The sequence below is a fragment of the Rhodoluna lacicola genome (assembly GCF_000699505.1).
Lineage (GTDB): Bacteria > Actinomycetota > Actinomycetes > Actinomycetales > Microbacteriaceae > Rhodoluna > Rhodoluna lacicola.
Genome location: NZ_CP007490.1, coordinates 286,187 through 343,857 on the forward strand (window position 1 = coordinate 286,187; position 57,671 = coordinate 343,857).

The 57,671-nt window shown below is 50.9% G+C and carries 53 protein-coding genes, 1 tRNA gene, 1 other RNA gene and 2 pseudogenes (2 of these 57 running past the window's edge); 38 read left to right on the top strand and 19 right to left on the bottom strand.

Annotation, left to right across the window (positions count from 1 at the left end):
• The 3 genes in view from RHOLA_RS01400 to RHOLA_RS01410 are tightly spaced (at most 28 nt apart) and all read left to right on the top strand, a layout consistent with a single transcriptional unit that may run on beyond the window.
• Nucleotides 1-1,935, top strand: partial view of a DUF6421 family protein gene (locus RHOLA_RS01400; RefSeq protein ID WP_038501882.1) — the 3' portion only. Its footprint begins 159 nt before the window's first position; 1,935 of the gene's 2,094 nt are visible here — the last part of the coding sequence; the start codon falls outside the window, past its left edge; its stop codon occupies nucleotides 1,933-1,935.
• A gap of 28 nt (nucleotides 1,936-1,963) precedes the next feature.
• Nucleotides 1,964-2,422, top strand: a complete 459-nt coding sequence (locus RHOLA_RS01405) for an Lrp/AsnC family transcriptional regulator (protein ID WP_038501884.1) — start codon at nucleotides 1,964-1,966, stop codon at nucleotides 2,420-2,422.
• Entirely contained in the window at nucleotides 2,419-3,486 is a 1,068-nt protein-coding gene (locus RHOLA_RS01410) for a threonine aldolase family protein (protein WP_038501887.1), read from the top strand. Before RHOLA_RS01405 ends, RHOLA_RS01410 begins: the two co-directional genes overlap by 4 nt.
• A 116-nt stretch (nucleotides 3,487-3,602) precedes the next feature.
• Here the strand turns inward: RHOLA_RS01410 and RHOLA_RS01415 are convergent, their stop codons facing one another.
• Nucleotides 3,603-4,268 carry a hypothetical protein gene (locus RHOLA_RS01415; protein WP_038501890.1) on the bottom strand — a complete coding sequence of 222 codons (666 nt, stop codon included), beginning with the start codon at nucleotides 4,266-4,268 and terminating at the stop codon, nucleotides 3,603-3,605.
• Nucleotides 4,269-4,509: 241 nt separating this feature from the next.
• Between RHOLA_RS01415 and RHOLA_RS07500 the strand changes: the two genes are divergently transcribed.
• Entirely contained in the window at nucleotides 4,510-4,743 is a 234-nt protein-coding gene (locus tag RHOLA_RS07500; protein WP_084321321.1) for a GDCCVxC domain-containing (seleno)protein, read from the top strand.
• Nucleotides 4,649-5,290: a hypothetical protein gene (locus RHOLA_RS07365; protein WP_038501892.1), complete on the top strand. Its 642-nt coding sequence runs from the start codon at nucleotides 4,649-4,651 to the stop codon at nucleotides 5,288-5,290. The genes RHOLA_RS07500 and RHOLA_RS07365 overlap by 95 nt, the downstream gene beginning before the upstream one ends.
• 320 nt (nucleotides 5,291-5,610) lie before the next feature.
• On the opposite strand, the gene hemL is transcribed toward RHOLA_RS07365, so the two are convergent.
• From hemL to RHOLA_RS01440, 4 genes are read right to left on the bottom strand one after another with little or no spacing between them, the layout of a single operon-like run.
• Nucleotides 5,611-6,927, bottom strand: a complete 1,317-nt coding sequence (hemL, locus tag RHOLA_RS01425) for a glutamate-1-semialdehyde 2,1-aminomutase (protein ID WP_051636168.1) — start codon at nucleotides 6,925-6,927, stop codon at nucleotides 5,611-5,613.
• Nucleotides 6,927-7,913, bottom strand: a complete 987-nt coding sequence (gene hemB, locus RHOLA_RS01430) for a porphobilinogen synthase (protein WP_038501894.1) — start codon at nucleotides 7,911-7,913, stop codon at nucleotides 6,927-6,929. The genes hemL and hemB overlap by 1 nt, the downstream gene beginning before the upstream one ends.
• Before the next feature lie 13 nt (nucleotides 7,914-7,926).
• Nucleotides 7,927-9,603, bottom strand: coding sequence for a hydroxymethylbilane synthase (gene hemC, locus RHOLA_RS07195; RefSeq protein WP_084321325.1), 1,677 nt, complete (start codon nucleotides 9,601-9,603; stop codon nucleotides 7,927-7,929).
• A complete protein-coding gene (locus RHOLA_RS01440) occupies nucleotides 9,596-10,858 on the bottom strand; it encodes a glutamyl-tRNA reductase (RefSeq protein ID WP_158384479.1) in 1,263 nt (420 codons plus the stop codon). Before RHOLA_RS01440 ends, hemC begins: the two co-directional genes overlap by 8 nt.
• A gap of 46 nt (nucleotides 10,859-10,904) precedes the next feature.
• Between RHOLA_RS01440 and hemE the strand changes: the two genes are divergently transcribed.
• The 9 genes and pseudogenes from hemE to RHOLA_RS01480 all read left to right on the top strand — a co-directional run bounded on the left by hemE (nucleotide 10,905) and on the right by RHOLA_RS01480 (nucleotide 20,126).
• Complete coding sequence (gene hemE, locus RHOLA_RS01445; protein ID WP_038501898.1) at nucleotides 10,905-11,963, top strand: uroporphyrinogen decarboxylase; 1,059 nt, start codon at nucleotides 10,905-10,907, stop codon at nucleotides 11,961-11,963.
• Nucleotides 11,964-11,974: 11 nt separating this feature from the next.
• Entirely contained in the window at nucleotides 11,975-13,318 is a 1,344-nt protein-coding gene (hemG, locus tag RHOLA_RS01450) for a protoporphyrinogen oxidase (protein ID WP_158384481.1), read from the top strand.
• Complete coding sequence (gene hemQ, locus RHOLA_RS01455) at nucleotides 13,315-14,031, top strand: hydrogen peroxide-dependent heme synthase (protein WP_227818788.1); 717 nt, start codon at nucleotides 13,315-13,317, stop codon at nucleotides 14,029-14,031. Before hemG ends, hemQ begins: the two co-directional genes overlap by 4 nt.
• Nucleotides 14,028-15,131: a ferrochelatase gene (locus RHOLA_RS01460; RefSeq protein WP_038501900.1), complete on the top strand. Its 1,104-nt coding sequence runs from the start codon at nucleotides 14,028-14,030 to the stop codon at nucleotides 15,129-15,131. The genes hemQ and RHOLA_RS01460 overlap by 4 nt, the downstream gene beginning before the upstream one ends.
• A gap of 37 nt (nucleotides 15,132-15,168) precedes the next feature.
• A pseudogene (locus tag RHOLA_RS07200) lies at nucleotides 15,169-15,390 on the top strand (PhzF family phenazine biosynthesis protein); the annotation flags it as partial.
• Between the two features lie 460 nt (nucleotides 15,391-15,850).
• Entirely contained in the window at nucleotides 15,851-16,156 is a 306-nt protein-coding gene (locus tag RHOLA_RS01465) for a helix-turn-helix domain-containing protein (RefSeq protein WP_038501902.1), read from the top strand.
• Between the two features lie 105 nt (nucleotides 16,157-16,261).
• Nucleotides 16,262-18,637: a phage/plasmid primase, P4 family gene (locus RHOLA_RS01470; protein ID WP_084321329.1), complete on the top strand. Its 2,376-nt coding sequence runs from the start codon at nucleotides 16,262-16,264 to the stop codon at nucleotides 18,635-18,637.
• Nucleotides 18,638-18,760: 123 nt separating this feature from the next.
• Complete coding sequence (locus RHOLA_RS01475) at nucleotides 18,761-19,153, top strand: hypothetical protein (protein WP_038501904.1); 393 nt, start codon at nucleotides 18,761-18,763, stop codon at nucleotides 19,151-19,153.
• 439 nt (nucleotides 19,154-19,592) lie between these two features.
• Nucleotides 19,593-20,126, top strand: a complete 534-nt coding sequence (locus RHOLA_RS01480) for an AAA family ATPase (RefSeq protein WP_038501906.1) — start codon at nucleotides 19,593-19,595, stop codon at nucleotides 20,124-20,126.
• Nucleotides 20,127-20,163: 37 nt separating this feature from the next.
• Here RHOLA_RS01480 and RHOLA_RS01485 read toward each other — a convergent pair whose 3' ends face one another.
• Nucleotides 20,164-20,676 (bottom strand): SRPBCC family protein, encoded by a 513-nt coding sequence (locus tag RHOLA_RS01485; protein WP_051636169.1) that lies wholly within the window; start codon nucleotides 20,674-20,676, stop codon nucleotides 20,164-20,166.
• A gap of 246 nt (nucleotides 20,677-20,922) precedes the next feature.
• Between RHOLA_RS01485 and RHOLA_RS01490 the strand changes: the two genes are divergently transcribed.
• A complete protein-coding gene (locus RHOLA_RS01490) occupies nucleotides 20,923-23,118 on the top strand; it encodes a copper-translocating P-type ATPase (protein ID WP_084321482.1) in 2,196 nt (731 codons plus the stop codon).
• Between the two features lies 1 nt (nucleotide 23,119).
• Complete coding sequence (locus RHOLA_RS01495) at nucleotides 23,120-23,410, top strand: metal-sensitive transcriptional regulator (protein WP_038501909.1); 291 nt, start codon at nucleotides 23,120-23,122, stop codon at nucleotides 23,408-23,410.
• A 28-nt stretch (nucleotides 23,411-23,438) separates the two neighbouring features.
• On the opposite strand, the gene RHOLA_RS01500 is transcribed toward RHOLA_RS01495, so the two are convergent.
• The 6 genes from RHOLA_RS01500 to RHOLA_RS07370 form a co-directional block, all read right to left on the bottom strand.
• Nucleotides 23,439-25,391: a heavy metal translocating P-type ATPase gene (locus RHOLA_RS01500; protein WP_038501911.1), complete on the bottom strand. Its 1,953-nt coding sequence runs from the start codon at nucleotides 25,389-25,391 to the stop codon at nucleotides 23,439-23,441.
• A 55-nt stretch (nucleotides 25,392-25,446) separates the two neighbouring features.
• Complete coding sequence (locus RHOLA_RS01505) at nucleotides 25,447-26,910, bottom strand: multicopper oxidase family protein (RefSeq protein ID WP_038501913.1); 1,464 nt, start codon at nucleotides 26,908-26,910, stop codon at nucleotides 25,447-25,449.
• A 6-nt stretch (nucleotides 26,911-26,916) separates the two neighbouring features.
• Nucleotides 26,917-27,585, bottom strand: coding sequence for a DUF305 domain-containing protein (locus RHOLA_RS01510; protein WP_038501914.1), 669 nt, complete (start codon nucleotides 27,583-27,585; stop codon nucleotides 26,917-26,919).
• Nucleotides 27,586-27,659: 74 nt separating this feature from the next.
• Complete coding sequence (locus RHOLA_RS01515; protein ID WP_038501915.1) at nucleotides 27,660-28,124, bottom strand: hypothetical protein; 465 nt, start codon at nucleotides 28,122-28,124, stop codon at nucleotides 27,660-27,662.
• Nucleotides 28,125-28,170: 46 nt separating this feature from the next.
• Entirely contained in the window at nucleotides 28,171-29,019 is an 849-nt protein-coding gene (locus RHOLA_RS01520; protein WP_038501917.1) for a F510_1955 family glycosylhydrolase, read from the bottom strand.
• A gap of 170 nt (nucleotides 29,020-29,189) precedes the next feature.
• Nucleotides 29,190-29,708 carry a hypothetical protein gene (locus tag RHOLA_RS07370; RefSeq protein WP_038501918.1) on the bottom strand — a complete coding sequence of 173 codons (519 nt, stop codon included), beginning with the start codon at nucleotides 29,706-29,708 and terminating at the stop codon, nucleotides 29,190-29,192.
• 39 nt (nucleotides 29,709-29,747) lie between these two features.
• Between RHOLA_RS07370 and RHOLA_RS07205 the strand changes: the two genes are divergently transcribed.
• Nucleotides 29,748-30,128, top strand: a complete 381-nt coding sequence (locus RHOLA_RS07205; RefSeq protein ID WP_158384483.1) for a tyrosine-type recombinase/integrase — start codon at nucleotides 29,748-29,750, stop codon at nucleotides 30,126-30,128.
• A 93-nt stretch (nucleotides 30,129-30,221) separates the two neighbouring features.
• Here the strand turns inward: RHOLA_RS07205 and RHOLA_RS01535 are convergent.
• From RHOLA_RS01535 to RHOLA_RS01545, 3 genes are all read right to left on the bottom strand, one after another.
• A tRNA-Ser gene (locus tag RHOLA_RS01535) sits at nucleotides 30,222-30,309 on the bottom strand.
• Between the two features lie 38 nt (nucleotides 30,310-30,347).
• Nucleotides 30,348-30,947, bottom strand: coding sequence for a MarC family protein (locus tag RHOLA_RS01540; RefSeq protein ID WP_051636170.1), 600 nt, complete (start codon nucleotides 30,945-30,947; stop codon nucleotides 30,348-30,350).
• Complete coding sequence (locus RHOLA_RS01545; RefSeq protein WP_038501920.1) at nucleotides 30,947-32,125, bottom strand: MFS transporter; 1,179 nt, start codon at nucleotides 32,123-32,125, stop codon at nucleotides 30,947-30,949. Before RHOLA_RS01545 ends, RHOLA_RS01540 begins: the two co-directional genes overlap by 1 nt.
• A 53-nt stretch (nucleotides 32,126-32,178) precedes the next feature.
• Between RHOLA_RS01545 and ffs the strand changes: the two genes are divergently transcribed.
• From ffs to RHOLA_RS01570, 6 genes and pseudogenes are all read left to right on the top strand, one after another.
• Nucleotides 32,179-32,275, top strand: an RNA gene (ffs, locus tag RHOLA_RS07210) — signal recognition particle sRNA small type.
• Between the two features lie 38 nt (nucleotides 32,276-32,313).
• Nucleotides 32,314-33,870, top strand: a pseudogene (locus RHOLA_RS01550) (DNA polymerase III subunit gamma and tau); the annotation flags it as partial.
• Nucleotides 33,871-34,154: 284 nt separating this feature from the next.
• The gene (gene recR / locus RHOLA_RS01555; protein ID WP_038501922.1) at nucleotides 34,155-34,751 is read left to right on the top strand and encodes a recombination mediator RecR; all 597 of its coding nucleotides are present in this window, start codon (nucleotides 34,155-34,157) and stop codon (nucleotides 34,749-34,751) included.
• 57 nt (nucleotides 34,752-34,808) lie between these two features.
• Complete coding sequence (locus RHOLA_RS01560; RefSeq protein WP_038501923.1) at nucleotides 34,809-36,089, top strand: aspartate kinase; 1,281 nt, start codon at nucleotides 34,809-34,811, stop codon at nucleotides 36,087-36,089.
• Nucleotides 36,090-36,091: 2 nt separating this feature from the next.
• Entirely contained in the window at nucleotides 36,092-37,156 is a 1,065-nt protein-coding gene (locus RHOLA_RS01565) for an aspartate-semialdehyde dehydrogenase (protein ID WP_038501925.1), read from the top strand.
• A gap of 88 nt (nucleotides 37,157-37,244) precedes the next feature.
• Nucleotides 37,245-37,808 carry a hypothetical protein gene (locus RHOLA_RS01570; RefSeq protein ID WP_038501927.1) on the top strand — a complete coding sequence of 188 codons (564 nt, stop codon included), beginning with the start codon at nucleotides 37,245-37,247 and terminating at the stop codon, nucleotides 37,806-37,808.
• A gap of 27 nt (nucleotides 37,809-37,835) precedes the next feature.
• Here the strand turns inward: RHOLA_RS01570 and RHOLA_RS01575 are convergent, their stop codons facing one another.
• Nucleotides 37,836-38,723: a metallophosphoesterase gene (locus RHOLA_RS01575; protein WP_038501928.1), complete on the bottom strand. Its 888-nt coding sequence runs from the start codon at nucleotides 38,721-38,723 to the stop codon at nucleotides 37,836-37,838.
• 12 nt (nucleotides 38,724-38,735) lie between these two features.
• Nucleotides 38,736-41,249, bottom strand: coding sequence for a transglycosylase domain-containing protein (locus RHOLA_RS01580; RefSeq protein WP_038501929.1), 2,514 nt, complete (start codon nucleotides 41,247-41,249; stop codon nucleotides 38,736-38,738).
• Between the two features lie 41 nt (nucleotides 41,250-41,290).
• On the opposite strand from RHOLA_RS01580, the gene RHOLA_RS07320 reads away from it, so the two are divergent.
• Nucleotides 41,291-41,449 (top strand): Sp36 family protein, encoded by a 159-nt coding sequence (locus RHOLA_RS07320; RefSeq protein WP_144239014.1) that lies wholly within the window; start codon nucleotides 41,291-41,293, stop codon nucleotides 41,447-41,449.
• Nucleotides 41,450-41,451: 2 nt separating this feature from the next.
• Nucleotides 41,452-41,913, top strand: a complete 462-nt coding sequence (locus RHOLA_RS01585; protein WP_038501930.1) for a RidA family protein — start codon at nucleotides 41,452-41,454, stop codon at nucleotides 41,911-41,913.
• Nucleotides 41,914-42,031: 118 nt separating this feature from the next.
• Here the strand turns inward: RHOLA_RS01585 and acs are convergent, their stop codons facing one another.
• On the bottom strand, nucleotides 42,032-43,978 hold the full coding sequence (acs, locus tag RHOLA_RS01590) for an acetate--CoA ligase (protein ID WP_038501931.1): 1,947 nt from the start codon (nucleotides 43,976-43,978) through the stop codon (nucleotides 42,032-42,034).
• A 338-nt stretch (nucleotides 43,979-44,316) separates the two neighbouring features.
• Between acs and RHOLA_RS01595 the strand changes: the two genes are divergently transcribed.
• The 11 genes from RHOLA_RS01595 to RHOLA_RS01645 all read left to right on the top strand — a co-directional run bounded on the left by RHOLA_RS01595 (nucleotide 44,317) and on the right by RHOLA_RS01645 (nucleotide 55,277).
• A complete protein-coding gene (locus tag RHOLA_RS01595) occupies nucleotides 44,317-45,195 on the top strand; it encodes a TadA family conjugal transfer-associated ATPase (protein ID WP_051636172.1) in 879 nt (292 codons plus the stop codon).
• Entirely contained in the window at nucleotides 45,179-46,006 is an 828-nt protein-coding gene (locus RHOLA_RS01600) for a hypothetical protein (protein ID WP_038501932.1), read from the top strand. The genes RHOLA_RS01595 and RHOLA_RS01600 overlap by 17 nt, the downstream gene beginning before the upstream one ends.
• A 54-nt stretch (nucleotides 46,007-46,060) precedes the next feature.
• On the top strand, nucleotides 46,061-46,261 hold the full coding sequence (locus RHOLA_RS01605) for a DUF4244 domain-containing protein (RefSeq protein ID WP_038501933.1): 201 nt from the start codon (nucleotides 46,061-46,063) through the stop codon (nucleotides 46,259-46,261).
• Nucleotides 46,236-46,625 carry a TadE family type IV pilus minor pilin gene (locus RHOLA_RS07040; RefSeq protein ID WP_051636173.1) on the top strand — a complete coding sequence of 130 codons (390 nt, stop codon included), beginning with the start codon at nucleotides 46,236-46,238 and terminating at the stop codon, nucleotides 46,623-46,625. The genes RHOLA_RS01605 and RHOLA_RS07040 overlap by 26 nt, the downstream gene beginning before the upstream one ends.
• On the top strand, nucleotides 46,622-46,957 hold the full coding sequence (locus RHOLA_RS07045) for an Rv3654c family TadE-like protein (protein WP_051636174.1): 336 nt from the start codon (nucleotides 46,622-46,624) through the stop codon (nucleotides 46,955-46,957). Before RHOLA_RS07040 ends, RHOLA_RS07045 begins: the two co-directional genes overlap by 4 nt.
• 28 nt (nucleotides 46,958-46,985) lie before the next feature.
• Nucleotides 46,986-49,679 carry a type I DNA topoisomerase gene (gene topA / locus RHOLA_RS01620; RefSeq protein WP_038501935.1) on the top strand — a complete coding sequence of 898 codons (2,694 nt, stop codon included), beginning with the start codon at nucleotides 46,986-46,988 and terminating at the stop codon, nucleotides 49,677-49,679.
• Nucleotides 49,679-50,305 carry a dTMP kinase gene (gene tmk / locus RHOLA_RS01625; RefSeq protein WP_038501936.1) on the top strand — a complete coding sequence of 209 codons (627 nt, stop codon included), beginning with the start codon at nucleotides 49,679-49,681 and terminating at the stop codon, nucleotides 50,303-50,305. The genes topA and tmk overlap by 1 nt, the downstream gene beginning before the upstream one ends.
• A gap of 10 nt (nucleotides 50,306-50,315) precedes the next feature.
• The gene (locus tag RHOLA_RS01630) at nucleotides 50,316-51,476 is read left to right on the top strand and encodes a DNA polymerase III subunit delta' (protein WP_038501938.1); all 1,161 of its coding nucleotides are present in this window, start codon (nucleotides 50,316-50,318) and stop codon (nucleotides 51,474-51,476) included.
• The gene (locus RHOLA_RS01635) at nucleotides 51,477-53,024 is read left to right on the top strand and encodes an alpha/beta hydrolase (protein WP_051636175.1); all 1,548 of its coding nucleotides are present in this window, start codon (nucleotides 51,477-51,479) and stop codon (nucleotides 53,022-53,024) included.
• Nucleotides 53,025-53,166: 142 nt separating this feature from the next.
• The gene (locus RHOLA_RS01640) at nucleotides 53,167-53,493 is read left to right on the top strand and encodes a DUF485 domain-containing protein (RefSeq protein WP_038501939.1); all 327 of its coding nucleotides are present in this window, start codon (nucleotides 53,167-53,169) and stop codon (nucleotides 53,491-53,493) included.
• Complete coding sequence (locus RHOLA_RS01645) at nucleotides 53,493-55,277, top strand: solute symporter family protein (protein WP_038501941.1); 1,785 nt, start codon at nucleotides 53,493-53,495, stop codon at nucleotides 55,275-55,277. Before RHOLA_RS01640 ends, RHOLA_RS01645 begins: the two co-directional genes overlap by 1 nt.
• Nucleotides 55,278-55,335: 58 nt before the next feature.
• Here the strand turns inward: RHOLA_RS01645 and RHOLA_RS01650 are convergent, their stop codons facing one another.
• The gene (locus RHOLA_RS01650) at nucleotides 55,336-55,704 is read right to left on the bottom strand and encodes a hypothetical protein (RefSeq protein WP_038501942.1); all 369 of its coding nucleotides are present in this window, start codon (nucleotides 55,702-55,704) and stop codon (nucleotides 55,336-55,338) included.
• A gap of 45 nt (nucleotides 55,705-55,749) precedes the next feature.
• Here RHOLA_RS01650 and RHOLA_RS01655 point away from each other — a divergent pair, with 45 nt between their 5' ends.
• Together RHOLA_RS01655 and RHOLA_RS01660 are read left to right on the top strand one after the other, a co-directional pair.
• On the top strand, nucleotides 55,750-56,730 hold the full coding sequence (locus RHOLA_RS01655) for an oxygenase MpaB family protein (protein WP_051636176.1): 981 nt from the start codon (nucleotides 55,750-55,752) through the stop codon (nucleotides 56,728-56,730).
• Between the two features lie 229 nt (nucleotides 56,731-56,959).
• Nucleotides 56,960-57,671, top strand: partial view of a substrate-binding domain-containing protein gene (locus RHOLA_RS01660; RefSeq protein WP_038503682.1) — the 5' portion only. It continues 227 nt past the right edge of the window; 712 of the gene's 939 nt are visible here — the first part of the coding sequence; it begins with the start codon at nucleotides 56,960-56,962; its stop codon lies beyond the right edge, outside the window.

Here is a 57,671-nt window from a genome sequence, read left to right on the forward strand (position 1 = left end):
CACGAGAGCGGTTTGTTCACAGCAGATGCCTTAGCCGCAGCGGACATACTCGTGATTCCCCACGCCTCGACCGACGAATGGGAAAAAACTATCGGTGTTGGTTCTCCAAAGCTCACCCACGAGGAATTAGAAGTACTAGAGGGTTTTGTTCGCTCGGGCGGCTCGTTGCTTTTGCTGGCAGAAACCGAGCAGCCAAAGTATGGCAACAATTTAGCCGAACTCGCGGCCAAGTTTGGTGTCGAAGTTAAAAACTCAACTGTTCAGGACCCAAGCCGCTCTTATAAAGATGTGCCAACTTGGATCATCAGCGAATTTGACCGACTAACCAAATCAGACTTTGCCTTCATGGTTGAACAAGTTTGCCTCTATCGCGCCGGAACCCTTGAAGTTTCGTCAGATGTTGCGGCCGAGGTTTTCATGCGCACCTCTGAACACGCGGCCCCAGCTTCAGCTCCGCTTGGGGTTGCGGTTCAGCACGGTCTTGGTCGAGTAGTGGTGCTAGCGGACTCTGATCTTTTTGGTGACGACTCAATTGATGACTGTGATAACAAGCAACTCTGGTTGAATATTGCGGGTTGGCTGGCCAACGCGAAAGTTGCTGCAAAAGCAAACGATAAGCGTGAGTCAAGCTGGATGCTAACTGATGCCAATTGGAAAAAACTTGCCGAGGCAATTGAAACTTTGCGCCCTATGCAAGCCAAAGATGGTTCGATTGATGCCAATGAGTTCTCTCACCAAGAGGCCTCAGCTCTGCTTGATCAAGTTATTTCGGCAATTGATATTCTTGCTCCGAATTTCGAGCACCAGCAGGACTATTTCGCTGCGGTCAAAAAGGACTTAGAAGATTGGCGCCAGGGCGGCTTCATAATTCCAGACTTCTACAACTCACTCGAATTATTTAGACCTGATCTAAATCGTAAAAATTCAGTGCAGCACCTGGCTGTATTTTCTATGTACACCCAAAACGGAAACCCAAACCGCAATCTTGAAGCGGTAATCATCAACACTTTTTGGCCCGATTGGTTGGCTGAGAAAGAAAAGAAGTACAACAACCCGGCTTTTGTCCCGATCGAATTTGTTGCCTTTACATCTGGTTACGACACGAATTCAGCCGTGTTCTTCCCTGAAACCGTTGCTGTCAGGTCAGTGGCTACCTATTACTGGGGTGGAATCTTCTGCGATCGTGAGGCAGCCCGATTCCGTCGTGTAACTCAGGCGGCCAAGGATCTCTTGTATTTGCCGCTGCCAGCAGACGCGGAACGCCTGGTGAATGACCAGCAGTTAGCTCAGGAGACCTTTGTCCTTTGGGATCTGATTCACGACCGCACCCACTCTCGTGGTGACCTACCGTTTGACCCATTCATGATCAAGCAGCGCATGCCTTTCTGGATGTATGCCCTAGAAGAGTTACGCTGTGACCTGGCTACATTCCGCGAGACCCTAGTTTTAGAAGCTGAGGGGGACCGCCTTGCAAAGTACATTCGCTACGCAATCTTGTTTGATCGAATTTTCCGTTTCTCCATCACTGGTGGTCGAGTTCGAAACTATGACGGCCTGGGTGGGCAAATTATTTTCGCTCACTTGCACAAGACCGGCGCCTTGCAATGGACCGATAACCGTTTAGCTTTTGACTGGGAGAAAGTGACTCAGGAGGTAGTCAACCTTTGTGAGCAGGTAGAAAATCTGTATCACGACGGCATCAATAGATCCCGAATGGCACAGTGGATTTCCGCTTACGAATTTGTCGCAGGCCTAGTGCAACCGAATCCAGCCTCCAATTGGGCTAAGGGCGCAGATGCCCTACCTACCGGAGGCGAGTTGAAGGAAATGGTGAATCTTGTTCTAGACGATGAGTTCCCGCTGAACGTGTTCTTTGAAACGCTGAACCGAAAGCTTGCCGATGTGATTACCTCAACCAAGGGCATCACCGCTTAGCCGCAAAGGCAAGTGGCATACTTTCGTTATGGAATCTCTGGACCGGCGTCTGCTTGAATTATTGGCTAATGACTCGAGTGCATCAATAAGTGAACTGTCGGCATTGCTTGAGGTGCCGACATCTACTTTGCACCAGCGAATCAAACGACTGGAAGCCCGGGGTGTAATCACCGGCTATCGTGCTCAGATAAATCAGCGCGAAGTTGGATTGACGCTGCATGCGTTGGTCTCGCTCACTCCAATTGACCCTTCTAAGCCAGACGACGTAGTTGAGAAAATTAGCCCAATTGCAGAAATCGAAAGTTGCTGGTCGGTGGCAGGAACTGAGTCCTACATTGTCAAAGTTGCAGTCGCTGAGCCGGCCGACTTGGAGGCTCTGCTGGCAAAGATCCGGGCACATGCAAACGTCTCAACCAGAACCAGCGTTATTCTCTCAACTCCGTTCGAGGGCCGACAGGCTCAAATCCCAAAGGACTCAATCCAATGACAAAAAACCCTCGCGGATTTGCCAGTGACAACTACGCCGGAATCCACCCGGCCGTTTTAGAGGCTATTTCCCAGGCCAATGTTGGTCACGAAGTTGCCTACGGCGAAGACTCGGTAACCGCCGAGTTTGATGCTTTGGTTCGTGAACTATTCGGACCTAACGCCCAAGGCTTTCCGGTTTTCAATGGCACCGGTGCGAACGTAGTGGCTCTTCAAGCTGCCACCAAGCGTTGGGAGGCAGTCATTTGCGTCGAGAGTGCCCACATCAATGTTGATGAAGGCGGCGCGCCAGAAAAGATGGCGGGACTCAAACTTTGGACAGTCCCAACCAGCGACGGAAAGCTCACCGTTGAACTAGCAGCCAGCCAGATTTTCGATATGGGAGTGGTGCACCGTGCTCAGCCAGGAGTGATTAGCATTACGCAAACCACAGAGATGGGCACTCTGTATCAAATCGACGAGATCCGTGCCTTGGCTGACCTGGCTCATGAAAACGGACTATTGCTTCACCTTGACGGTGCCCGAATTTCAAATGCCGCCGCTGCCCTAGGAAAATCATTCAAGGAATTCACCACCGATGCCGGTGTTGATTTAGTTTCTATGGGCGGAACAAAAATCGGTGCCCTGGCTGCCGAAGCGGTGATCGTCACTGACACGAGTTCAGCACGGGGTAAGGCGCTCGCCGAGGCCATGCCGTTTTTACGCAAAACCTCAATGCAACTATCTTCAAAAATGCGATTCATGTCGGCCCAGCTAATTGCCCTCTTTGAAAATAACGCTGCAGTGGCGATTGAAAACGCAACTAGGGCCAATTCAATGGCAAAGCTGCTTTACGAGGGTGTAGTCAAAATTGCCGCCGAGAATGCCAGCGTCTCAGTTGAAAACCCAGCTGAAGCAAATGCTGTTTTCCCAGTGTTGCCTAAAGAAATTACTCAGCGGTTGCAGCAGCAATACCGCTTCTACGTTTGGAATCAAGAGACTGGCCAGGTTCGCTGGATGTGTTCGTGGGACACCACTGAGGACGATGTTCTTGGAATCTTGGCGGCGCTAAAGGCGGCGCTCTAAAAACGCCGCCTTTTTTGCGGGGAACACGAGGAACGCACAAACGCAGAGCAGACCAGCGCTGGAGCGGAGGTGAGTTTGGCGATTCGCTTTCTACGCCAAGTTGACTAGCGTGGCATTCACTTTTGGAACAAACGAACCTTTTGAGTTGCCTTTACTTTCCTTGCCCAGATGATGATCAGCGGTGTGATGATGACGGTTGGGGCTAACCAGACAATCACCTTGAATGGGCTGGACGGATCAAGCCTCGGAACAAGTTGTTGAACCAGCACGGCCGTGACTGTTGCGATGGTTCCCCCAAGCATGTGGGAGAGGTGATTGGAGATTCTGGTTCCGAAGTCTTCCGCCTTTCCCCATCCTCGTAAATCCTGGACCGCGAACTGAAGCCCTATAGCACCAAACGCAACGAGAACCCACCCCATAGGTGAGCCCGTGAATACTTGTACGAGCCCGCTAAAAATCATCGCAATGCCGACAACCAACATGGCCCACTCAACATAAGGCTGGCGCGCCATGATGTATCGAGATTTGCGTCCGAAACGCCAGCCTGCGTATGCCATGTATGAAGAAAAGATGGCAACAAAGAACAACATGAGATTTGGACGAAGAATAGAAACAGGAATGGCTGTCGCGGCAACGGCCATCATGGACCAAAAGTAGGTTTTTCCTGCCAGGTTATGGTTCTTAGCACCTTTGCGAAATGAAATTGCAAAGATGGCCGAGAGCAATGCGAGCGAACCAGCAGCCACGTGTAGAAGAAGTAGAAACCTATTCAGTTGTTCCATGAGGCTAAGCCTATTGATTTCGATAGTCCTGCTCGATGACAAAACCCTCTGATTGCTCAGAGGGTTTTTCGCTGCGGAGAATAAGAGGAACGCACTACACGCCTACTTCTCAACGCTGACTTCAAAGTAGATTTGGGAAATCCGTTTCTACGCCATCTTTCTACGCCATGCTCAAGTTCGAGCAGATCTGAGGCCCCGGGTGTGATGGCCGTTCCTAAATGTTTAGGGATAAAGTTTTCCTATGACTGAAGGCAAAGGTGTCATCGCCGAAAGCACACTCACATGCCCAACCTGCGGTATAGGTGAGACATTGACCATGCCGACCGACTCTTGTATGTGGGCATGGACTTGCCCAAGTTGCGAGAACCGTCAGACGCCTCTTGAAGGTGATTGTTGTGTTTTTTGTTCCTACGGAACGGTTCCCTGCCCTTCAATCCAGCAGGCTAAAACAAGCGGCTCTAAAGACTGTTGCTAGAAGAGAAAAGCCCCAGAGAAATCTGGGGCTTTTTCACAGCGGAGAATATGGGATTCGAACTTCTATCCCTGCTAGAGCATTGGGATGCGTTTCTGGTATTTCAAACGCATTGGGATACAGTTCGGATACTCCAAAGTGCACCGACATGCTTCAGAAAACTTTGATCAGCGTCGCCGCAAGCACATCAAACGGCACATTTGCTTGGGTAAGACAACGCCAGTTGATGAGATCAAGAATCAGAGGGAATTTTCAACAAGCTTTTACCTTGCCAGGGCGTAAGTTCACACAAGGCATAGTGCTCAAAAGCACAATCAATTTCGACTGCTATATTTTCGAACTCTTCATAGACAGAAATGAGTTTTCAGCCCTAAGCCTGGTGGATCATCACCAGCTAGCCACAGAGAGCTGGAGAAAATATTTAGTGAGCGAAGAAGTTGTTATTTATAGAAAGGAAGTTCTCAGTGAAAATGGCATCATCAGATCAGTGAGAAGTATCTCGAGAATTTTTGAACATTTAGGTGTGGATTTTGAGGTTGGCGATAAGTAAAACTAACCCCTAAAGTCATCGCTTGTTTATGCGACTGTCGTAAGAATATTTACGAGGTTTTTTGTTTTGTTTGTATTTACTCTGGCACTCTCGAAAGAAATTCACATTGCTCTAAAAACAACAACAGCCGTGTATCCCAGGTCACGAAGGGGGCGGCCAATGTAGCACGGTACTCGCAAATGACAAGCGGTCTGATGGGGGCAACGAACCCAGAGATATCTCTATAAAGCCCTTAACGATATCTACCACGGCATGAATATAGTTCCGTGGGTGATTGGTTAATTAGAAGCCTTCGGCCTTGTACGAGCCATATATGGCTTTTAAGAACGTGTCGCTTCCGCAGCCCGCTTCGCAGCTATGTTTGCTGCGTAGGAGATCTTTGCAAGGTCTTCATCGGTGTGAGCCCCGGATACAAACCACGCTTCAAATGCAGATGGTGGTAGCGAAACTCCGTTTTCCAACATCGCATGGAAGAAAGCGTTGAACGCCTGTGTGTTTTGTGTCTGGGCTTCGGCAAAGTTAGTTACTCGCTTATCTGTAAAGAAGAACGAGAACAAGTTGCCACCAAACTGTGCCTGATGAGCTACACCTTCTGTGGTCAGCGCATTTGAAATTATTTCGCCAACTTGTTTTGCTCGCTGGTAGAGAGTTGCATAAAGAGCGGCGTCGCATAATTCGAGAGTTGCTAGACCGGCTGCTGTGGCAACTGGGTTTCCGCTCAAGGTTCCAGCCTGGTACACCGATCCAAGAGGAGCAAGTAGGTCCATGTGCTGGGCTTTTCCGGCTACCGCAGCAACCGGGTACCCGCCACCAATGACTTTCCCGAAGGTCAAGAGATCTGGAATCCAACCCTCGGTTTGGTTGACCATTGCCCACCAACCACCAGATGACACTCTGAAGCCGGTCATGACTTCATCAAGAATCATCAGTGAACCGTGCTTACTTGTCACTTCGCGAATCTTGAGATTGAAATTGTTGATTGGCGGAACAACGCCCATGTTTGCCGGTGTTGGTTCAGTAATTACCGCGGCAATTTCGTGACCACGAGATGCAAATAATGCCTCTAGCGCTGCGGCGTCGTTGTAAGGAAGAACGACAGTGTCTTGAGCTTGACCGGGGGTTACGCCTGGAGAGTTTGGTAGACCAAGGGTTAGTACGCCTGAACCTGCCTGGACTAGAAGGGCATCACTGTGTCCGTGGTAACAACCAGCAAACTTAACAATCACATTCCTGCTTGTTGCTGCTCTCGCTAGGCGGACTGCAGTCATGACCGCCTCGGTGCCCGATGAAACAAAACGCACGCGTTCTGCAATCGAAACCCGTTTGTTTATTTCTTCAGCCAATAAGACTTCGTTAGGGCTCGGTGCGCCAAATGATGCGGAGAGCGCTGCAGCCTCAGTTACTTTTGCAACTACGTAATCGTGAGCATGGCCAACAATCATTGGGCCCCATGATCCAACCAGGTCTACGTACTCGTTTCCATCTACATCCCAAATTCGAGAACCCTTGCCTCGAACAAAGTACCTAGGGTTTCCACCGACGGCTGAAAATGCACGAACCGGTGAGCTTACTCCGCCAGGAATTACCTTCTGTGCGCGGGTGTGCCAAGTAATCGAATTACTAATGTTCTGAGTCATTAAAGCGTCTTTCGTGCATAAAACATTTCAGCGAGCTCGAAAGCCCAGTAGGTGCAGATGACTGATGCGCCGGCACGTCTCACGGATGCCACTGCCTCAAGAATTGCTCGCTCGCGATCTATTAACCCTTGCTCTGCGGCAACCTCAATCATGGCCATTTCACCGGAAACGATGTAGGCCGCAACTGGAACATCTACGCTCTGTGAAGTCTCATGGATAACATCTAGATAAGCGAGCGCGGGCTTAACCATCACGATGTCGGCACCTTGCTCTAGATCAAGACGAACTTCGCGGATTGATTCCTTGAAATTGCGCGGGTCCTGCTGGTACGTTCTGCGATCGCCTTGAAGTTCTGACTCAACTGCATCTCTGAAAGGACCATAGAAGGCGCTGGCATATTTAGCTGAATAGGCCAAAATTGCAACTTCGGTAAAGCCGGCTTTATCCAACTCTGAGCGAACGTAGCCAACCTGACCGTCCATCATTCCGCTTGCGCCCAACATGTGAGCCCCCGCTTTAGCAAGCTCCACGGCCATTTTTCCGTAAGTAATCAGTGTGGCATCGTTATCTACGTTGCCTTTACCATCTAGCACGCCACAGTGCCCATGACTTGTGAATTCGTCTAGGCAGAGATCTGCCACAACAACGAGTTTGTCTCCAGCGCGTTTGCGCACAGCTGCAACAGCCTTGTTCAAAACTCCATCAGGCTTACATGCCGCAGTGCCAAGCTCGTCTCGTTCGGCAGGAATTCCAAAAAGCATGATGCCACCAATGGCCGCATTAATTGCACGATCCACTTCGGCAAGAAGAGAAGCTTCATTGTTTTGAAAAACACCAGGCAACCCCTTGATGGGTTTCGGCTCGGCGAGGTTTTCCTTGATGAAGGTTGGGTAAATCAACTGACTTGGAAGGACCACGGTTTCAGCAACAAGGTTTCGCATCGCCTGGCTGGCGCGCAAGCGTCGTGGTCGTTCAGTCAAACTCATAAATCTCCAGGGATCAGTTCATGTTTGGGCTGGTTACTGTGGCAACCAGTGAATCGGGGGTGGTTTCGGAGGTCATCGCGACCCGTGGGAACCCAAGTTTCCTCGTTTGTTCAAGTGTGGCATTACCAGTTACTAAAACCAAGGCGAGCACATCTTTAGGACTGATGAAATTGGCCACTGCCCTTGCGGCGCTAGGCGAGCGAAGAACTAAAACATCTATCTCGCCTTGTTTTAGAGCTGAAATTGACAAAGGGACATTGGGTACTGTCTCGGTGGTGTACACAACCTCAGTAATAAGTTCAACACCGGAAGTGACAACGGCATCTTGCAGGGTCTTCATTGCAATATTCGACGCTGGCAAAATAACTTGTTTTGGCATATGTTTCAAAATGGCAGTGCTTAACGCCCCGGCGTTTGAATCCTCAGCCAACAGTACTTCCTGCACACCAAGTGACTTTATTTCGGCGGCGCTTCGTTCACCAATCGCAGCAAACTTCAAGTTTGGGTTGGAGATAGCAGCTTTGAAGTTATCAATCCCAATTTGCTCAGCAAAGAACCTCACGGAATTGATTGATGTGATTACTAACCAAGTTCCAGGCTCTGCACTTCGCAGTGCCTCTAGCATTCTGTCTACGCCCGCTGGATTGTTGAATTTTGAAATCTTTAGATACGGGTCGCAGACAACCTTAAAACCAGCTGATTTGAAGGCGGCTTCATCGAGCTCGTTGTCAGTGGCGCGTACCAACAAAACGGATTTCTCTCGCGGTGTACCTATCTTTTGGCCCAGTTCCGTTTGCATTAATTGCTCAGCAATTTCCAAACCCAATGCCAATGATTGTGCTTTATTTGAGCTGGCCGCGTCTAGTGAAAGCGAAACACGTTCATGCCAATCAGTTTCGTTATCCGAAAGCTCCGCGGTCAGAGTCAGTCTTCCATCGGTTAGCTCAGCGTGAGCCCCGATTGCAGTAGTACACGAGGCCGAGATGCCTCGAAGCACTGCTCGCTCCGCGGTAACAATTAGCTCAGTTTCAGCATGGTTGACCTTTTGTAGCTCCGCAATTAAATCAAGATCACCGGAACGGCACTCAATTGCAAGTGCACCTTGCGCCGGGGCCGGCAACAACTCTGCGTCTGTAAAAAACCACTTATTGACTTCACCTAAACCAATTCGGTTAAGCCCAGCGGCAGCCAAAATGGTTGCATCAAAATCACCGTCTTGAACTTTTTTCAGTCGGGTATCAATGTTCCCGCGAATTGGTTTGATCTCTAGGTCTGGCCTTAGGTGCCGGATTCTTGCTGCACGTCGGGGAGATGAAGTACCAACTACAGCACCTGTAGCGAGCTCAGACAAAGTTTGATTATCTCGACTAATCAAGATGTCTCGGTGGTCTTCGCGTCTTGGTATTGCCGCCAGAGTAATGCCAGGCATTGGAGCAGACGGTAAATCTTTAAAAGAATGAACGATGTAATCAACCTCGCCCGCCAGAAGCGCATCACGCAGAGCAGATACAAATACCCCAGGTCGCTTTGGAGCAAAAAGATTGCTTGATGGATTGTCGCCTTCAGTTTTTATGAAAACTAATTCACTGGCAAGCCCTGTTGTTGTTTGAATTTGATCGGCGATCATGCCTGATTGTGTCGTGGCAAGCAAGCTGCCGCGAGTGCCGAGTTTGAGAGTGCGACTAGGCATCAGCCACGCGGTTTATTTCGATTCCGAAGATCATTCGCAAAGCATCCATGAACTGCTTTTCGTTACCTTCTTTGGCAGAGGTTTTTGCAGCCAGCGTTGGAACGTGCATGTATGTTGATGTCACCCGCTTCAAGCTACGAAGAACTTCCTCGGCCATTTCATCGCCTGATTTATTTCTAACGCGTTGAACTTCCTCTTCAATGAGTTTTGCGATGTGTTCACGCATAGCGACAACCATTGGGTCTGCTACGCGAGCGATAGCTTCATTTTCGAAGTCACTTACCTGATGACGGACAATTTCTTGAGCACGCAAGATTGCTTCGCTGTGCTCACTTGGCGTGTTCAGGCGGATAAAGTCCAAATCCATGATGGATACCCCGGTGAGGTCATAGACGGGCGGCGCTACATCTGCAGAGAGAGCCACATCGATAATGCGCAGTTCCTTGGGTTGAATTTCCAGCACAGCCTTAGCCAATTTGAAATCAATCATGTGACCACTGCCGCCACTGGCCGTAACAGTAAAGTCACAGGCGGCCATCGTTTGAGTTAGTTCAGATTTACGCACCGGGGTTGCGCCACGGCCTTCGCTGAATTCTTCTGCACGACCACTAGATGAATAGATGAAAACTTGTTCCACGTTTTCGCGCTGAAGTGCAGCTACAACTACGCGGGCGTAAGCACCGGTTCCCATAACCAAGACCTTGTTTCCTTGGATAGGGCCAAATTTATCTTTGTGCAGGCTTAGAGCGGCGGTAAATACTGAGCGCCCGGCCTCGCCAAGCCCAGTTTCACTTGAAACCTTTTTGGCTACCTGCGCGGCTGATTGAAATAGTTTTTCAATTTCGCTTGAGGTATGGGATTCTGACTGAGCCACCTGAAGTCCGCGCTTTACTTGCCCGGAGATCTCGCCTTCGCCAACAATCATCGATTCCAGACCGGAAGTTACGGAATACAGGTGTTGCACTGCGGCTGAACCATAGCTCACACGCAGGAGTTTGCTGCAGTAGTCCCGGTCGAGGCCAGTTATATCTGAAACCACACCGATGACGTTTTCAATTGCACTGTGAAACCGATCGGTGTCTAGATAGACCTCAAAACGATTGCAAGTACCAATTGCAACACCCCCATTGATGCCACTTTCCTCTTTTGAAAGCGAGAAAAGCTTGTTGCGAATTGAATCGGTGTGACGTTCAAGATTTTCTAGTTCACTCAACGGGACGTCGTTGTAGTTTGCACCAAGTAATACGAGAGTCACAGTCATATTGTAGGGTTACCCGCCTATGCCATGTAATGATTAAGTTGTGAATCTACCAAGCGCCCACCCTTTAGTTACGGGGAAAACCACAAACTCTGCATTGGTGCGCTCCTATCTTGGTGAAAAGACTGAGACGAAGGCAATCTGGCTAATGCGCCAGGCTGGCAGATCACTACCGGAATATCGCAAGCTTCGCGAAGGCGTAGCCATGTTGGATTCTTGTTTGCGACCTGACCTTGCCGCCGAAATCACTTTGCAGCCAATCCGACGCCACAAGGTTGACGCAGCCATTTTCTTTAGCGACATCGTTGTCCCTCTTAAGTTGGCCGGTGTGGATGTTGAGATTGCGCCCGGTATTGGACCGCTAATCGACAAACCAATTCGTACTCGTGCAGACTTTGCAAGACTTGAAGAGCTTGATCCAAATAGCATGGGACCAATCCGCGAGGCGATTCAGCTCATAATCGCGGAGCTTGGCGAGACCCCGCTCATTGGTTTTGGCGGAGCCCCATTCACTCTGGCTTCGTACCTTATCGAAGGTGGACCTTCAAAAGAATTGCCAGTTAGCCGGGCGATGATGGCCAACGACCCTGATCTTTGGAATGACATTCTTGCCTGGACTGCTCGTGTCACCGCAACGTTTATTCGCGGGCAGGTCTTAGCGGGTGCAAGCGCCTTGCAGTTATTTGACTCATGGGCGGGAAGACTGGGGCTTGAGGACTACAGGAAGTTTGCCGCTCCACATTCCAAAAACGTCATGGCTGCCTTGGAAGATCTTCCGGTTTCTCGTGTGCACTTTGGGGTTCATACCCGTGAACTTTTGGTTGATATGTATGGTGTGGGCGCAACCGTAATGGGCGTTGACTACGAAACTCCACTAGACGAAGCCAACCGCATCCTTGGCGGCACTGTGCCACTTCAAGGAAACATCAATCCAGGTTTCATGTTCAAGCCATGGGATGAACTTGAAGCGCACGTAAGAGACGTCCTTGAACGAGGAAAATCAGCACCGGGTCACGTGGTAAACCTTGGCCATGGAGTACCACCTGAGACTGACCCAGACGTAATCACCAAGATGGTTGCCCTGGTCCATGGTGAAATTTAGACTCAATGCCTTTGACCGCCTCAGAAATTAATTCTGGCTCTAATTCAAAGAGTGCCGCCGTAGTTGGCGCAGGCATTGCGGGTTTAGTTGCCGCAAAACGTCTTGTTGATTCAGGCTTTCAAGTGGACGTATTCGAATCAACCGACCGAGTCGGTGGCCTGATTTCTGCGGCACAGCTTGGTAACTATCTAATCGACATCGGTGCCGAATCGTTTGCGGTTGCAAAAAACACTGTGCCCGAGCTTTGTGCCGAGTTGGGTATTGAAAATTTAATAGTTCAACCTCAGCGTAGTGATGCTCGCATTTTGGGAGTTCGCGGCGTGCACACAATTCCCCATGGTGTCCTAGGTATTCCAAGCGATCTAGATGCACCCGAAGTTGCAGAGGCTGTTGGCATAGAAGCTGTTGCGCTAGCAAAACAATTGGATTCAAAACCATGGGTTGCTGACGCCGACATAAGCATTGGTGATTTAGTCGAAGTAAGACTAGGTAAAGCATTCGTCGATAACTTTTTGACCCCTGTAATTGCCGGAGTGCATTCGTCGGACCCTCAAAAACTCGAAGTCGCCACAGTGTCACCTAGTTTGTTAGCAAAGGGCAGTGAGACCGGTTCGTTGGTTGCAGCGGTAAAGGCAATCAGAAGTTCGGCTGCTCGTCCGGGTGCGGCAGTTGCTTCAATTTCTGGAGGTATGCACAAGTTAGTCACCGAGCTCGAGTCATATCTCATCAATGCTGGAGTCGTTATCCATCTAAATAAAAAAATCGAATCACTTGCCGACCTTGCGTCTTATGATCGTGTGGTTTTGGCCGCTGGCATTGAAGGCGCAGCCCAAGTTATGGCCGATAATTCCAACGACCTCGCCAAAGATCTTCAACAGGATTTAGCATCTTTCAAGGGAGTAGATGCTGCCGTGGTTGCTCTTTTAGTGGAATCTGAACAGCTGAATGAATTCCCGCGCGGAAGTGGAGTTTTAGTCTCGGCTGAGGTTTCAGATCTGGGTGCGAAGGCTGCAACTCACGTGAACGCTAAGTGGGCCTGGGTGAATAACTTGCTGCCAAAAAATCAACACATATTGCGATTCTCATTTGGCAGAAATGGGGTCCTCCCGGCTGAAGTGGAGTCTTTGGCCGAACTTGCCACTCGCGACGCAGCGAGAATTTTTGGAATTTCAGACGTTCGAGTTATTGAAACCTTTACTAAAAAATGGCCCCACGCCTTGATTCAAGCGACACCAGGACACTCGGCTATCGTTAAGCGTGTCAAGTCGCGCATCGCTGCAGATTCGAGACTGACAATCATCGGTGCTGGGCTCGGGGGAAACGGCATAACTGGAATTCTGAGCGTAGAAAGATGAATGAAATGACTGAAGTAAGTCAAACTGCGGGTCGCCCTACACCTGCTGAAATCAACGAAACGATTCACTACACAACATTTCTGGCATTCCAGCTAGATGACCGGATCGCAAATTCGGCTGCCGCAACTAAAAGCTATAAAGCATGGTTGGTAGAGTGCGCAAGCGCTGGGGTAACGGTTCGAGGCGCATACGACCTAACCGCCCTGCGAGCTGACTCAGCACTCTTGCTATGGTTGCACGCCGATACAGCTGAACAATTGCAAAAAGCCACGCACGCTTTTTCTCGCACCAAATTTGGCTCACACTTTTCACCAACCTGGACCGGAATGGGCATTCACCGACCAGCGGAGTTCAACCGTTCACACGTTCCGGCTTTCATGCAGGGTTATGCACCGAAGACTTGGCTTTGCTTTTACCCGTTTGTGCGCTCACACGAGTGGTACCTATTGCCAGAGGAAGAGCGCTCTGAAATGTTGCGCGAGCATGGCGTTGCTGGACACAAATTCAAAGGTGTTCAAAGCAATACGGTTTCATCATTTGCACTTGGTGACTACGAATGGCTACTAGCTCTGGAGTCCGAGGACCTCCACGAAATTGTAGACATGATGCGCGAACTAAGGAATACCGCAGCACGCCGTCACGTTAGAGAAGAAGTGCCGTTCTTTACCGGCAGCATCATCGACCCAACCCAGATCGGAGAGACTTTCGCATGAAGTACGACGCAATTCTTCTAACCTCATTCGGTGGCCCTGAGGGTCCAGAAGAAGTAATGCCATATCTTGAACGAGTAACCGCAGGGCGCGGTGTTCCGCGCGAGCGTCTAGAAGAGGTGTCACACCACTACCTAGCTCTTGGCGGAGTCAGCCCAATCAACGAACAAAATCGTGCACTTTTAGCTGCCATGCGTAGCCATTTCCCGGAGCGGGGAATCGACATCCCCATTTACTGGGGCAACCGTAATTCAGAACCATTTTTTGCCGATGTACTAAAGCAGATGTATGCAGATGGTCACCGAAACGTGTTGGCGTGGGTTACTAGTGCCTACTCGTCTTATTCAGGCTGTCGTCAATACCGTGAAAACTTGGCCGCTGCCCTTACCGAGGCTGACCTTGAAGGCAAGATGACAATAGACAAAGTTCGTCATTTTTTTGATCACCCTGGATTCATCACACCGATAGCAGATGACCTGGCTGCAAAAATTAAATCAATGCAGGATCTTGGTCTGACGTCAAACCAGATTTCCATCATGTTCGCGACCCACTCGATTCCAACTGCTATGGGCGTAAGTTCAGGTCCTGAAGCCCGTCGTGATGAATTTGCCCAGCTTGCAGGAGAAGGCGGCGCTTATGCTGCTCAACACTTGGCTGCTGCAGAAGTAACCATGAAGAAGGTCGCCGATAAAATCTCCGGGTCACTGCCCGACTGGTCCCTGGTTTACCAGTCTCGATCAGGATCACCATCCGTGCCGTGGCTTGAGCCAGATGTAAACGACGCAATCAACGATGCCGCTGACTCAGGCACTAAGGGCGTCATCATTGTTCCGATTGGTTTTGTGAGCGATCACGTTGAAGTTATTTGGGACCTCGACAACGAAGCTAAAGATACCGCGGAAGCTCGAAGCCTAGAATTTGCTCGAGTCGTCACTGCTGGTGTTGCACCTGAATTTGTTGACGGAATTGCTGATCTTATTCAAGAGCGTTTAAGTAACGCAGAGAAAAAAGCTCTCTCGAAACTTGGTCCCTGGGTTGATGCATGTGCCGTCGGTTGTTGCCCAAACCTTCGCAAAGATCTTCCGGTCGTAGCAGAAGCCTAAGCGTTACTAATTTTTAGATTGATGTTCTAAAGAGTGCACGCCACGCACCGGTGTTTTCGAAGACCCGGTTACCGGAAGTCTTAATGCGAGCGTGGCACAGTGGTTCGTACGAACCGGGGTTGTTGACGGCAACTACAAGGCGTCACAGGGCGCCAAGCTTGGACGTGCTGGAAAAATTCAAATACCAGTTGATGATTCAGGTTCTGTTTGGGTTGGTGGTGCAGCAATAACCTGCATCAGTGGCCAGATCGAAATTTAAATCGCGCCTTCGGCCACTGGAGGTTTATCTGCGACTGGCGTGGCTTCGGCCAACGTGTCGCTGAAATTCCGATAACTTCGAAATTTCAACGCGTCACGCTCGGGCCTCGCGGAGAATATGGGATTCGAACTTCTATCCCTGCTCGATCTTAGGGATACGTTTCTGGTATTTCAAGCACATTGGGATACAGTTCGGACACTCCAAAATGCATAAAGATACCTCAGAAAACTTTGATCAGCGTCGCCGCAAGCACATCAAACGGCACATTAGCTTGCATGAAGCATCGCCGAGAGATGAGATCAAGAATCCAAGGTTTCAACTTTGCGTAGTACAACGTCTACGTGATTCCACGTGTTCCAAATAGACCTTTAAATCGGATGGTAAAATTTAACTAAGCAGCAAGCAATTGCTAGCGAAATGACATAAACGACACTCCTTGTAACTAACTATGGAAGGCGTTATGTCAACGTTAAATAATCATCCCGATTTCGTATCTGTCGAACGGGCCGCCGAGATGCTCTCGGTATCCACCAAAACAATCCGCAACTGGATTAAGTCTGGTGACCTGCCAGCCTTTGAAGCCGGACCCAAATTGCTTCGAATAAGTGTTTTAGATATCCGAGCATTTTGTAAACCGGTAAGCCGGGCCAATTGGAAGCCACGTGTAACGTCTCGCACAGATCTAACGGCAAAGACTCGTGAAAACTATGGTCACGCAAAAATGCGTGAAGTGCTCGGGCGCGGGCCATTCGATTTTGGTCCGTAATTCCCAGAGCTTTGTAAGTTCACGCCCAAGCTTAAAAAAAGACCTGGCGATCACCAGGTCCTTTTAAAAATCTCTAACAACTAACTATTTAAGAAAGAAATCTACATGTCTAATTTAACACCAAAACCCGACACCGAGTGGAACATCCTCAGCCACTACGAACAAGCGGCGTACCTGGCAAATCAAAAGTTGAGCGTGATGCCCGTCCATGGAGTGGTCAATGGGCTGTGTACATGCTCCCAATTTCATTACGACTTGAAGGATGTAGGCAAGCACCCCGCATCAGCAGGTGGTCAAAAGGACGCCACAACAGATCAAGGACAAGTTGAAAAATGGTGGGGTATGAATCCAGATTGGAACCTGGCAATCCACTGTGTTCGATGCGGCCTTGTTGTTTTTGATTTTGACCCGAGAAACGGCTCCGAGGACTCTTACTGGCGTCTGTGGGATGCTACGGAATCAATGATTGAAGACACGTGGATCGTGGACACCGGTGTCTATAACGTCAAAGGTAAAACTCTGCGTGGGTTCCACATTTACTTTCGTCTTGAGCAAGACGTTGCACTTGTCGGTGACATGAAAAAGCTTGGTTATCCCGGGGTGGATGTGAAGCGCAATGGCTACGTCATGGCGGCTGGTTCTAAGCACGTGTCTGGGGTCGAGTACTCCTGGCGTAAAGGCCATGCGCCTTGGGAAATCCCGCTAGCCGTAATCCCCCAAGGGCTACTTGAGACGGTGATCAAACGAGGCGGCGGATCAGGTAGCAGCAGAGTGAATCGCATCACCGATTTAGAGGGTTGGGATGAAAGATGGGAATCAGTTAAGTCGGCTGATGTGAAGGCAACTCCATATGCGCAGGCCGCATTGAAGCGATGTGTCGCTGAGCTAAAAGGTATGCGCCGCGGAGATAGCCGCAACAATGCAATGAATGCAATGGCATTTTCATTAGGTCACTTGATTGGCGGGGGTCAAATCTCGCTATCAAAATGTAGAGACGAGCTGATGGCTGCCGCTGCCGAAAGTTATGGCGGCGATTGGACAATGAAAAAAAGCAATACCGAGTCGGTGCTGCGTGAGTATGGCGGTGGATTTGAAGAAGGGGCGCTTAGCCCCCTATACCCTCGTCAACTCACCGAGGATGCAGTAGAAGAAATCAAAGCGGCGGTTATTCCTTTTGCAGAAGCGGACAACGATCGCCTCTTGGAGCTTGTTCAGACAGGCTTTCTAAAGAGTTCCCGTCTTCTTTCGGAATCTCTACTCGAAGCCGTTAAGTTGCTTGGCCCTATCAAGGTAGGACCTGGTAAAGAGCTGCTCTATTACAAGGATGGCTACTGGCAGACCGAAGCTGAAGACGAAATCACTAGAAGGGTCTCGCTCTTGATGGGTGAAGACTTTTTGACTCGATACGTTTCTGAGGTTTCCAAGCTGCTCAAGGTTCGGAGTCAAAAGATCGTGAAAATGGGCCCAAAGGAATTTTTGAACCTTGAAAATGGCATGCTGAATTGGAGGACCGGTCTCTTTTCACCGCATGATCCAAAATTCAATTCCACGGTAAGAATAAATTGTGCCTGGGACCCATACGCTACTTGCCCGAATGTGGATGCCTGGATGAGCGACATGATTTATGACGATCTCATAGACCTAATTTGGGAGATCATCGGCGTCTGTCTTTACACGGGTATGGGATTTCAGCGAGCAATCTTTTTTGACGGCTCTGGTCGTAATGGTAAGGGCACGCTCATCCGTCTTATTTCTAAGTTGATCCCGGAACTTTTCATGGCAAATGTTGAGTTCCAGCGTTTCGGAAGCGACAAATTTGCAACATCCCAGCTATTTCGAAAGATCCTCAATGTTGTCGGTGACCTTTCGGCGAGTGCTATGAAAGACAGTTCAACTTTCAAGATGCTTACCGGCGAGGACTCTATCCAAGCCGAGAGAAAATATGGGCAGCCATTCAACTTTCAAAATGAAGCGACACTCCTATTTTCTGCAAATAAGATGCCAATAGGTTCAGATGAAACGCGTGGATATGCATCACGTTTCTTGATCGTCCCGTTCACCAAAAAGACTCTGCGGGACGATGAGATCGATGCAGCGTTGGAAGACCGCCTATTCGCAGAACTCCCAGGTGTACTAGTCAAAGCAGTCGCAGGTCTTAAGCGAGCAATGGAGCGAAAAGGTTTTGCCGATGTCGAACGCTGCCGTATTGCCCACCAGAAGTACATGGGCCGCATCGATCATTTTCAAAACTGGGCAGATGAAAGCTGCGAATTCACAGGGCTTCGAGCCGACGTGGTCCCTAAAACGGGGATGTGGTCCAGCTACCAATTCTTCTGCATCACAAATGAGATTGATGGCCTAAAGCGTCTCGAATTTTACGAGGAATATGATCGCCGATTCGGTCGAATTAGCCAGCAAGTTGAACACGAAACAATGATGTTTAACCAGGTTCGCCTAAAGCCTTCTTTGATGAATTTCTAACCGTGGAACCGTTACTTTTTTCTAAAAAGTTTTATCAAGTGATACATCGATATTTATTTTTTTATTAATAAATAGAGTTTTCCCAAAAAACATCGGATTTACGGTGAATAGTTAGGAGTTTTAATGGACCATCACATTGAAAGTTCATTTATCGGATCGGTAGATGCTATCAGAGCTCTCGCGGAAGTGATTCAGGATCAAGCAATTAGAGGGAATTTGCAACTCGCCTTTACCTTGCCAGGGCATAAATTCACACAAGGCTTAGTGCTCAAAAGCACAATCAATTTTGACTGCTATATTTTCGAGATCTTTATCTCTAGGAGTGAGTTTTCAGTCCTAAGGCTGCCGGATCACCATCAGCTTGCCTCCGAGCACTGGAGAAAATACTCAGTTAACGGAGATGTTGTTATTTATAGAAAGGAGGTGCTAAGTGAAAATGGCATTCTCAGATCAGTGAGAAGCATCTCTAGAATTTTTGAACATTTAGGTGTGGATTTTGAAGTTGGCGATAAGTAAGACTAATCCTCAAAGTCATGGCTTGTTTATGCGACTGGCGCAAGAATATTTACGAAGTTTTTGTTTTGTATGTATTTACTCTGGCGCTCTCGAAACAAATTCACATAAATCTAAAAACATCAACAGCAGTGTATCCCGGATCATGCACTGGGTAGCCAATGTAGCATGGTATTCACTAATAACAAGCGCTCTGGGGGAGCAATGAACCCAGAGATATCTCTATAAAGCCTTTAATGATATCTACAACGGCATCAATAGAGCGCCGAGGGTGATTGGTTAATTAGAAACCTAAGGCCCTCTAGGGACCTTCTATGGCTATTGGGGCTCAAAGCGCGTTAGGCAGTAAACAGAAAACTTGTAGTCGTTTGATTATCGCCCTATCGATACCCGACCAGGGATCAAAAATGCAGATTCTAGGCAGGCCAAGTCTGCTCTTATCATGTTAATCGTGACTGCAAATTGGTATGTGCTAACAGGTGGACCTAGCTCCGGTAAAACTACGACTGTGAATTTGCTTGCGTCTAGAGGGTACAAAACAACGATCGAACATGCTCGTCACTACCTCGACACGACCGCGATTAACGGGCGCACCGTCGAAGAAGTCAGGTCAAATCAGAAAGAGTTTCAACACGGTATTGCAAGAATGCAAATTGATCAGGAGCGTGCTCTTGACCCACGTGACACAGTTTTTTTAGATCGGGCTTTGCCTGACTCAATCGCCTATTGCAGATTTCTTGGTATCGATCCAGACTCAGAGTTGCTGGACGCGGTCAAAAAAGCAACTTACAAAAAAGTATTTCTTTTGGATTTGCTTCCACTTCACGCTGACTATGCAAGAATTGAGGATTCTGCTGCGCAGTTGAAGATTCACTCTCTGCTAGCGAATGCCTATGAAGAACTAAATTTTCAGATTGTTCGTGTTCCTGTTTTGCCACCAGAACAGCGAGTGGACTACATACTTAGAAATCTGTAAAGCAGGATCATTTTTTATCCAGCGCAGACCTGGAGTACTACTCGGAGGCAGCAAACTTAGATGTGACGGCAGACAGCATTTGCCGAACGCACCACTTTGCATAAAGTTTTCCGCCAAGAAAACTCAGTATTGGGTGGGTAGCGCTGTTTTCATAATCAATTTGAACGGTGACTCTAGTGCCATTCTTCTCAGCGGCTAGGAGAAAACCAAGTCGATAATGACCGATTACAACAATCTCTGATCTCAAAGTTTCCCAAGACTTTCTTACGCTCACCTGACACTCCGAAACAATTTCGTCGATAAAAAGTTTGAACCCAAAGGCGCTGCCTGTCATAACTATGTGGGCACCCACCTTCTTGCCCCTTTGCCCATCGAGCTTCAGTGTCATCCCACCCATACCCAACATGGCAGATTTGCCGCCAGACATGTGTGCACCCAGGTTTCGATGGTCGTCTAGAAAAGAAAACAGAGATTCGGGAGTCGCTTGCAGAATTACAGAGTCCTCTAGGTGGTGGGGATATTCGCGCATCCAATCTTTAGGAGAATCCATTCACCATCTCCTTTTCTTTCATTATTGCTAATAATACCCCAGGGGGGTATATTCATGGCAGGATCACAGGTTAGGAAAATCATGGAAAATCACGACCACGAAATGCACCACGATCGCCGTTCGGGTGCTGAGCCAACTGGCACTGGAGCCAATGCGCATGAATGCAAGTGCGCCTCTGATCCAGCTGCTCGTTGTGATTGCCCCCCAAATGAATGCCAATGTCACTCAGGCTCAGCAAACGCTCACATGACTCATGATCACCATGACCATGCCGCACATGGCCACTCCACGCATGCACACTCAGGGCACGACCACGAGGCCATGACGACGGGGCACGAAAGCCATGAAAAAGTCGAGCATGGTGTAGCCAGTACTCAGGTTGGGCATACCACGCATGCAACGCACGATGGACACGCCACTCATTCAGGTCACGGAGGGCATGCAGGTCATGGCGGCCATGCGGGGCACGTAGAAAAGTTCCGAAAATTATTTTGGATCATGCTCGGTGTTGCGATTCCTGTGATCGGTTTTTCTAGCATGTTCGCCATGCTTATCGGTTACGACCTACCAAGCGGCCCATGGGTGAACTTTGTTTCACCAATTCTTGGAACGGTTATGTTTGTCTGGGGTGGCTCACCGTTCCTGACGGGAGCCTGGCAAGAAATTAAACAACGTAAGCCTGGCATGATGCTACTGATAAGTCTCGCGATTTCCGTGGCCTACATAGTTTCAGTAGGAGCCAGTCTAGGAATTACCGACCACGAACTTGATTTCTGGTGGGAACTTGCACTTCTAATCGTGATTATGCTTTTGGGTCACTGGGTAGAGATGCGCTCATTGGCCCAAACTAACTCGGCACTTGATTCACTTGCCGCATTATTGCCAGATGAAGCTGAAGTTATTAATGGCGATGTGACTCTAAAAGTCAGCCCGTCAGAATTGAAAGTGGGGGACATAGTCATCGTTCGTCCTGGAGGTCGTGTACCAGCTGACGGAGAAATCATTTCTGGATCCGCCAGCATGGATGAATCTATGATCACAGGTGAGTCCAAGACAGTGCAGCGAACAGTTGGTGAACCAGTTGTAGCAGGAACAATCGCCACGGATTCATCAATTCGCATCCGAGTAGCAGCTGTTGGTGCCGATACGGCACTCGCAGGGATTCAAAAATTGGTTTTAGAAGCCCAGAACTCATCCTCTAAGGCCCAACGAATCGCTGATCAGGCAGCCGCGCTTTTGTTCTGGTTTGCTCTTGGTGCAGCGGCAATAACCATGGCTATTTGGTCATCCCTTGGAAATTTCGATCAAGGAGTGATTAGAACAATCACGGTGCTTGTCATTGCCTGCCCGCATGCACTTGGCTTGGCAATCCCGCTAGTTGTTGCAATTGCTACTGAGCGAGCTGCTAAAGGTGGCGTCTTGATCAAGGATCGATTGGCTTTGGAAAGCATGCGCACGGTCGACACAATTCTTTTTGACAAGACTGGGACTCTAACCAAAGGTGAACCTGTCCTTACAGGTATCGAGACGAACCCAGGCATCGATGAGGCGGAAATTATTGCGCTGGCTGCAGCAGCAGAAGGTGACTCGGAGCACCCCTTGGCTAAGGCAATTGTTCAGGCTGCGATCACAAGGAAACTTAAGCCTCTGAGCGCAGTGGATTTCTTGTCATCTCCTGCGGTGGGGGTTAGCGCAGTTGTTGATGGAAAGAAAGTTCAAGTTGGCGGGCCAAACCTGCTCTTGAGTTTGGGCCAGGCTGAACTTTCTGTAGCTAGTGCTTGGAAGAGCGAGGGTGCAATCATCTTGCATGTCGCCGTTGAAGGGCAAGTTGTTGCTGCGCTGCGTCTTTCGGACGCGATTCGAGAAGAATCAAGGCAAGCCGTCGAAGCCCTTCACAAGTTGGGCCGCAAAATCGTAATGATCACTGGCGATGCTGAAGCGGTGGCCCAGTCAGTTGCAAAAGAGCTCGGTATTGATCGAGTGTTCGCAGGAGTTCGCCCAGAGGATAAGTCTGCAAAAGTACGGGAACTGCAAAAAGAAGGTTTGCACGTTGCCATGGTTGGGGATGGCGTGAATGACGCTCCAGCCCTAGCTCAGGCAGACGTAGGCATAGCGATTGGTGCGGGAACCGATGTGGCTATTGCCTCGGCTGGGGTCATCCTGGCAAGTTCCGACCCTAGGTCAGTACTTTCTGTGATTCAACTTTCCAATAAGTCTTACCGAAAGATGAAGCAAAACCTTTGGTGGGCTGCTGGATACAACATGCTCGCAGTGCCACTCGCAGCAGGTGTACTGGCCCCGTTTGGTCTTATTCTGCCGATGTCTGTAGGTGCTGTACTTATGTCGCTCTCAACCATCGTTGTTGCACTAAACGCACAGCTTCTTCGAAAACTAGATTTGAGCCCCGAGGCAAGTGCTAGCCAAATTCTAGGCAGGTCTTAAATTGCACGAACCTGGTCACGGGTACATTTCTGATAAATCTAAATATCAATCACGTTTACGCCGCATTGAAGGTCAGGTGCGGGGTGTACAGCGGATGGTTGAAGAAGAAAACTATTGCATCGACGTATTAACGCAAATTTCTGCAATCAGGAGTTCGTTGCAAGGGGTGGCGCTGGCGCTGTTAGACGACCACCTAAATCACTGTGTTCGTAATGCCGTTGATTCAGATGGAAACGAATTAGAAGAGAAACTCGCAGAAGTAAGTGAAGCTATTTCACGCTTGGTTAGATAGTGAACTGAGCTTCGGGTGCAGGTCCTATTTAGGAGCGATTCAGTTCGAGTGAAAAAGACGGAAGTTTAATTTCGCGGTGAGTGAAGATTCGCCCCGATCTAACTCCATTTAGAATGACCAAAATTTCAGCCAAGTTATGAACCAAAACTACAGTAGCCAAGCCTACAAATCCGAATAACGACAGTGGAATTAGAATTCCAATAAGAGCAAGTGAAAGTACAAGGTTTTGGAGCATGATTACTCTTGTTCTGCGGGCATGATCTAACACTTCAGGCAAATAGTTTAGGTTTTCTCCCATGAGTGCAACGTCTGCGGTCTCAATTGCAACGTCAGTACCCATGGCGCCTATAGCAATCCCAATATCGGCGGTAGCCAAGGCAGGGGCGTCGTTAACACCATCGCCAATCATGGCAGTAATGCCCCTTTTTTTAGCTTCCCTAATAATGTCAGCCTTATTCTCAGGGCGAAGATCGGCGTAAACCTCTGAAATTCCGGCCGCCAGCCCGATAGCTTTTGCAGTGGCCCAGTTATCTCCGGTAAGCATCATCGTTTTATATCCATCGGAATTCAGATGCGAAATAACTTCATTCGCCTCTGGGCGTAATTCATCCCTCACAGCGATTGCACCGATGACTTCACCGCCAAGTTCGACTAACACCGCTGTGGCACCAATTGTTTGCATGGCCAATATTTTTTCGTCAAGTCCTGCAGAAGTTATCCATCCTGGTCTTCCAAGGCGGACAACTAAATTGTTGAATTTTCCTTCAATCCCAGCACCTGGAATACTTTGCACATCCGTCACGGCCGCTGGATTAGGGCACGCTTCTAAAATTGCCTTAGCAAGAGGATGCTCGCTTCTGGCTTCTAAACCTGCCGCCAGTGACAAAACCTGCTCTTTTGTGGCTTTAGCGGCACAAGCAACTTCGATTACGACAGGCCTATTGCGAGTCAGTGTTCCCGTCTTATCCAGTGCAACATTGCGGACCTTGCCCATAATTTCAAGTGCACCGCCACCCTTGATTAGAACTCCGATTTTTGTCGCAGCCCCGACGGCAGTGACTACAGTGACTGGCACTGAGATGGCCAGAGCACACGGTGAAGAAGCCACTAAAACAACAAGTGCTCGCTCAAACCAAATGGTTGGTTCACCAATTACAAAACCATAAATTACAATCAAGACACCCATGATGAGGATTCCGGGGACTAATTTAGAAGCGATCGAATCCGCTAGGCGCTGACTTTGGCCTTTACGTGACTGCTCTCGTTCTACAATTTGAACGATTTTTGCAAGTGAGTTATTTTCAGCGCTCGAGGTAACTTCAGCTTCGACTGGTCCAGGGCCATTTATGGTGCCTGCGTAAACAACATCGTTGGGTCCAGCCTCAACTGGCACTGACTCACCTGTAAGTGCTGAAGCGTCTAGATTGGTGCGTCCATTTAAGATTCGGCAGTCAGCGGAGAATCGCTCCCCAGGCCGTACGACTAAAATATCGCCCGGCTTAAGGTCGTCAGGAGAAACCTTAACCTCCGCATGATTCTGCAGTACTGTGGCTTCCTTGGGTACAAGGTCAAGCAATGCGCGAAGGCCATGACGGGTGCTAATTAGTGAATATTCCTCTAGCCCCTCCGAAATGGAGTATAAAAACGTCAGTAAAGCCGCTTCCTCTAGTTGCCCAAGAGCCAGAGCACCGATTGCGGCAATCGTCATCAAAGTGCCAACTCCAACTTTGCCCTTGCTCAGCTTTCGAAGGGTTGATGGCGCAAAGGTCCACGAAGATATAGCTAAGGCACCTAGGTTTAGGGATGTCGTGACGAGTTCTGGAACTTCACCAAACCCTAGAATCCATGAAAGCAGAAGAAGAATTCCTGAAGCGCTAGCTAACCGAATTTCGCGCACTTGCCAAAGTCCATGTCCAAGCGAAGTGCTTATTTTTTCCGCCTTTTTCGATGATGCAATCGGCTCAAAACAGATATCACCCATGGTTAATTACTCCCTAATCGGACGCCCCTCACAGCCTAGGCTGCTCGGGTAGTTTTTAGATTACGTTAATGATGCCCATCATGCCCAGGTCCTCGTGGTCAAGAATGTGACAGTGGTAAACGGTCATTCCTGCGAAGTCACTGAACTGCACGCGCACAACAACTTTTGATTTGGCAGGAACGTTCACGACATCCTGATACTCAACTTCTTGAATTAGCCGATTCGGAACCGAAACAAGTTGTTGATCCCAAACGTGTAGGTGGAAGGGGTGGTCCATCGTCGATTCGTTTACGAGAGTCCACTCTTCAACTGAATTTGCCGCAGACGAGGTATCGATTCGTGTGCCATCAAACGGTTTTCCATTAATAATGAACTGGCCCTCAAGCCCCGTCGACATCATGTCCATCATGTTATTCATGCTGGGCATCCATAGTTTGAAGGTGCGTTTTGCGCTTACTGGTAGTGACCTCAAATCAGGCTGCACGAATGACATAGGCGCAAGCGAAGCGATGGATGCCGCGGCCTTAGACGGTTGAAACTTAACTAACGGGTAGTCCTTGTATTCAGTCGCACTCCCCATCATTCCCATTGCATCAGGGTGAGGAACAGTCGTGTAGGTCAGCGATGCTTCCTTATCGGTCACTGTCACTAATAGGTCAACTCTGTTTCCAGGTGCGATAGTTACTCGTTTCAAGTCCCTTGGTTGCGAATATTTATTGCCATCGATTCCCAAAACCATAGCTTTAGCGCCAGTCAAAGCAAGATCTAAGTTTCGCGATGTGCAGGAATTAATTATTCTCCAACGCTCCACGCTCCACATTTTTGGTTCCATGACTGGCTGGACTTGTCCGTTGACGAGCAGCACCTCGCCTTCACGGCCCATCATTTTGCTCATCATGTTCGCACCTGCAACGTTTCCATCGCTTGCTATTGAGATGTCGGAAATTATGACGACTCGATCCTCCTCTACCTTGGGGGTCTCATCATTCTCGATGATGATCCCCCCGTAGAGTCCAGCGAAAACCTGAGGTGCGACCATTCCATGGTGGTGTGGGTGGTACCAAAAGGTTCCCTCTTTGTGATTTTCAGGGATCTGGTACTTGTATGTGAAGGTTTCACCATCCTTGACTTCGATGAATGTGTTATCGCTGTTGCCTTCAGGGCTAACGTGCAAACCATGAGTATGAAGGTTCGTCGAATCCCCCAAATTATTCGTGAAGTCAACCGTAATCACATCACCTGGTTTGGCAACCCAAGTAGGTCCAGGTGATGTGCCGTTGTAGGTCATAACCTTGGCAGTTTTACCATTGATTACTTTTGACGTCATCGCAGCAACAAGGGAGATACCGAGTGCACCATTTTTACTGACTAGGCGCTCTGGCTCAGATCCACTTTGCGCTTGATTAGTGGGATTCAGGAGTGAATATGAAACACCCGCTATTGCAGCAGTTCCAGCAACAGCTCCACCAATAGCTAGGAAGTTTCGTCTTGATAGTTGTTTTTTAGTTTTGTTCGACATGGGTTCCTACTTTGTAAGCAGTGCTTTTAGCTCGGTGATTTCGGAAGAGCGAATTTTCACTAAATCGGCCGCAAATTTTGCAACATTCACATTTGATGTAGCTGAAACAGCCTTCGCCATGCCAACACAACCTTCTAGTTGCGCGAGCATGTTTTTGACATAGAGCTTGTCGAAGGAGGTTCCCATCGACGCCGACATAGCGGTCAATTGAGCATCAGTGACTGTACCCGCAATCTCCATACCAGGCATTTGATGCTCTGCCTCTTGGGTGCCATAAGAAGTGGCGCCAATCGACTCCAGCCAAGCAGTCATTGTAGAAACGTCAGACTCTTGCTCGGCTTTAATCTTTTTAGCGAACGCTAACAACTTGGTATTCGTGGAGTTACTCAGAGCCATTGTTGACATGTCAATAGCCTGAGACTCGTGAGGGATCATCATTTGCGCAAACATGATGTCACCATCCCCAAGTTCGCCATAGTTGGAGGTCGCTGATGAGGTTGGAGTAGAGCTTTCAGCTGAGTCGGAGCCCATCCCAGACATCCCGCTCATCGAGCCCATGTCGTGGTTCATCCCAGCCATTCCGTTGTTAGCGGTCGAAGCACATCCTGCCAAAGCCAAGGAAGCGGCAACTAGGCCAGCAGTTACGAAGATTGATTTCTTAAATTTGGTGTTCATTTTTTTCCTTACGTATTCAAAAATTTTGGGTATTACAAAATTCAGCGCGCAGCGCTATCGAATGCGATTGGAATTTATGTTCGGCTAATGCCTAAGGCAACGACGTTTACCGAGGCGGGTACACGAAGCGCAAAAGCTGGGGGGCGAATTATTTGCCTTACCTGGCGTGCGACAACGAGCAACTTAGGGCGCATTACCAGAAGGAGAATGCCGAGTAGCAGATACGCAAGCAAAGGCCCGATGGTGATTAGGTTTCCGCCTTGCCCTCTTGAATCGCCGAGGAAAAGTTCTGGTGCAGATGTAACAATCTCGACACTTGAAGCTGCCTGAGTAGCTAATTCGACCGAGTGCGATTCTTCCATTTGGTCGATTGAGGGTGCTGTAAACGTTGTGCCGTCAGCCATGGTGTGTGACATCGATGACCCGTGGGCGTCGCTCATTGGGGCGATGCAGAGGGCGTGGAAAACAGGTGCAAACCCAACTAGGGTGGCAACTAATAGAAGTGCCGCCCAGCGCTTAACTGAAGAAGGCTGAACCATAATCGAAGTCTATCCGTGGAATCTGGTAATGACCTGTAAGTTTTGCCTAGGGGCTGCTCGCGGGCCTGTAAAGCACTTCGGCCTTCGAGTCTTTCAGTAGAACTACCCCGCGTTCATCGACTAGGGCTACCGCGCCTGATTCCAATTCAAGAAGTGCCTGAACCGTGCCGCGAGAAGAACCGAATTGCTGCCATTTCTGGTCACTCATTTTCCACAAGACACCATTGACGTCAACGCCAATAAGGCCGTCTTCAGGCATAGAACTAATTGTGTATAGCAAAGGCGCACCTTTTATAGGCGTGAATGACGTTCCCTTATCTTCACTCACCAAAAGACCTTCAGGTGTTGCAGCAAATAGCGCCCCGTCAGATGTGGCTGCAAGATCCACCGCTTCGATTTTGCTCTTGTTCTGCCAAGTCTGTCCGCCATTAAGGCTCACTCGAAGGGCGAGTGACCCAGAACCTATTCCATACAAGGAGTTGTTTGGTCCTACAGTAAGCACGTGGAAATCTTCGGCTCCCGTGAAGGAGACTGGTGACCAGTTCTCTCCCTCATCATCACTTCGAATAATTCCAAGATTCGGAGTTCCTAGTTGAGCGTCCGTATTGGGCCCCGGATGGCCAGAGGCATAAAGAGTTTTTTCGTCACCGCTAATTCCCATGGCGTCAAAATCATTGCCCCCAATTGGCCCGGCGACGTCGCCCTCTTCGTTGATTGTGTAAATGCCAGAGTGTGTTCCTAGAAGAATGTCGCCACCTCCGAGATCAACGATGCCGTGAACGTGACCAAAGTTGACCGCTGGAGAAGTGGGGTTAGGGGGGCTACATGCGCTTAGAAATAAAACTGAAAGTAGCGAGAGGCTAGCGAGCAAATGTTTTGATATTCGACTTTTCATTTGTTTTGAGACTACATGGCTCAAAATAAAAATAGAAGCGCCACCCGTAAATTTCCACTTTGGGGGGGCAATGTCGACCCTCAGCTGTGCACCTTTTTCAAGGGGAGAGAAACACCGACTTGGGCATCGCCTGGCCTTTGAAATTAGGTCGATTAGTTCATTTTACTTTTTTACCTGCGGACGGTGAGGGCGTGAGCACCAGGCATGGGCATGTTTTTCGAAAATTTGGAGATATGGAAATTGGCGTTAGTCCTAGACCAATTCATGTAAGCCATGATGCTTGCGCGGGGGCTCCCCCAACTCACATGTTCAAACCAATAAATCTGCGCCAAGAATTCCGCGGTTTCAGCCTTGTTGTCGGTGGGCGCATTCAGCCTTGCCCAGCGATTTGAATTTGGAATAGCATCCTCTGCTATTTCTCGGATCACGGCGGGTAGGGCCAGCTGGGTCAAGACTTTAGTTGAAATAAATTTTTCAACTCGTTCAATCTTGAGGCTTTCAACTTCTATTCGGTCGCCCGTAAATGCGCATTCCAAAATGACAGCAAGGCCATGGCCTGGGTAAGAGACTCGACGGGTAAATGTGGCCGGGAGAGAAAGAGTGGCACCCGTCTCAGGGTCGGATGGCCCAAACGTCACGGTCTTGCCATCTGGTGTGCCTGTTCTCTCAACTTTGAACGAAGAATTCATAGGTTCATTCTACTAGAACCCCTTCCGAAGGGGGTGGTAGTGCACCCCTCCTTTGCTGAACCGGAAGCTTTCGTGTTTGGTTTGACAAACGGAGAGCTTCGCTCACCAAATGACATCTCAGCTCGATGGGCACGTGCTGTTAAGAAGGCGGCCACATATGTAAGTGAACAAAACTCTTTTGGTGCCCGTGAACTGCCTAAGCTTACGCTCAAGGGCCTACGCCACAGTCACGCAACCATGCTCATGAAAAACGGCACTAATCCGAAAATTGTTCAGGAACGTCTGGGCCACAGCAACATCAATACGACTATGGATATTTATTCACACGTCACTCCAACGATGCAGCAAGAAGCGGTGAGCAACCTTGTCGAAACCTGGGAAGAATCTAAAACGATTCTTTCCATTGGGGGCGGAAAGTAGGCAAAATGAAATTTTTCTCACATGGGACAGCACATGTGACTCAGACTCAGTCAGCCCAGCCCTCTAGAAGCCTTATTTCTAGGGGCTGGTGCATGGCGGAGAATATGGGATTCGAACCCATGAGGGCTTGCACCCAACACGCTTTCCAAGCGTGCGCCATAGGCCACTAGGCGAATTCTCCTTGGATTGTTACAGACGTCAGTCTACCTAACTGGCAAGCTAACCAAGCAGCGCGGGGAACAGCTCACCAACTGCACCAATTGCCGAAGACACTGCAATGGAGATCAGCAGCAAACCAAATATGCGACTCACGATACTGAGACCGGTTTCACCAAGTAGTTTTTCAAGTGGTTGAGCCGCCAAGAACAAAACATAAGAGACAACTGTCAACGCCAAAATCACACCAATATTTGTCCAAAAGGCTCCGCCCTCAGTTGAGCGGATTGTGATTGTTGCCGCAATTGCACCGGGACCTGCCATCAATGGAATCGCCAGTGGCACAACCGCGGCGCCAGAGGCGCTGGCAGCCAGGGCCACCTTTTGCCCCTGCACCATTGACCAACCAATTCCACCAATCACCAGAGCACCGGCAATTCGGAACGCGTTGATGTCAATGCTCAGCAGTCGAAGAATCGCCTCGCCCAAGAAATAGGCAACCACCAACGTGGCTCCAGAAACCAAAGCGGTTTTCAAAGCTACCGATCGGCGCTCACTGGGTGTGCGGCCGGCGGTGAGGGTTAGAAAAACCGGAATAGCGGTGATTGGACTGACAATTGCAAAGAGGGCAATCAGGGTGGTCACAGCACTTGAAGTTGGCACTATTTACTTTCTATCGGTTTGGTGGCACCGCTCAAGAAAAGTGAGACAGCAACGAGTGCAAGGGGAATGCTAAACGCCACGTAGATTCCTGCAACTTGACCAAGTGCACCAAGTGCGGGGCCAACGGTGATGCTTGAAATGTAGACAACGGTGATAATCATGTTTACTCGGGGAGCGGCCATGGATTGGTCATCGCTCATTGATGCAATCACCATTGGGAACCCAACTGCTGCACCAAGACCCCAAAGGATGAGCCCTAGGTATTCCAAACCGGTGGCCTCGCTGGTCATAAAAATGATCATGCCGAGCGCGGTGAAAATAATTGAGGCCAGCACCAGGCGATAGCGACCAATCAGATCAAGCACGTAGCCACCAATCAGACGCACAATCGTAATCACAATCCAAAAGACACCAAACGCGGTGGCAGCTTCGGCTCCGGTGTAGCCAATATTCGTAAGCGCCAACGGAACCCAAACACCGGCAGACATCTCGGCCATGATGAAAGTGAAACCAACCACTGCAAGCAGCAGGCTTCGTTTTTCAGTCCAAATCTTCGCGGCGATTTTACGGTTCTCAATTTTCTTGGCTGCTGATACATCTGGTTCCTTGTGCTTCGGAAAACCATAGCCACCAATTATTGAAACAACACCGATAAAAATACCCACGGCCAAGAAAGAAACCGACAGCGAGACATCGGCGTTGATTAGCCAGGTGGCTAAACCGGCACCAACCAACATGCCCACGCCGAATAATCCGTGAATCGCAGAGAAAATAGATCGCTTTGCCGCTTTATCAACAGCGGTGCCTTCAAGGTTGCCAAGGAAGTCACTCAAGGCCATTGGCAGTCCAATGAAGAACAGACAGATTGAGCTGACGAAAAAGCTGCCGGCATCAACGGCAAAACCTAGAATCGCGAAGGATGTACCGGCAACTGCAAATGTTGCCGTGTTCACGTTGCGAGTGCCGAATCGGTGTACCAATGGACCGGCGAATAAAATTCCGGCCAGACCACCTGCCGGGTAAAGCATCGCCAACCAGCCCATCTGGGCGGTGTTAATTGCCAGCGCGTCTTGCACCTCTGGCCCGCGGCTCACCCAGGTTGAGTACAGAAACGCGCGGGTGAAAAAGATGGTGGCGGCTCCGGCGAACCAAATTGCGATGCGAGCTTTTGTGGTCATTTACCTAGGCTAACAAGGCTGAATTGCTCTCAAATCCAACGGCTAAACTGATTGATGGCTCCTCGCGTGGCGCTACCTCGGCTAACTCCCCCAGGATCGAAAGATAGCAAGGGTAACTGGGCTCTGGCGGGTGCGCGGGGAGTCTTTTATTGGAATCGACGGTCAGATGCGAAAGGTAGGCTCTAGACGTGGTTACCGCTCTGTATCGTCGCTATCGCCCTGAAACCTTCGCTGAATTGATTGGCCAGGCTCAGGTCACCGCTCCGCTGATGACCGCACTTCGCACCGATCGCGTGAATCACGCATATCTTTTCTCTGGCCCTCGCGGTTGCGGAAAAACTACCTCGGCTCGCATTCTTGCTCGTTGCCTCAATTGCGCTGAAGGACCAACAGATACCCCCTGCGGAGTTTGCCCAAGCTGCGTGGAACTTTCGCGTGATGGTTCTGGCTCACTTGACGTTGTAGAAATTGACGCGGCCTCGCACAACGGTGTTGATGATGCTCGCGATCTGCGCGAGCGCGCCATATTTGCCCCGGCTCGTGACCGCTACAAGATTTTTATCCTTGACGAGGCTCACATGGTTACCCCGCAGGGCTTCAACGCACTTTTAAAAATTGTTGAAGAGCCACCTGCACATGTGAAGTTTATTTTTGCCACCACCGAACCCGATAAAGTCATCGGCACAATTCGTTCTCGCACTCACCACTATCCGTTTCGCTTGGTGCCACCAGCTCAAATGCTTGAGTACCTTGAGCAACTTTGCTCAAGTGAAAAAGTTGAGGTTGCACCAGGAGTGTTGTCACTTGTGGTTCGATCTGGCGGCGGTTCTGTACGTGATTCCCTTTCTCTACTTGATCAGCTAATCGCTGGTAGTGAGGGTGGCAAGGTTGAGTATGACCGCGCAGCCGCACTGCTGGGCTTTACTCACGCAGCTTTGCTTGATGAGGTAGTCGATGCCTTTGCTGCCAAGAATTCGGCGCAGGTTTTTGCCAGCGTAGACAAGGTAATTCAAACCGGTCAGGACCCTCGTCGTTTTGTTGAGGATCTGCTGGAGCACCTGCGCGATTTGATTGTCATTCTTTCAGTCGGCGACGAGGCCAAGAGCGTGCTGCGTGGAATCCCAGCAGATGAACTAGAAAAGATGAAGACACAGGCACTTGGTTTTGGTTTGGCTGAGCTGACCCACGCTGCCGAAACGGTAAACGCTGCCCTAACCGAAATGTCTGGCGCCACCTCACCAAAACTGCACCTTGAATTAATGTGTGCCAAGGTACTGGTGCCATCAAGTGATCAGACAGAGGTTGGTTCACTTGCGCGCATCGAGCGCCTGGAGCGACGCATCGGTGTTGGTTCTGGCGATGCCGCTAGTCCCGCGGCCAGTGTGGCAACGGTTCAGGCCAGTACTCAAAATGCGACTCCGGTCACTCGAATTGGATCTGAAAAACCTGCAGGTGTTTCAGCACCGAAAGCCGAAAAAATTACTGAGGTTTCTGCACCGGCTGGAATCGGGGGAGTAACTCTGACTCAGTTTAAGGACTCGTGGCCAAACATTTTGACGCTGGTAAATAAGAAGTCAAAGGCGGCCTGGATGGTTGCGTTTGCGTTGAGCGTGGTTGATTTCGCCGGTGATGTTTTGACCCTCAAGTTCATGAGTCAAAAAGATCTTGATTCGTTCAAGAATGCCAGCGGAGCATCAGAGGTGTTGCGCGGAGCAATCATGGACGTGCTGGGTGTTCAAGTTAAGTTCAAAGCCCAAATTGATGCCAAACCAGAAGACGCACCTGCACCCGCTGCACCTGCTGAACCGGCACCCGTGAAGGCAGACACAAAACCAATGGCAGTGGTTGAGGAAGTTGAACCGCAGGATCAAGCGCCTGCTCAAGAAGTTGCCGCAGCACCAGAGCCTAAGTCAGCGCCAGAGCAAAAATCACGCAACTCCGGTATGGCCGATGAATCCGCTCGCTACGGTGAATCGCTACTTCGCGAAATGCTTGGTGCCGAACCAATGCAAGACAAGAACGGTAAGTAATGTACGAGGGCGTTGTTCAGGAACTGATTGACGAGCTTGGTCGTTTACCAGGAGTGGGCCCAAAGTCTGCCCAGCGCATCGCCTTTTACCTTTTGCAAACAGAGGATGACCAAGCCCAGAAACTTGCCCAGGTTCTAATGGAAGTTAAGGAGCGAGTTCGCTTTTGCGAGGTCTGCGGAAACGTGACTGAGGAAACCCAGTGCAATATTTGCCGCGATTCCCGCCGCAATCGCACCGCTATATGTGTGGTTGAAGAGTCCAAAGATGTTCAGGCCATTGAGCGCACCCGCGAATTCCGCGGCTTGTACCACGTGCTTGGCGGAGCAATCAGCCCGATCGAGGGCATCGGCCCAGATCAGCTTCGCATCAAGGAACTCATGGCTAGATTGGGCAATCCCGAGATCCAAGAGGTAATCATCGCCACCGATCCAAATCTTGAGGGCGAAGCCACCGCCACGTATTTGACCCGAATGCTCAGCCCACTGGGCATCAAGATTTCTCGTCTGGCCTCCGGTTTGCCGGTTGGCGGCGATCTTGAATACGCCGATGAAGTGACCCTTGGCCGGGCATTTGAGGGACGCCGAACAGTCAACTAAACTAGAGACTTCTTGCGGTATCTGGCCGCGATCCCTTCAACTCAAGGAGATACGGTCTTGGCTCTGATTGTGCAAAAGTTTGGCGGTTCATCCGTAGGAGATGCCGACAAGATTAAGCACGTAGCCAAGCGCGTTATCGAGACCCAGAAGGCGGGCAACCAGGTTGTGGTTGTGGTCTCCGCAATGGGCGACACCACCGATGAACTGCTTGACCTAGCTAACTCGGTTGCCGAAGACCCATACAAGTCACCTCGTGAACTTGACATGCTGCTCACCTCTGGCGAGCGCATCTCAATGTCGCTACTTGCCATCGCAATCAACGCACTTGGCGCAAAGTCACAATCATTCACCGGTTCGCAGGCTGGAATCGTGACTGACAGCGTGCACGGAAACGCCCGCATTGCAGAAGTCACCCCAGAGCGCATTCGCGAATCGGTTGACGCCGGCAACATTGCCATCGTCGCTGGATTCCAAGGTTTCAACCGTGAGACCAAAGACATCACCACACTTGGCCGCGGTGGTTCAGACACCACCGCCGTTGCGCTCGCCGCTGGTCTAGACGCAGACCTCTGCGAAATTTATTCAGATGTTGATGGTGTTTACACCTCAGACCCACGCGTAATTAAGGGCGCCAAGAAGCTAGACGCCATTGATGTTGAATCAATGCTTGAGCTGGCAGCGGCCGGGGCCAAGATTCTGCACATTCGCGCGGTTGAATTTGCTCGTCGTCACAATGTAGATCTACGCGTTCGTTCAACATTTAGCACCGATCCAGGAACCATCGTTTATTCAGGAAAAGCAGGAGCAGGCATGGAAGAGTCAGTCGTATCTGGTGTAGCAATCGACAAGGGTCAGACCAAGGTTATGGTCATTGGTATTCCTGACGTTCCGGGCAAGGCGGCTGAGTTGTTCCAGCTGGTAGCCGACGCCGGAGCCAACATTGACATGATCGTGCAGAACACCCCAACCGGTTCAGATGTGACCGACCGCGTCAGTGACATTGGCTTCACCTGCCCCAAGTCAGAGACCAAGAAGGTAGCCGCCGCTTTGGAATCAGCCAAGGCATCGCTTGGTTTCCGAACCGTAGAGATTGATGAAGAAATCGGAAAGCTTTCAGTAGTTGGTGCTGGCATGCGAACCCACTCAGGTGTCTCGGCCACAATGTTCCGTGCTCTTGCCGAAGCTGGCATCAACATTGAAATGATTTCTACCTCTGAGATTCGCATTTCGGTGATCACCAGCGACGACCAGGTTGACGCCGCGGCTCGCGCAGTGCACACCGCATTTGGTTTGGATTCAGATGTAGAAGCAGTTGTTTACGCAGGAACAGGACGATAAAAATGGCTAAACCAAATCTCGCTCTCGTAGGTGCAACCGGTGCCGTAGGTACCGTGATGATTGGCATCATCAACAGTCGTCCAAATATTTGGGGCGAGATCCGTTTGATTGCCTCACCTCGTTCAGCTGGCAAGAAGATCAAGGTTCACGGCGAAGACCTAACCGTGGTTGCGCTGTCACCAGAGGCATTCGACGGTATCGACATTGCAATGTTTGACGTGCCTGATGAGGTTTCCGAGGTTTGGGCGCCAATCGCCGCAGAACGTGGCGCGGTTGCCGTTGATAACTCTGGCGCGTTCCGCATGGACGCCGACGTACCACTGGTTGTTCCAGAGGTGAACCCAGAGCAGGCCAAGAACCGCCCGCGCGGAATCATCTCTAACCCAAACTGCACCACGCTTACCATGATGGCCGCGATGGGTGCGCTGCACGACAAGTGGACTCTTGAAGAGCTTGTGGTTTCTAGCTACCAGGCAGTTTCTGGTGCGGGTGCAGCTGGCATCGATGAGCTGGCCGCAGAGCTTGGCGTAGTTGGCAAGGATGCCTCACTGGGCACCAACACCGATGACGTTCGCAAGGCTCTAGCCGCAGCCGGCAACGACCTGAGCGATTCACCTTGGCGCCACCCGATTGCGCTAAACGTGATTCCATTCGCCGGCTCACTTAAAGCCGGAGGCCACTCTTCAGAAGAGATGAAGGTGCGCGACGAGTCTCGCAAGATTCTAGGCATCAGCGACCTAAAGGTGGCAGCCAGTTGCGTGCGCGTTCCGGTGCAGGTTTCACACTCGCTTACCGTGCACGCTAAGTTTGCTAACCCGCTTACCGCAGACGAGGTTCGCGATGTTCTAAGCAAGCAGCCAACCATTCGTGTTGTTGACGAACCAGAGAAGCACCTGTACCCAACCCCAGCGATGGTTGTTGGTCAGGACCCAACTTTTGTTGGTCGCATTCGTCAGTCACTGGACTTCCCAAACTCAATCGAATTGTTCGTAGTTGGCGACAACCTGCGCAAGGGTGCGGCGTTGAACACCTACGAAATTGCTGAGCTAGTTGCCAAGGAATTCTAAGAAACGTTCAACAACTTTTTACAAAAACGTAACCCACCACGATGCGAGTCTTGGTGGGTTTCGTCTTTAGTCAAGATAACCTTTACTTATGTCTAGACTGCTTGCTGTTTCATTGAGCTTGGGTCTTGCTCTCACACTTGGGGCGTGTGCTACTCCAGCTGATGGCGGCAGTCCTTCAAGCTCAGCAAAGCCCACTCCAACTCCAGACCAGGCGTTGGTGCCTCAGGCGCCAACTGCACCACTGACCGAGGTTGATCCAGAAACCTTCAACGACGGTTTTGACTGGTACACCTTTAGAGCAGGTGACGGACCTACCTGGTGCACGATTACCCCGGAATCAGATCGCGTGCTTTGTGAGCAGAATGAAGCCGCGGCGCAGTATCTGCCGGTTCCTTCTGAAACCGGCTGTGAGGGCAGTTTCGGCTACCAAGTTGAGCTTTATGCCAGCAAGCCTGAGAACGGCGAAATCGTCGGCTTCCCATGTGCATCGGGTCAATTCCAGGATCCAAGTGCCGCTCAGGTGCTGGCCTCCGGTAGCAAAATTACCGTGGGTTCAATTAGCTGCTTCGTTGAAGACGTGACTGCTCGCTGTGAGAACACCACCGGGCAGTGGATTGCCCTGGGTCCAAAGGTGTGGAGCTTGAATCCATAGTTGGATTGAGACGCCAGCCCGCTTGAATCACTTGGCTTCTAGTGTGATTAGTCGCACCTCTGGGCGACAGAAGAATCGCACCGGGGCATAAATCGAATGGCCAAGCCCGGCAACCACATTCAAAATCACATCTCTACCGGCAAATCGCCAGGCGCTAATTCCCCTGGCGTATTTGGTTGGCAAATCGCAGTTGGTGGTCAACGCACCAATCACGGGCAGACACACTTGGCCGCCGTGTGTGTGCCCGGCAAAAATCATTGATGCCCCAGCAGAGCCCATTGCCTCAAGCACCCGCAAGTATGGCGCGTGTGAAACACCAATTACCAAATCGCAATCGGCGAGCGCATTTGCCTGATTTGGAATTGAGGTTAGGTTGTCTAGTTCATCGTGTGCGTCATCAACACCAATAAAGCCAAGCTTCAATCCGTTGATTGTGATCTGGCCCTCGCGGTTGTTTAGGTTGAGCCAACCAGCCGATCTAAAACCGCCAACCAGTCTTGGTGTGTCAAGTGCTGGGCCCTCACTGCGCTCCGAAGGTTTAGCCAAATATGCCAATGGGTTGCGCAAGACTGGCGCGTAGTAATCGTTTGAGCCATTAACAAAAACGCCGGGGCGCTCCATCAGCGGAGCAAGAGCGGTGAGCACCGGACCAATCGCATCAGCGTGACCAAGATTGTCTCCGGTATTAATCACTAAATCAGGCTTTAGCCGACCTAGCGATTGGACGAACTTGGCTTTGCGTTTTTGCCACGGTGCCAAATGAATGTCACCAATGTGTAGCACGGTTATCGGTGTTGAATTTGCCGGCAGCCCCTTGACCGATTCGCGACGAATTACAAACAGAAATCTCTCAATGCCAATGCCCCAAATTGCACTAAGCACACCGATGGCGCCGATCCCAAACAACCACTCCATGCGAGTTGGGAGCTAAGGACCAGTACTGATGATCAAAAGAATCGCGCCGGCCTTATCTGCGGCAGAGCCTGCGGCAGGGTCGGTGCCAACAACCTTGCCCGCGGGAATGGTTGGGCTCTTCACGAAGAATTGGCTCTGTGATGGCTGAGGCTCGCTTACGGCAGAGAAACCAGCGGCCAACAAAGTTGCCTTGGCGTTGGTGACTGACATTCCAGCAACATTAGGTACGGTTTCAGCGCCACCGGCCGAGACAAAAATCTTGATCTGCGAACCACGTGCGGCCGTGCTGCCAACTCCTGGCTTGGTGTAGGCAACACTGCCCTTAGGGAAAGATGAGGTGACTGGGCTAACGGCAACCTTGGCATTCAAATCCGAGGCCTTGATTAGTTCAACCGCGGCATCCGGGGCAGACCCGGCAACCTGCGGAATGGTAATCATGGTCGTACCAATCATGTCTGCCGGCGGAGCATCAAAGGCTTCGCCCGGATACTTTTTATTGGCGGCCTGCATGATGGTTCGCCAGATATCGTGACGCACGGTGTTGGCAGCTTTATTGTTGAGGCGCAAGCTTCCAAGTGATTTGGTGCCCACTACGTTGCCAACCCAAGTGGCGGTGCCAACCTTGCTAGAGAATCCGGTCATCCAGGTGTGCACACCGGAGTCTGTAGTTCCGGTCTTGCCGGCCAACGGAGTGCCATCGCCGGTTGCTGAAGCGCCACCGGTTCCGCCAGAGATAACGCGCTGCATTGCATAGGTCATGCCGGCGGCAACCTCAGGTGACACGGCAACCGAACAGTTGGTCGTTGGCACGCGAAGCTCTGCCTTTGTGTTGCGCACGATGACCTTGTCAATTGCAACTGGCGAACAGTAGACGCCCTTGTTGGCAATACCGGCCATTGCGGCGGCCATGGTCAGTGGTGCAATTTCATTTACACCCAACACCGATGACGGGATGTATTGCAACTCGGTGCCATCGGCGCGGTGAACTCCAAAGCGCATAGCGGTATCGCGGATATCGCAAAGATCAAGTTGCGAAGCCATGCTCACGTAAGCGGTGTTCACCGACATGGCAGTTGCTTGAACAATATTTAGATCTTCAGGTTCCTTGACGATATTTTTTGGCGCCCAGGTTCCGCCGATGCCACCGCATCGGGCTGAAAATTCGCTGGCCTGCCATTCTTTGACGCGACCATCAACGTGGTCGCCAAGTCGGAAGCCGTTGGTTAGCCACTGTGCCAAGGTAAAGACTTTGTAGGTAGATCCGGTTTGGAAACCAGATGAGCCGCCGTACTCTCTATCGGTTGAATAGTTCACCGAGGTTCGACCAGGTTCAGTGCTTTGCGTTTGGTCGTAGTAGCGGTTTTGGGCAATTGCCAGAATGCGCCCGGTGCCAACCTCAACCGATGTGCTGGCGGAACCAATCTGCGAAGGATCGGTAGGCGGCGCCCAAGTGAAAGATGCCTTGTGAGCGGCCTCTTGAATGTCCAGATCCATGGTGCTGTAAATTTCTAGACCACCGCGGCGCAGCAGGTTCTCGCGATCCTCAGGGGTTGGTCCAAACTCTGAGTTGTTTCTGATGGTCCATACTACGAAGTCACAGAAGAAGGCCGCGGTCTCTGTTCCCTCACAACCCGATGGGGTGTGAGTTAGCTTGGTGACAATTGGTGAGTTCTTTGCCTCGCGCGCCTGCTGACCAGTTATGTAGCCTTCGGCCTCCATGTTGTTGATCACATAGTCGCGGCGACTCTTTGCGCGGTCTAGGTTTTCGGCTTCGTCCGGCTTGTAGTCATTTGGTGATTTGAGCATTCCGGCAAGCAGCGCAGCTTCTTGAATGTTTAGCTCTTTTGCGGTCTTGCCAAAGTAGTAGTTAGAGGCGGCCTCGATACCGTTGATCTGGTTTCCGAAGAAAGACAGGTTTAGATAACCGGCCAGGATCTCTTGCTTGGTAGCAACTCCCTCAAGGGCAATCGCCAGGCGGATTTCGCGAAGCTTTCGGTCAATACCGGCAAAGCCGCCCTGGGTTGCCGCAATTACGCCCTCTTTATCGCCGGCCAGGTTTGCAGCTTCAACCAATGAGTTCTTGACGTACTGCATGGTGATGGTTGAACCACCAGGGCCGTTTCCCAAGGAAGCGGCGTTGGTCAGTGTTGCACGAACCAGTGATAGCCAGTCAACGCCACCGTGCTCGAAGAATCTAGGGTCTTCGGTGGCAACTACAGCGTTTCTGATGTTCGGAGACATCTCGTTGTAATCAATCGAGATGCGGTTCTCGTGGTAAAACTGGGCCACTTCAACCGGCTGGCCATCTTTGGTGGCGTACAGGGTTGAAGACTGAGAGGCGTTTACCGGCTTGATGTAATCCGGCAGGTTTTCGAAGATTGTGATGCCGGCTGAGGCAGCAATACCGCTTACCAGGGCTGTAGGAGCCAACAGGGCAACGCCCAAAAGGCCCGCTAGGGCTGATAAACCGGTGAATTTAAGGAAGCCCTTGGCGAAACTTTCGGGCTTGTGCTGTGAACCAGACATAAACTCTAGGTTACCTGACAACTTCTGAGAGGAATCTGTAAATGCTGAAGTGGGAGTACATAACCACCCCTTTGTTACTGCACCGCGAGACCGCAATTTTGAACAATTGGGGCTCAGAAGGCTGGGAATTGGTCCAAATCGTCGCTGGTCCAGAGGGCGGCATGGTGGCCTTTTTTAAGCGTCCAGTGAAGGAAGCCTAAAAATGTCAAAAATCGAACAAAAACTGGCAGATATGGGTTTTCCGCTTCCGGCGGTAGCGAAACCGGTGGCCGCTTATGTTCCATCGGTGGTGACCGGCAATTTGTGTTTCACCTCTGGCCAGCTGCCTTTCGTTGACGGAGCTCTACCACAGACCGGCAAGGTTGGTCGCGATGTGACCGCCGAGGACGCCAAGGACTTGGCTCGTTTGTGCGCCCTAAATGCGCTCGCCGCATTGAAGCTGGCTATCGGCGATCTTGATCGCGTAACCCGAATCGTCAAGGTAGTTGGATTCGTTTCTGTAGTTCCAGAATTCACTGCAATCCCTGGCGTAATTAATGGCGCCAGCGAATTTTTGGGTGAGGTATTTGGAGAAGTTGGTTCGCACGCACGAAGCGCAGTTGGTGTTCCGGCGCTACCACTTGATTCGGCAGTCGAGCTAGAGATTATTGCTGAGTTCAAATAACCCAATAGTTAAGCGAAAGCCCGCGAAGGCGAACAAGCCTTTGCGCTTGAGCGAGAGCTCGAGCTTTAAGAGAAACCCCGCACAGAGAGAGCGTGCGGGGTTTCCTTGTTAACTCTAGTTAATCGTTGGCGCCACCCGCAATTTTTCCACTGATGATATCCATCACTGAGGTATCGGCGAGAGTGGTCACGTCACCAACCGGACGGTCTTCGGCAACATCGCGAAGCAATCGGCGCATGATTTTTCCGGAACGGGTCTTAGGAAGTTCGGCAACCACCATGATGGTGCGCGGTCTTGCGATTGGACCAATTTCTTTGGTCACGTGATCGCGCAAAATCTTGCTGACGTCAGCATCGGAGCCGGCTGCCTTGAGTTGGTCCTGACGCAAAATCACGAAGGCAACTACAGCTTGACCGGTGGTTTCATCTTTCGCACCAACCACAGCTGCTTCGGCAACGTATGGGTGTGAGACCAGAGCCGATTCAATTTCTGCAGTTGATAGTCGGTGACCAGAAACGTTCATCACGTCGTCAACGCGGCCAAGCAACCACAGGTCACCTTCGTCGTCGAACTTGGCGCCATCGCCGGCAAAATAAATTCCTTCAAACTTTGACCAGTAAGTTTCTTTGAAGCGATCTGGGTCGCCCCAAATTCCTCGTAGCATTGAAGGCCAAGGCTCGGTGATGGTTAGTAGCCCCGGCTCTTCGCGGCCAAGTTCTTTACCTTCGTCATCAAGAATCTTGATTTCAATGCCAGGCAGGGCAATCTGCGCAGAGCCAGGCTTCAAAGTGGTCACACCAGGTAGCGGAGAAATCATGATTGCACCGGTTTCTGTTTGCCACCAGGTATCAACAATCGGAGCCTTGCCGCCGCCAATCACGTTGCGGTACCACATCCACGCTTCAGGGTTTATCGGTTCACCAACAGAGCCCAGCACTCGGATGCTTGATAGGTCGTGCGCGTTTGGCATCTCTTCACCAAGTTTCATGAAGCTGCGAATTGCAGTAGGTGCGGTGTAAAGGATTGAGACCTTGTACTTCTCAACGATCTTCCACCAGCGACTCCAGTCCGGTGAATCCGGAGTGCCCTCGTAAATAACTTGAGTAGCACCATTTGCAAATGGTCCGTAGGCCACATAGCTGTGACCGGTGATCCAACCAATGTCGGCGGTGCACCAGTACACATCGGTGTTTTCGTGAAGATCAAAAACGTTTTTGTGAGTGTAGGCGGCCTGAGTTAAGTAGCCACCGGTTGAGTGCAAAATTCCCTTTGGCTTTCCGGTGGTGCCGGAGGTGTAAAGAATGAAGAGTGGGTGCTCTGCGTTGAAGCCCTTTGCCTCGTGTTCGTCACTTGCAGCGGCAAGTTGTTCGGCCCAGTCAAGATCGCGTCCTTCTTTCCAGGACACTTCTTGGTTGGTTCGCTTGACGACCAAAACATTTTTCACCGATGGGCACTTGCCACCATCAAGCGCAAGATCAACTGCAGGCTTGAGTGCCGAGGCCTTTCCTTTTCGATAGCCGCCATCTGCGGTGATCACAAGTTTTGCCTGTGCGTCTTCAATGCGCGTGCTTAGCGAGTCGGCAGAGAAACCACCAAAGACCACCGAGTGCACGGCACCAATTCGCGCAACTGCCTGCATCGCCACAATCGCCTCAGGAATCATCGGCATATAAATTGCAACTCGATCGCCGGGCTTGATGCCAAGGTTGATGAGCACATTTGCCGCGCGCTTTACCTCTTTGGTCAGCTGGGCGTAGGTGAGGGTTCGGGTGTCGCCGGGTTCGCCTTCAAAGTGAATCGCGACCCGGTCACCGTTTCCGGCCTCAACGTGACGATCTAGGCAGTTATAAGAAATATTTAGTTCACCGTCGTGGAACCAACGGGCGAAGGGGGCCTCGCTCCAGTCAAGAATCTGAGTGAATGGCTTATGCCAGTGCAGGCGATTGGCTTGTTTTGCCCAAAAACCTAGGCGATCAGCCTTGGCCTCGGCATACAGTTCCGGCTGAGCAATCGCGTTCTTCGCAAAGTCTGATGACGGCGCAAAGTGGCGGGTTTCCTGAGACATCGTTGTCCTCCATAGGGGTATGTAACCTGTGGCAATCCTGCCATAAAAAACTTTTCTAGACATTTTCACAGCAAATAATTGTGTTTTTGGAATAAAAAGAGTGGATAGCCTCTTATTATTTATCTGTTAGCGCTTGTCGTTAACTCGCGATATCAGTTCCCCCAATTGATATCGCCCGGCCCCAGACTCTTCCCCCAAGAGGCTGGGGCCCCCTAATTTAATGGCCCATCCCAGCACTTAACAGCCGATCTCAGCCCCCAGAGCTAGCTATCGGTGGTCTTATCCACAGATTCGGCAGAGCCCGGCTATTGGTCGCCGATTTGGCGGATGCTTGGCCAATGACCCCGATAACCGCTCTTGGCCCCAAATTGGGCGCACTGCTGAGTATTCAAGGGGTCACCGACCTGCTGATCAATGGCCACGGTCAGGTCTTTGTTGATCGGGCCGGGTACGGCATGGAACAAGTAGCCAGCCCTTTTGAATCGGAGGCCGAGCTTGGGCAGTTGGCCCAGCAAATCATCGCCCTGGGTGGTCGCCATCTAGATCAGGCCAATCCATTTGCCGACGTCTCGATTGCCAACCTTCGAATTCACGCCGCCCTAGCTTCCGGCTGCAACCCCAACACCCATGTTTCGATTCGGGTTCATCTAAACCGGCTCTTTGGCTTGGAGCAACTGGCGGATTTTGGCATGTTGCAAACCCAGCAACTGCTTACCCTTCGGCAAATTATTTTTGACCGGCAGAACTTTCTGATTTCTGGGTCAACCGGCAGCGGCAAAACCACTTTGCTGCGAGCGATGCTTTCGGAATGCATCGGCGAAAGGATTTTGGCTCTTGAGGATGTCTCCGAATTAGCTTTGCAAAGTCCAAATTACATTTCTCTGCAAACTCGGCAGGCAAATATCGAGGGCAAGGGCGAAATCTCTCTTGAAAGATTGGTTCGTGAGGCGCTTCGAATGCGACCGGATCGCTTGGTGGTGGGTGAGGTTCGTGGTGCTGAACTTATTGCAATGCTGCAGGCTCTCAACACCGGACACCGCGGTGCAGCGGCAACCATTCACGCAAACTCATTTGCCGATGTCATGACTCGAGTCAAATCAATTGGAAAATCTGCCGGGGTTGATGCTGAATCAATCGTCGAGCAGATGGGCTCGGCATTCACCTGGGGAATCCATGTTGAAAATCGCAAGGTTGTGACGATTGCAAAACTCAAATAATTCCGCCGCCGCGATTCGTCAAATTAGCGCACTGGTAAATGCCGGTTTGTCGGCAAGGCAAGCACGTGATATTTGCTCTGAGTCGCTGAGTACTTTGCAACCGCTAGAGCAAAAACAATTTGAAGTTGTTTGGCGACTGGCAACCTCACTGGGTGGACCGATCGTCTTGGCTTTGAATCGAATCACCGAGGTATTTGATCGAACCCAGCGCAACCAGCAAGAGGTGCAATTGGCATTTGCCGGGCCACAGTCCACCGCAAAACTTGTGATGTGGTTGCCGGTGCTGGCCTTAGTGCTGTCCCAATTAGTCGGCATGAATCCACTGGGTGCAATTGTTGGCTCCCCACTGGGGGCGCTATCGGTCAGTGTTGGCGCGGGGCTTATGGTCGCTGGCCGCTGGTGGACCAAGCGGCTGTTGGCCAGGGCGCTACCAAACCCTGACGACTCTGTGGCTATAGATCGCGGCGCTTATTTGGATTGTGTGCTGATTGGGCTGCAGGCCGGGCTGCCTCTCAGTCAGGCTAGGCAATCGGCGGATCTTGAATTTGAATCTGGTTTTCAAACTAAGCCCTTGACAGAAAATTTTGAAGCACTAGATGCGGCGGCGGAACTTTCGCGGACCACCGGCGCTGCACTCACTCAAATATTGTTGTCGAATGCAGATGCCTTTAGAGAAAAACAACGATTTGAAATTGCAAGTCGCATTTCTAAATTGGGCGTTCAGTTGATGATTCCACTTGGGCTAGCCGTTTTGCCGGCATTCGTTTTGTTGGCCATTGTTCCAATCGCCGTAAGTCTGCTGGCAATTTAATTCGGCCGCCGCAATAAGTTTGCTGTCTTGGTGGCAGCAAGAGATAAGGAAAAGATGAAACTGGGATCAAAGTTAAAAGATGAAACCGGAGCGGCAACGGCCGAGTACGCAATTGCAACCATGGCCGCGGTGGGCTTCGCCGGTCTGCTGGTGGTAATCATGCGCTCTGATGAGGTACGAACAATTTTGTTTGATCTGGTAAAGAGTGCACTGACATTCACAAATCCGAATGGTGATGCTGCAGCGACGAATTAGTTTTTCAAGGTTCAAATCTCAACAGGGCTCGGTAACTGCTGAATTAGCTATGGCTCTCCCGGCGGTGTCATTGGTGATTGCCGTCACCCTGGGTGCTTTTGCTTTGCAAATTGAGCGCATGAAGTTAGTGGATGTTGCGGCCATGGCGGCCAGAGCAATCGCCAGGGGAGAAGCCGAAGATGAGGTGCGTCGGCTGATTTCTGAATCTGTGGGTTCGGCGTCTCCCCGCGAAATTGAATTTGAACTTGAGACTAGCGAGAACTTGACCTGCGTTATTTTGGCGCAGAGCTTTGAGCTGCCCGGATTGACTGGGCAGCTTTTTGAACTGGTTGAAAATCAGTGCGCTCGAAAGATGGGGCTTTGAAGAATTCCCAGGACGGTTCAGGTACCGTGCTGGCCTTGGCTGCGGTGGCCTTGGCGATTAGCCTGTTCAGCCTGAGTCAGGTTGTGGCCTATAACTTGATCGCGCAACGCCGGTTGCAGGCCACCGTGGATGCCATGGCTATCGGTGCTACGGACGCGCTGCGAGGCCTAAACACGGGATATCCATGCCCAACCGCGGGCGAAATTGGGCTAATTAAAGGTGTGGAACTTGACACGTGTCGTATTGTCGGATTCGAAGTGTTTATTTCGGCCCACTCCAAGGGGGTGGGTATAGTTCTAAGCGCTAGTGCGCTGGCGGGCCCAAGTTCCTAATTGGGTCCCTATAAAGAGGAGTACCCCATTGGCTGGTAGCCACAAACTTGTCATCGTTGAGTCACCTGCAAAGGCTAAGACGATCTCTAAGTACCTAGGCAACGACTACGAGGTCTTGGCCTCGATTGGTCACATCCGTGATCTGGTCGACCCAAAGAACCTACCCGCTGAGAAGAAGGTGGGCTCACTCAAGAAGTTCTCCATCGACATCGAAAACGACTTTGAGCCTTACTACGCCATTTCGGCCGGTAAGAACAAGACCGTCACCGACCTCAAAAAGGCTCTAGCCGGAGCCGACGAGCTCTTTCTGGCAACAGATGAGGACCGCGAGGGAGAGGCCATTGCCTGGCACCTGCTTCAGGTACTGAAGCCAAAGGTTCCGGTCAAGCGCATGGTCTTCCACGAAATCACCAAAGAGGCCATTCAGGCCGCACTTGAGCACACCCGTGAGGTAGACAACAACCTGGTTCAGGCTCAGGAAACCCGCCGTGTTGTTGACCGCCTGTACGGCTATGAAATTTCACCGATTCTCTGGCGCAAGATCAACCGCGGTCTAAGCGCAGGTCGCGTACAGTCACCGGCAATGCGTTTGGTGGTTGAGCGCGAGCGTGAGCGCATGGCTTTTGTGTCGGCTAGCTATCACGACGTTGAAGCAACCTTTGATTCGCAGGTTGCCGGCGAACCACAGTTCGTAGCCAAGTTGCAGAGTGTTGCTGGTAAGCGAATTGCAACCGGTCAAAGTTTTGACGACAAGGGCAAATTAACCGCCGATGTAATTTTGTTGGACCAGCAGCAAGCAGACGCGCTCGCCGAAGCAACTCGCTCTGGCAAGGCAAACATTGAGGTGGTCTCGGTTGAGTCAAAGCCAAGCACTCGTCGCCCAGCTGCACCATTCACCACATCCACTTTGCAGCAAGAGGCATCGCGCAAGTTGCGCATGTCGGCAAAGCAAACAATGGACACTGCACAGGGTCTGTACCAAGAGGGCCACATCACCTACATGCGTACCGACTCACCAACACTTTCTACACAGGCAATCAACGCCGCACGCGAACAGGCAAAAGAAATGTTTGGCGCAGACATGGTTCCAGATGCTCCACGCATCTATCAGGGCAAGTCAAAGAATGCGCAAGAGGCACACGAGGCTATTCGCCCAGCCGGTGAAAAGTTCGTTCACCCATCGGAGTTATCACGCGTTCTAAGCGGCCGCGCTTACGATCTTTACGATTTGATCTGGAAGCGCACCGTCGCCTCGCAAATGATGGATGCCAAAGTTTCCACCACCACCGCCAAGATTCAAGTTAGTCCGCTTGCCGATGGAACTAACGCAGAGTTCACCGCATCGGGAACCGTGGTCACCTTCCGCGGTTTCATGGCAGCTTACGAAGAAAGCACCGATGAACCTCGCGAGGAAGAGTCGGAAGAAAAAGAATCTAAGTTGCCAAACCTGAGCGTGGGTCAAAAGCTAAAGGCTGTAGACGTGGTGGCCAAAGATCACCAAACCTCACCGCCACCGCGCTACACAGAGGCATCGCTTGTCAAGGCTCTTGAAGAAGACGGCATCGGCCGCCCTTCAACTTACGCTGCTATTTTGTCGACCATCATCAACAAGGGCTACGTCACCAAGCGTGGCCAGGCGCTGGTACCGGCCTGGATTGCCTTTACTATCACTCGCTTTCTTGAAGAGAACTTTGGCAACTTGGTTGACTATGCCTTCACCGCTCAAATGGAGGAAGACCTAGACAAGATTGCCGCCGGAGAACTTGACCGCAGCACCTGGTTGAAGAAGTTCTACTTTGGCGATGACGGCAAGGTCATGGGTCTCAAGCCAACCGTTGAAAACCTTGGCGACAGCGACCCGCGCGCAATTAACTCAATTGAGATTAAAGAGGGCGTGACCCTTCGCACCGGTAAGTACGGACCATACATCGAAATCTTTGGTGAACCAACAGCCGAAGGTCACGACGAAAATGGTCGACGTATCGTAAATATTCCTGAGGGGCTTGCGCCAGATGAACTAACTCCAGAAAAAGCCCAGGAGTTAATTGATGCACCAATAATCACCGACCGCGTGATGGGCGTTGACCCAGCAACCGGCTTTGATATTTTGTTCAAGGATGGCCGATACGGCCCATACGTGATGCTTGATGATGAGCACGCGCCGAAGCCAAAGACTGCTTCGCTATTCAAGAGCATGAGCCCAGAGACTTTCACTCTTGAGCAGGCAATCAAGTTGCTATCGTTGCCGCGAGTTATTGGTCAAGATCCAGAAACCGGAACGGACATCACCGCGCAAAACGGAAAGTTTGGCCCATACCTGTTGAAGGGCAAGGAATCGCGTTCACTGCAAACGGAAGACCAGATTTTTGATCTGGATCTCGCCGGTGCACTAGAGATTTTTGCCCAGCCTAAGTACGGCGGTCGTCGTACCGCGGCAACTCCGCTAAAGGAGTTCGGTGAAGATCCGGCATCGGGGTTGGCTGTTGTTGCAAAGTCCGGTCAGTTTGGCCTTTACGTCACCGATGGCGCTGTGAACGCAACTGTGCCCAAGGATGAAAACCTCGAAGAGATGACTCCGGATACAGCATTTGAACTGTTGGCAATTCGTCGCGAAAAGCTTGGGCTTGAACCGGGCGAGGCACCAGCTAAGGCGGGTAAGCCAAAGAAGAAGATCGCCAGCACTACCAAGGTTGTTAAAGCCGGAACCAGAAAGAAAAAATAATGTCTGGTTTGTTCATCTCGTTTGAGGGAATTGATGGGGTTGGTAAGTCAACCCAAATTGATTTGCTGACCAAGCACCTAGATGAACTTGGCCGCAACTATGTGCAAACTTTAGAGCCCGGTGGAACAGAGCTTGGTGTTGAGATTCGTCACCTGTTGCTGCATCGAAAAGGAGAGGTGGCACCGCGCGCCGAGGCGCTTTTATACGCCGCCGATCGTGCTCACCACGTGGCAACAATGGTTCGCCCGGCGCTTGAGTCCGGCACCGATGTTGTCATGGATCGCTACCTGGATTCATCGGTGGCCTATCAGGGGGCGGGGCGGGATCTTGATGCAAGCCAGATTCGTGACCTCTCGCTGTTTGCCGTTGAGGGGCTTTTGCCACACCTGACGATTCTGTTGGACCTTGAGGCATCGGCCGCGCTGGCTCGGCGCAGCAAGACCGGTGCCGAGCCTGATCGCCTAGAGCGTGAAAAAACCGATTTCTTTGAGACAGTGCGACAGGGCTACCTAAAGCTTGCCGCGGCAGAACCGGACAGGTTCTTCATCGTTGATGCTCGTCAGAATGTTGACGAAATGGCTGCGCTAATTCGAGCGCGCGTTGATGCGTTGATCGCACAGCAGTAAGAATTAGTTCATGACAAACGCAGTTGCAGCGCCGGTATGGGCAGAGTTGCTTGGGCAACCTGAGGCAATTGCGCAATTAGAGATCGCTATTCGCGGCAAGGCCGATGGTGTTTACCACGCCTGGTTGATTACCGGTCCGCCGGGATCCGGCCGATCGAACATGGCCCACGCTTTCGCGGCGGCGCTGCTTTGCGAAAAAGATGGCTGCGGTGAATGCAAGAGTTGCCTGATGGCAGCCGCGAGTTCGCACCCAGATATCTCGACCCTGGCCACCGAACGGGTTCAGATTTCAATCGACGAGGTTCGCGAACTTGTGGCCAGCTCCCAATTTGGTGGATCACTTGGCAGGTATCGCATCATGATCATCGAAGATGCCGACCGCATGCAAGAGCGCTCATCAAATGTTTTGTTGAAGGCACTAGAAGAGCCACCAGCCGGAACTATCTGGTTGCTTTGTGCACCATCAGAAGCAGACATGCTGCCAACAATTCGCTCGCGAGTTCGCCGAGTGGGACTCAAGGTACCAGCGGTGGAAGAAGTCGCGCGCATTTTGATTGAACGAGATGGCATCGAAACTAAGTTGGCTCACCAGGTTGCCGCCGAAGCTCAAAGCCACATCGGCATGGCCCGCCGATTGGCAACAAGTTCTGAAGCACGAAGTCGCCGTCGTGAGACCTTGATTGCAGCGCTTGCGATTATCGGGGTTACCTCTGCGGTAAACACCGCCGAGCGCTGGTTGGATATCGCCAAGAAAGATGCTGAGGCGCTTACTAACGAACGTGACGAGCAAGAGAAGGCTGCCCTGATGCGCTCGCTTGGTTTGCAACCGGGTGATGCGATTCCAACAAACTTAAAGTCAGACCTGCGAGCCCTTGAAGAAGGTCAAAAACGACGCGCCACCAGAAGTGTTCGTGATGGTCTTGACCGAATCTTGGTTGATTTGCTTTCTCTGTACCGCGATGTTCTGACCCTGCAGATTTCAGCGCAGGTGGCGCTAGTGAACGAAGACCTGCGAACCGGAATTAACGAGATTGCGGGCATAACAACGGCCGCTGAAACAATTCACAAACTTGATGCCATCGCCGAGGCTCGGATTCGAATTGATTCCAACGTTCGTGACCTAATGGTTTTGGAGTCGTTAGCCGTGCAGCTTCGGCGAAAGGCTAGCTAGTTGCAGCACAGACTGGCTGGGCGCCTAAAACTGACGGCGCTGCTGTGCTTGGCAGTCTTGCTTGCCGGCTGCGGTGTTGCACCGCAAGGACCAATTGACGGGGGACCCCAACCAATCGCAGATCCGGCAATCAGTGCTGAACTAGCCCCCTTTTATGAGCAAGAGGTCAGTTGGTCGGCGTGCGGTGGGGAGCGCAGCTATTGCGGAACCATTGAGGTGCCCGCCGATTGGAATAATCCTCAGGGTGAGCGCTTCAACTTGGCAATTGCCTATCGCCAGGCCGATGCGGCCAAACCACTGGGGTCAGTTTTATTCAATCCGGGTGGACCAGGTGCCTCGGGAGTTACTTGGCTCAAGGAATCCAGCGAACAAATTGGCACCAAAGATTTGCGAAAAAATTTCAACGTGGTTGGCTTTGACCCACGTGGTGTTGGCGCTAGCGAACCAAAAGTTAAATGCCTGTCCGCTGAAGAAAATGATGAGCTCTACTACGGAGCATCTGAGTCACCGGTGGGTTCGCAACAAGAAGTTGCTGATACCCGCGCCAAGCTTTCAAAGTTTGTTGAGGCGTGCGTTGCGAACACCGGAAACAACCTAAAGTTCATCGATACATTTTCGGCTGCCAAGGATATGGATGTAATCCGCGCAGTATTTGGTGACAGCAAAATAAATTACCTTGGCTTTAGTTACGGAACTTATCTAGGCACCGTGTACGCGAATCTTTTTCCGAACCGGGTTGGGCGCATGGTCCTTGACGGAGCAATCGATCCAACCGTTGATGAAGAAACGCAGGACTTATCACAGCTCAAAGGATTCGATCAGGCGTTGCGAGACTTTCTTGCTGACTGTCTAGAGAATCAGGATTGCCCATTTACCGGAAGTCTGGCTGCGGCAGAGTCTAAGGTAGCTAGTCTTTTGCGTTCAATTGAGCGAACCCCATTGAACACCGATAGCGGGCGCGAATTAACCGTGTGGGGCGCATTGACCGGCATCATCATGCCGCTCTACAGTCAAGACTGGTGGCCATCTTTGTCTCAGGGATTCGCCGAGGCATTCAGGGGAGATGGCACCACATTGCTGGCCCTTGCCGATGTCTATAACGATCGAGGCGAAGACGGAACCTATCTTTCAAACACAGTTGAATCAAACATCGCAATTTCTTGTCTGGATTCTCGGGCCTCAACTGATGAAAAAGTCATGCGTGCGAATAACCAAACCCTGGTAGCCGCAAGCAAGATGCTCGGACGCTACTGGCAGTTCGGCGCATTGACCTGTGAGCAATGGCCATTTCCGGCGGTGGCTAAGCCTGACAGCTTTAGCGCCGAAGGAACCGATCCGATTCTCGTGATCGGGACCACGGGGGATCCGGCTACCCCTTATTGGCAGGCCGTATCGCTGGCCAATGAGGTGCTTAGCAACGCCCAGTTGATTACCTTCAACGGTGAGGGTCACACCGCATACGGTCAGCAGAGTTCTTGCATAAATCGGACCGTGGATGAATTTTTCATCAAAAATGTGGTGCCTACCGAAGACCCGGACTGCAGCTAGATAACTAGTCGATAACGAATTGGACACATCGGGAATTTTTCAAATTAGAAGAAATTTCGATGGCTAGGCTCAGGAAAAGAGTGTGCAAGCACCCTGAACCTGGCAACGGTGCCAGAGTTCTCTTTTTGGACATTGGAGTTCGATGAGTTCGCAGAACGAAAAGGTTTGGTCTGACATGCAGGCCAGTCCTGAATTCCAGGATTTGAAGCGAAAGTTTAGGGGCTTTGCTTTTCCCCTGACCGTAGCCTTCCTGGTTTGGTATTTCCTCTACATAATCCTGACCGCATTCGCGCGTGAATGGATCAGCACACCAGTGGTGGGCAACATCAACGTTGCCTTCATTCTTGGCTTGTTGCAATTTGCATCAACATTCTTAATCATGTGGCTCTACGAGCGCCACTCTTCACACTCACTTGACGGACCATCTGATGCGTTGCGTGACAAGGTAGACAAGGAGTTGAGCAAGTAATGAGTTCAACAACACTAAGTGCAATCCTCTTTGTTGCATTCGTAGTATTCACCCTGGTTTTGGTGTTCCGCGCAGGTCGCTCAAACAAGCAGTCATCAGACTTCTATGACGGTGGTGGCGGTTTCTCTGGTTTCCAGAACGGTCTAGCAATTGCCGGTGACTACATGTCGGCGGCTTCGTTCTTGGGTATCGCCGGAACCATTGCGCTATTTGGTTACGACGGTTTCCTTTACTCAATTGGTTTCTTGGTTGCCTGGTTGGTAGCGCTGCTACTTGTAGCTGAGCCGCTTCGTAACTCCGGCCGTTTCACCATGGGAGACGTTCTTGCATTCCGCATGAGACAGCGCCCGGTTCGTGGTGCCGCTGCTACCTCAACGCTGGTAGTTTCAATCTTTTACCTAATGGCTCAAATGGTGGGTGCCGGTGCGTTGGTTTCACTATTGCTAGGTATTAACGATCCGAGCGCCAAAAACTGGATCATCGGTGGCGTAGGAATCTTGATGATTGTTTACGTAACCGTTGGTGGAATGAAGGGCACAACCTACGTTCAGATCGTGAAGGCATTCTTGCTAATGACCGGTGCGATTCTTTTGACCGTGATGGTGCTATGGCAATTTGGTTTCAACATCTCAGACTTACTTGGTGCGGCGCGCGATGCTTCTGGCAAGGGCGATGCGTTCTTGCAGCCGGGTCTGAAGTTCGGTAAGGACGTCATCGATGCCACCACCGGAGCAATCGATCCAGTGAAGACCTTGATCAGCAAGCTTGACTTGATCTCACTTGGCATGGCTTTGGTTCTTGGTACCGCTGGTTTGCCACACATCTTGATTCGCTTCTACACCGTGCCAACATCTAAGGCCGCTCGCAAGTCTGTGAACTGGGCAATCGGTAACATCGGTGCTTTCTACCTGATGACAATTGCACTTGGATTTGGTGCAGCTGCTCTGGTAAGTCGTGCAACGCTGTTCCGTGGTTACAAGGTAGATGCCAATGGATGTTTGATGGACGCAAAGGGTGCCGCAATTATGAGCGGCGATGTGGCCTGTACTCCACTTGACGGGCTAAAGAACCTAACCCCAGAGGCAAAGGCTCTGTTGGTGCCGGTAGACCCATCGGGTAACGTTGCCGCTCCACAGTTGGCGCAGTTCCTTGGTGGCGGTGAAGGCACCACCGGTGGTGCAATCATGCTTGCCGTAATTGGTGCAATCGCGTTTGCGACAATCCTTGCTGTGGTTGCTGGTTTAACTTTGGCTAGCTCTTCATCATTCGCTCACGATTTGTACGCGAACGTAATCAAGAAGGGAACCGCATCTCCAGCTGAAGAAGTTCGAGTTGCAAAAATCTCGGCGGTGGTTATCGGTGGTATCTCTATCGTGCTCGCGATTGGGGCTCAGGGTCTGAACGTGGCGTTCCTAGTGGCGATTGCCTTTGCAATTGCAGCCTCGGGTAATTTGCCAGCTGTTCTGTACTCACTGTTCTGGAAGAACTTCAACACCCGCGGTGCCGTTTGGTCCATCTACGGTGGTTTGTTCTCAGCCGTGGTGTTGCTTGTGTTCTCACCAAACGTGTCAGGGCTTCCAACCAGCCTGATTCCGTTTGTCGAAGGTGGAGTTCGCTTTGACTTCTTCCCGTTGGCAAACCCAGGTATCGTTTCGATTCCACTCGGATTCCTATTCGGTTGGCTTGGAACCATCACATCAAGCGAACGAAACCTAGCAAAGTACGCAGAGCTAGAGGTTCGTTCAATGACCGGCGCTGCCATCGGTAAGGCAGTACAGCACTAATTCGTCTCAAATAGAAAACCCCCGGCCACTTCTCTGGCCGGGGGTTTTATTTTTTGGCTTATCTAGTTAGAGCAACAAAAAGTGCAATGAAAATGCCAACAAAAATTGCCGGGGTTAGATACTTCACCACGTGCATCCACGGTGCAGTCTTCACAATGGTCTCTGCCAGAGTTGACTTAGTCTTCAGGCTGCCCAAATCTTTTGCCACGGCCTGGGCTTCGTGAGCTGCGGTGTACTCAGCCAAAGCGCCAAGGATGCCAGAGGCCAGCAAAATACCAATTACCGCCCAAACGGTAACTTGACCCGCATCGCGAACCTGTTCAACAAGTCCGGCGGTGGTGATCAGTAAAAAAGTGGGAGCCAGCTGAGCAATGATGATTTGCTGGCGAGATTTTTGCCAAAGGCGGATTAGTTCGGCCTCATTCATGGTTTACTCCTTTATCGGGCGATATTTAAAGGTTAGGCGAAATACATGGGTGTAGATGCATTTGAGAATGCAACTGACGTTCTTGTAACTCAAAATACCTTGCGGAAAAACAATGCCCTGCAGGAATCGCTGTCCAAGCGTTTCCGCAGATTGCTCTCTGGTGACCCAGACGGGGTTCCGCCGTGGCTAGAGGTTATTGCCGCCGGCGATGATGCCGGTTTCTTTTTGCCCACCGATGCGCCTTGGGTTGTTCATGCGGATTTTGGAACTCTTGTCGGCGGTATTCGTGCCCTGCTGATGCAGGCGCTGCACCCGGGATCGCTAACCGGCGTTAAGAACCATTCACGCTACGAGAGTGATCCGCTTGGCCGATTAGCCGGCACGATTAGATGGCTGACCGTGACAACCTTTGGTTCAAAAACCGCCGTCATGAATGAGGCGTCTCGTGTAAATCGTCTGCACACTCGCGTTACCGGCGAGTACACAACCGGAGCGGGAGAGCGCATTCCTTATAAGGCAGCTGATCAAGACTTGCTGCTCTGGGTGCACATTGCCTTCATGGAATCTTTCCTGGTCGCGCATGAAGAGTTTGCGTGGCGGCCAATTCCAAAAGGTTCTGCGTCAACTGGTGCCGACAATTATGTTTCCCAGTGGAGTGTTTCAGTGGCGCCACTTGGTCTAGAGAAGGTTCCCATGACACGTGCCGAGATGGACCAAACCATCATGGACGTTTACCACGCCGGCTTGCTGATTAGATCTGAAGACACTCTGCAGGTGGTTGAGTTCATTAGAAACCCTCCATTGCCTGGCTTAGCCAAGCCCATCTACAATTTGCTTTTTAATGCCGCGGTGATTTCGTTGAAGCCTCAATTTAGAGAACTGCTTGGTTTGAAGGCCAAACCCCGATGGCTGATTCGCCCACTGACTCGCGGAATTCTTAGGTTTATGCGAACCGCAATTGGCCCCGAAAGCCCAATTGAGGACGGTGCGATTGCTCGGCTGCGTCGCGTCGGAGCGCTCACCTAATAGACGCTAAGCCAACGGCTAGCCTGAAGCCCTTATAAATACAGGGATAACGAATAAGTAAACCTTTTATCACGATGTGATAACCATGCCGTGTTTTTCTAAAACGTGTGAATAAACTGGCACGAGCAAGGAGAATTCTCCCTGTGAAGTGCGAGAGGGGCTCGCGTACGACTCAGAAGGCGAAAGCTTTTTTAGTTGAAATTAATTGGAAGGTTCAATGATGAATTTCATGAAGAAGGGCCGGATCGTTGCAGCAATCGCCGCAACCGTACTGGCATTTACCGCTTGTGCACCTGCTGCCGATTCTGGCGCTGGTGACGACAAGATCACCATCGGTGCAACATTCCCTGTTCTAGACGCATTCCTTCAAAAGGTTGCTGACGGTATTCAGGCTGAAGCAGACGCACAGGGTGCAGAACTTACCCTTGTAGCTGCAGACAACAAGGTTGATGTACAGCTAAGCCAGGTTGAGAACTTCATCGCCCAGGGCGTTGACGCAATTCTTGTGGTTGCGGTAGACACTTCAGCTGCTGGTCCTATGACCGATGCAGCTAAGGCCGCTGGCGTACCAATCGTTTACGTAAACCGTAACCCTGCACAGGCTGGCGTTCCTTACGTAGGTTCAAACTCACTCGTATCTGGTCAGCTTGAAATGGAGCAGCTTGCAAAGCTTGCTAACAACAAGGGTGACGTAGTCATCATGCAGGGTGAGGTTACAAACGAAGCCGCTCTTGACCGCACCAAGGGTTGTGAAGAGAAGGCTGCAGCAGCAGGCATGAAGGTTGTCAAGATCGGAACTGCAAACTGGGACCGCGCTCAGGGCCAGAAGCTAATGGAAAACTGGATTCAGTCAGGCACCAAGTTTGACGTTGTTTGTGCAAACAATGACGAAATGGCTCTAGGTGCAATCCTTGCTCTGAAGGCTGCAGGTAAGAAGCTTG

Coding starts and splice junctions, on each gene's coding strand:
- RHOLA_RS01575 (WP_038501928.1), bottom strand. CDS start 38,723: ATGGAGTGGTTGTTTGGGATCGGCGCCATCGGTGTGCTTAGTGCAATT.
- RHOLA_RS01485 (WP_051636169.1), bottom strand. CDS start 20,676: ATGGATTCTCCTAAAGATTGGATGCGCGAATATCCCCACCACCTAGAG.
- RHOLA_RS01585 (WP_038501930.1), top strand. CDS start 41,452: ATGTCAAAAATCGAACAAAAACTGGCAGATATGGGTTTTCCGCTTCCG.
- RHOLA_RS01520 (WP_038501917.1), bottom strand. CDS start 29,019: ATGAAAAGTCGAATATCAAAACATTTGCTCGCTAGCCTCTCGCTACTT.
- RHOLA_RS01460 (WP_038501900.1), top strand. CDS start 14,028: ATGAAGTACGACGCAATTCTTCTAACCTCATTCGGTGGCCCTGAGGGT.
- hemB (WP_038501894.1), bottom strand. CDS start 7,913: ATGAGTTTGACTGAACGACCACGACGCTTGCGCGCCAGCCAGGCGATG.
- RHOLA_RS01515 (WP_038501915.1), bottom strand. CDS start 28,124: ATGGTTCAGCCTTCTTCAGTTAAGCGCTGGGCGGCACTTCTATTAGTT.
- RHOLA_RS01470 (WP_084321329.1), top strand. CDS start 16,262: ATGTCTAATTTAACACCAAAACCCGACACCGAGTGGAACATCCTCAGC.
- RHOLA_RS01410 (WP_038501887.1), top strand. CDS start 2,419: ATGACAAAAAACCCTCGCGGATTTGCCAGTGACAACTACGCCGGAATC.
- RHOLA_RS07320 (WP_144239014.1), top strand. CDS start 41,291: ATGCTGAAGTGGGAGTACATAACCACCCCTTTGTTACTGCACCGCGAG.
- RHOLA_RS01545 (WP_038501920.1), bottom strand. CDS start 32,125: ATGACCACAAAAGCTCGCATCGCAATTTGGTTCGCCGGAGCCGCCACC.
- RHOLA_RS01500 (WP_038501911.1), bottom strand. CDS start 25,391: ATGGGTGATATCTGTTTTGAGCCGATTGCATCATCGAAAAAGGCGGAA.
- recR (WP_038501922.1), top strand. CDS start 34,155: ATGTACGAGGGCGTTGTTCAGGAACTGATTGACGAGCTTGGTCGTTTA.
- RHOLA_RS01595 (WP_051636172.1), top strand. CDS start 44,317: ATGACCCCGATAACCGCTCTTGGCCCCAAATTGGGCGCACTGCTGAGT.
- RHOLA_RS01630 (WP_038501938.1), top strand. CDS start 50,316: ATGACAAACGCAGTTGCAGCGCCGGTATGGGCAGAGTTGCTTGGGCAA.
- acs (WP_038501931.1), bottom strand. CDS start 43,978: ATGTCTCAGGAAACCCGCCACTTTGCGCCGTCATCAGACTTTGCGAAG.
- RHOLA_RS01605 (WP_038501933.1), top strand. CDS start 46,061: ATGAAACTGGGATCAAAGTTAAAAGATGAAACCGGAGCGGCAACGGCC.
- RHOLA_RS01475 (WP_038501904.1), top strand. CDS start 18,761: ATGGACCATCACATTGAAAGTTCATTTATCGGATCGGTAGATGCTATC.
- RHOLA_RS07500 (WP_084321321.1), top strand. CDS start 4,510: ATGACTGAAGGCAAAGGTGTCATCGCCGAAAGCACACTCACATGCCCA.
- RHOLA_RS01405 (WP_038501884.1), top strand. CDS start 1,964: ATGGAATCTCTGGACCGGCGTCTGCTTGAATTATTGGCTAATGACTCG.
- hemL (WP_051636168.1), bottom strand. CDS start 6,927: ATGACTCAGAACATTAGTAATTCGATTACTTGGCACACCCGCGCACAG.
- RHOLA_RS01505 (WP_038501913.1), bottom strand. CDS start 26,910: ATGTCGAACAAAACTAAAAAACAACTATCAAGACGAAACTTCCTAGCT.
- RHOLA_RS01510 (WP_038501914.1), bottom strand. CDS start 27,585: ATGAACACCAAATTTAAGAAATCAATCTTCGTAACTGCTGGCCTAGTT.
- hemQ (WP_227818788.1), top strand. CDS start 13,315: ATGAATGAAATGACTGAAGTAAGTCAAACTGCGGGTCGCCCTACACCT.
- RHOLA_RS07370 (WP_038501918.1), bottom strand. CDS start 29,708: ATGAATTCTTCGTTCAAAGTTGAGAGAACAGGCACACCAGATGGCAAG.
- RHOLA_RS01655 (WP_051636176.1), top strand. CDS start 55,750: ATGGGTGTAGATGCATTTGAGAATGCAACTGACGTTCTTGTAACTCAA.
- RHOLA_RS01580 (WP_038501929.1), bottom strand. CDS start 41,249: ATGTCTGGTTCACAGCACAAGCCCGAAAGTTTCGCCAAGGGCTTCCTT.
- RHOLA_RS01480 (WP_038501906.1), top strand. CDS start 19,593: ATGTTAATCGTGACTGCAAATTGGTATGTGCTAACAGGTGGACCTAGC.
- RHOLA_RS01645 (WP_038501941.1), top strand. CDS start 53,493: ATGAGTTCAACAACACTAAGTGCAATCCTCTTTGTTGCATTCGTAGTA.
- RHOLA_RS01650 (WP_038501942.1), bottom strand. CDS start 55,704: ATGAATGAGGCCGAACTAATCCGCCTTTGGCAAAAATCTCGCCAGCAA.
- RHOLA_RS01415 (WP_038501890.1), bottom strand. CDS start 4,268: ATGGAACAACTGAATAGGTTTCTACTTCTTCTACACGTGGCTGCTGGT.
- RHOLA_RS01465 (WP_038501902.1), top strand. CDS start 15,851: ATGTCAACGTTAAATAATCATCCCGATTTCGTATCTGTCGAACGGGCC.
- tmk (WP_038501936.1), top strand. CDS start 49,679: ATGTCTGGTTTGTTCATCTCGTTTGAGGGAATTGATGGGGTTGGTAAG.
- RHOLA_RS07040 (WP_051636173.1), top strand. CDS start 46,236: ATGGTGATGCTGCAGCGACGAATTAGTTTTTCAAGGTTCAAATCTCAA.
- RHOLA_RS01490 (WP_084321482.1), top strand. CDS start 20,923: ATGACTCATGATCACCATGACCATGCCGCACATGGCCACTCCACGCAT.
- hemC (WP_084321325.1), bottom strand. CDS start 9,603: ATGCCTAGTCGCACTCTCAAACTCGGCACTCGCGGCAGCTTGCTTGCC.
- RHOLA_RS01570 (WP_038501927.1), top strand. CDS start 37,245: ATGTCTAGACTGCTTGCTGTTTCATTGAGCTTGGGTCTTGCTCTCACA.
- RHOLA_RS01640 (WP_038501939.1), top strand. CDS start 53,167: ATGAGTTCGCAGAACGAAAAGGTTTGGTCTGACATGCAGGCCAGTCCT.
- RHOLA_RS01565 (WP_038501925.1), top strand. CDS start 36,092: ATGGCTAAACCAAATCTCGCTCTCGTAGGTGCAACCGGTGCCGTAGGT.